This window comes from Microvirga sp. HBU67558 (assembly GCF_018069605.1).
Classification (GTDB): Bacteria; Pseudomonadota; Alphaproteobacteria; order Rhizobiales; family Beijerinckiaceae; genus Microvirga; species Microvirga terrae.
In genome coordinates this window covers 1-57,671 of record NZ_JAGPUP010000538.1, presented here as the reverse complement: position 1 = coordinate 57,671, position 57,671 = coordinate 1, and the positions used below count along the sequence as shown (strand labels likewise).

The window sequence follows — 57,671 nt, the reverse complement described above, 5'->3', positions numbered from 1 at the left end:
TCGTGCTACTCCAGGCCGTGACGAACATGATCTTTTTCGTCATGCCAACCCAATTGTCGTTTTTCTTCGCAGTGGCAGGCTGCAGCAGCCCAGTGATGACCGGCTCAGCGCTCGGCATCTTGATGCTCTCCGGCGGCAGCCTTGCGCTCCTGTATGGTCGGGTCCAGCGGGCCATCGGCTACGCTGCCGTCTTCGCCCTGGGCTATGGTGTGATGGCGCTTGGGTTCGTGTTGCTGGCCCTGGCGGCGACGCCTTTGGCATGGTTCGTTGCAGCCGCGGCCATCGGCGCAGGCTATGCATTGGTCTCGCCGAGCTTCGTGACCCTTGCTTTGGAACTTGCTCCCATCCGGCGGAGGGGAGCGGCAGGCGGTGTTCTGGCAGCTTCCGTATTCATCGGCCAGTTCTGTTCGCCTCTCCTGAGCACACCACTGGTCGCGACGTACGGCTACGAGGGGTTCTTCTACATCACCTCATCGCTTGCCGCCGCGATGGCCGGTGCGGCCGTCTTGAGGGCCGCGGCCTTGAGATTGGGTGGCCTAAGCTGCCTTAGGGGTATCTATGGCAAGAGATAGACTCGAAGTCATTGCCTATCACGAGGCAGGTCACGCTGTAATAGCGTGGGCCTGCGGCCTAAATATTCAAGGATCAGCATTGTCCCTAGCGGAGACAGTGACGGCCACATCCTCCTGAACTTCTCGGATGAGCAAAAAAGCAAGATCGATGATGGCGATCTGACAATTCATCGATCGCTGTCTCTCGTTGGCGTCGGCGGCATGGCAGCCGACGTCACTCATTGGGGCACGTACACTGGTTATGATCCCGAAAATTACATTGAAGGTGTCTCCAGCGACCATACGAAAGTATCATACCACCTCGCCCGGTTAGGCACTCCTGGAGAGGACACGTTTCAGTTTTATGCAGCTTTGGCGTTTCATAGGTTCACAAAAGACGTCAAGACATGGTCGGTGGTGACAAGCCTCGCGCTGATATTACTTTGAATCCCGACGCTTACAGAATCGAACCTTTCTAACTTCCAGATGGATATTCCCAAGCTCGATCAAGCTTACCGGAACTGGTTCGAGCGCTTCCGGCAAAACTTGAGTACCGGTTTCAGAGAGATGCTGGAATTCCGAGGCGTGTACTAGCAGATCCCTATTGGAGACGCAGTTCAGGATGGAAGGCTCACGAAGCTGATCGTTTCGACGGGACCACTTTTCGGGCAGACTTGATGTTAGGGGATAGTAGACCCGTTAATATTAGAACCACGACAAGCAGAACGGCAGTGCCAACCCCGCGCATGACTCCCAGGGTAGATAGTGTGGCACCTTCGATCGTTTCAGGTGCCACGAGTAGCGTCACGACAAACATGTCAAACACGGCTAGCATCACCAGCCATGCCATGTTCACAGATTTGATCGAGCGATTAGCAGGAGCCGTCATCCGTTATACTCGGTGTCGATGTAGAAGTCGCCGTCGTTGAGAACTGTGAATTGGATCCAACCATCACGGCGGGTTGTCAGAACGTGCCGCCGCTTGCCTGTCGTACGCACTATGGCTCCAAGAGCCTGGGTCATTGCCCTATAGTCCGGAATTGTAAGCTGGGTGTCATGGACGATCGGCTTATCGGAAATGACAATCGCTCGCGGCCTGCGGTATTTGAATACATCGAGGCAGAAGCCGTTCTCGCGCCCGTGGTGGGACGCCACCAGGACGTCAACACTACTCAGTTCTGTTCGAAAACGTGAGGGAGCTCGACACCGCGAAACGAGTGCTGATCGAGACCATCGTCCACGACGACGGCTCCAGTCTTGCCGGGGGCAAGGATTACGATCAGGACGGCCACAACTACCGCGACAAGGTCAACGCCGCGTAGGCGCCCGGGCAGGAATGGGAAACCTTCGAGGAGCACCGCGACGCTGCCAACAACAAGACTTGGCAGATCTACAAATACTACGGCCCGACCGTCGAACAGGAGCGGATCGTCGAGTGCGGCTGGGACTACAGCGGACAGCCATGGACGCGGACGGAACTGACCCGGGACGGCCTGCTGCGGGAGACCAGGCTCGAGACCTGGTTCGACAACGGCACGCGTACGGTCAAGGAGTGGAACTGGTCCGGCCAGACCTGGGACTGGCGCGAGACGCTCTACAGCGGCAGCACGCGGCTTACCGAGTGGGAGCAGTACGATGGGCAGCGCCATATCTACCGCGAGTGGAAAGGCGGCGCCGCCTTCGACGAACGCGAGACGCGCACCAACGCCGGCGGCATCATGTACTATCAGCACGTCGTCACCGGCACCCAGAAGACGGTGCATCTGTGGGACGTCGATCAGGCTCAGCCGTGGGCCGAGCGGATCACCACGACCGTCAACGGCGTGATTGGTCGGATCGAGACGATCTATGGCGATCATAAGACCGTCGAGGTCCGCGATCTGACTGGTACCGAGGAATGGACCAAGCACATCCAGGAATGGCGTGGCCCGAACTTCAAGAACAAGGTCGAGAACAAACATTATGACGGCAATAAGCTCATCAACAAACTGACCTGGGACTTCAACGGGGAAGACTGGGAATCGGAGGAGAAGCGCTACGATGACGGTACGGTCCACTACCACAAGATCGTCAACGACGATTCCCTGACAATCGTCACCGAGACGGACACCAACGGCAGCGACAACTGGGAGACGAAGATCACCAAGTCGCGCGAGTTCACCAGCACCATGAAGACCTTCGCCGTCATCACGAAATACGACAGTGCTCCCACCGAGAGCGGCATCACCTTCGACGAGTTCGTCAAGCTGACCGATCACAAGGGCGTCGAGATCTGGTTCGAGAACCACATTCGCGCCAATAACGGCACTCCGGTGTTCGGCTACATCACGGACGAAAACGGCAATGGGATGAGCGTCACGTACCTACCGGGCAATCTCGAGAAGGCACGCGCCTGGGAGGGTTTGGACCCTGTCTTCTAGCAAGGACCCCGGCAGGGGAAACCAGGATCTGGACGTCGCGCGGATGCCGCGATGCGCGGCTGAACTTCGAGGAGGGGATCACCTTCGCTGATTCTCGAACGGACAGAGGACGAACCTATCCCACATTCTTCGCGTTCATCGATCGTCCTGAGGTCATGACCTCGGCGCAGACCGGCAGTGATGCCTGGGCGGTGGATCAGCCTGGAGACCGGGACGCCTGGGTGCAGCTTGACTCTGGAAGACCAAGCAGCGGCATGCTTGCGGCGCTGTACGTTCAAAAGCCCAAAGCCTCGGATGGCCTGGCCTATCTGTTCGGGACGACATCAGTCTAGATCCCCAAACGACGACTTTCTGTGAGGACGTGGGCAGAGCATGCGTCCTCCGACTGTCCTGCAAAACCCCAGAAGGAGCTCAGCCTTGGCCCTTCGGCCCCCACATAAGGGCCATTGTGGGCGGCTGACCTGGAGGAGAAACGACAACTCGCTAAGCTGGCTCGGTTCACACAGCCCAGCTTCCCGACTAGCATGCGCTTGGAGGTTTACATCGGCATCATATGCGATTTGGAGCATTCGGTATCGGTGTGCTCGGCACAGCCGCTTGGTTACTCGGCGGTAATATCTTCACAGTCTTACGCTAGAACGAAGTCTCCAGGGCCAATATCGATACTCTTGGCGACGATCTTGAAGCAAGCTATATTCGAAGATCATAAAATAAAGGTTTATTATCGTTAAAGAAAAATAGTCTCTGTGAGGTCTTCATTCCATGTCTCTGATTATCAAAACCACCAATAATCGTATTAATCAAATTTTTTATCGTTACAGGCAATATCTTATCTGGTGACAAAATTGTTAAAGTCGATGCTAAGCTGGTGAGTTTTCCGCAGGACCCGTGACATATCAGAAGTATATTGCACTTGCAGCGTCCGATCCAAGCAACCCGAGGGATCGAAAACTTAAAGTCGTGACAATTGCGAGATACATCTGTGGCGAAGCAAAAAGCTTGGCTGAAACGGAACGATACGCCGTGAACCCTTTGATATTGGCGAGGCTCAAAGGCCTTGAGTTTGAAAGGTTCTGCGACAACACAGAGGAATTTGTTACGTTTTTGAGCGTCGCATAAGCGAAGAGACGTGACCTAAGGAGTGTCGCATTGCCGATGCCTTCCCTTACGTTAAGTTTAGTGTCCTGATTGAACTGTCTCATAAGTTGTGTAGCATCGGTCCTCGTTTTGGAACGGACACCGTCAGTGAATATGAGGCCTTTCGACCCTGACCAGCGCAATCTCGTCCGTTCTCCACTGGACAACGAGAACATTCTGAGCGGACAGTTCTGGGGCGAGCTGCGGGTGTTCCTGGCCGTCGCCAAAGCCAAATCATTCAATCGGGCCGCCGAGATCCTCAACACCAGCCAGCCGACGGTCAGCCGCCAAGTCAAACGGCTTCAGGACCTGATGGGGTCGCAGCTCTTCGTTCCGACCCAGCACGGGGTGAAGCTCACGCCCAAGGGGCAGGCTTTGGCACAGGCCCTGACAGCCCTTGATCACTCCCTCTTCGCGCTCACCAATGATTTGAGAGCTGAGACCAAGGACGCCGAGGGCGTCGTACGGGTCAGCATCACGGACGGTCTCAACACCTTTTTCGTGGCGCCCGGCACTTCTGCCTTCGCGGCAGAACATCCGAAGATCCAGCTCCATCTCAAAAGCCCGGCCAATGTGGTGAGCCTGCGGGATAATCAGACGGACATGATGATCGGCTTCAATCCGATTGAGGCCGCTGACATTTCCATGCAGAAGCTGGGATACCTGCATTTCATCCCGATCGTGGCGAAGTCCTACATCCAGCAATATGGAATCCCGACGCGCCTGAACCTGGTTCAGCATCTCTTCCTGCAGTCCGAGTTCTACTCGGCCAACACAGGATTGTGGGCGCCCTGGAACGGGGTCGTCTCGCAAGGTCAGGTCGCCCATTTCTGCGACAACTCGATGGCCTATGGCATGCTCGTCAAGGCGGGGCTGGGAATCGGGCTTCTCGGCAGCTACACCATTCTTGAGCCGAACGCGGTTCCGCTGGAGCTCGATGTCACGATCTCGGTCCCGATGTACGCCCTTGTTCTGACCGAGCGGCTGAACGCACGGCCCGTCCGCTTAGTCTTTGACTGGCTGTGTGAGATGTTTGGGCCGGCGAATCCTTGGTTTGCCCCGCGACTGCGCCTCGATCCGCCGCAGAGTCGGTTCGATAGCGGCATCAAGCTGCTCTTCAATCTGTGAATGCCGGCGTTGAAGATGAAGCCGGCTGATGCTTTCCGAGATGCCGATGTAGGTATTGCCGACGTCCTCGAACAATTCGGCCATTTCGAGCGGCACCCCGTCAGCCTCGAACAGCAGCTTCTGGAACGTGGCCGAATGCAGGGTCACCACCTGCTGGAGGTAAGACTGGAAATAGTCCATGATGACGCCTGCGTCAGCGTTGTTCAAATCCGGGAGGGCAGGGGATCCATTGAAGGTCATGATCCGACGACCTCGAACTCGGAGTGGACATCCCAATGCCCTTCGATGCGGAAGAGAATGGCGGCATCGGAGGAAGGCGTGATGGCGTTTTCGGGAGGAGTAAGATGCTTGACGAGTTCGACATAGGGCTCGTCATGCCCCTCGAAATAGAGAGGGTCTTTGCCCGGCGCCGGCATAAAGCCCAGCATCCGCCGCCACAGGCGAGCATGAAGAGGCTTGGCATGGGTGATCACACAATCGTAGCCCTTGCGGCTGATATGCTCAAAGATGAATTCGGCACATCGCTTGATCACCCGCGGATCCCGCCAAGTCTTGCGGAAGCTGGTGCGCTCCATCTTGGCGAAGTCTTTGAACCAGCGGATCCGGGCCGTTCCGATCGGCTCATCGCCGGCGTAAACGATGATGTGGGTCGCCTGGTAGTCGTTGCCGTCATAGGTCTGCCGGGCCGAGACTCCATTCTCTTCCATGAAGCAGATCGCCCGGATCGCATGGGCATCAAGGAGCTGCTCTGCGGTCGTGACGACCTCGACCCGGATTAGATTGTCGTGACGGCGGATGCGGGATGGTTCCTGATCCATGGCGGGGCCTTTGATCTGCCTGAAGAGTGCAGATAGGGAGCACGAGAGGCCGGGAATTCTGAAGATGCTGAGATGTATGACGGTTCTACATCAGTGTTGAACGGGAGCGGGTGATGACCCGACAGGATAGTCCTAGGACCGCAACCCTGGCTGAGCTATGCCACGAGGCAGTGCAACGCTATGGCGATGACTGGGGGCAGATTCAGGCCTATGTGGCCAAACGCATCGCCGCCATGCCTCGGGAAGACCGGGAGCGACTGACCGCCGATGTCGGTCGCCTTCTGTCCTTCTGCGCCCCAATCCGCTCGAGCGTCCTGCACTGAAGTCGTGCAGGGCTAAGGGGCAAATGCAGAAGTCACCGAATGAAGCCGACCGTCACATCGGCAAACGGATCCGCTTGAGGCGCATCGCCCTGGGCATGAGTCAGGAGAAGCTGGCGGACGCTCTCGGGCTGACGTTCCAGCAGATCCAGAAGTACGAGAAGGGGATCAACCGGATTGGCGCCGGCCGCCTCCATGAAATCGGGCTGATCCTGGGAGTCGATGTAACCTATTTCTTCGACGGCCTGCTGGGGCGCAATGCCTTGCTTAACGCCAACGACAACGTGCTCCATTTGGTCGCGAGCAATCCGCACGGTGCCAAGCTGATCGAGCTGTTCGCCAGTGTCGAGGACAGCAACATCCAACGGAGCATCGTTAAACTGGTGGAGGCGGTGCTGAGCGCGAGGGAGACCCTCAGATCATAAGGCCTGTTGCACGTGGCCCTCGGGCCCGGCGCCCTGATCTCCGGTGACGAGCCAGGCTCGACGTCTGTCATCAAGCTTCCATCCTGCGCCACGGCGCGGTTTCCGCCAGGCACTCCTTGTTTCCGCTGTCGATTCGGGATGACGCCGAGGGGTCGACGAGCTTTGCCATTCTTTGGCAATATGGGGCTGCAATCCATCAGGCTACGATGCTTCGACAGGTCCATCCTCTCTTCGCCAGAATTCTCATCCTCCTGCTGTTCAGCTTTTGCCCGGACGCCAGGGCACAGGTCGGCCTGAGTGACGAGTCCGAGCGGCCGCCCGACGCCAGGCTCAACCCGCACCTCGGGCCGGGTGGGGTCTATGCGAGGATCCCCGCGAGAGATGACCTCGGCCGTGATCAGTTGGCGATGTTCCGCACCTGGAACCCAGACCCGATAGGGCACCACGAGGCCAACATTCGCGCCCTCAACCCGGTTCTAGCCAGGGTTATCCTCAAGGTGCAGGCCGATAACCCCAGGTTGACCTTCGTCATCGGCTCGGGCAAGCGCGACGCCAAGCTTCAGCGCAAGGCGGTGGCTTGGGGCTGGTCGAGAACCCAGGGCAGCCCGCACCGCACCGGCGACGCGGTGGACTTGTGGCCGCTCGACCAGGACGGCCGCGTCTACTTTGATCCGGGTGTCCAGACCCGGATTGCGGAAGCCGTCGCAAAGGCCGCCGCAGCGCTGGGCGTGCCCATCCGCTGGGGCGGTCACTTCCACGGCTTCAAAGACATGGACCGCTCCCATTTCGAGCTCTCTTCGCGATAGGCGGAACATGGTTTTTCCGGTCATGGCCCGCATTCCTTATGAAACCCTCTCCTGCTCTCGTGGTTGATAGCCGGTAATCAAACGACTTCACGAGGGGAACCGGATGCTGAAACGCCCTCAGATGCAGGTTCAGCGGGTCTTCCCGCCATCTCCAGGTTAAGCTTTCCCTTTCATTCTCAGTCCTTGGTCCATGCCCGAGATCAGCGCTTCCATGCATTTCGCATGACGAATGCCCCCAGGCGGCGGAAACACCTGTCGCGGAAAGTTTTGCAATGTCTCCGTTTGCCGGTGGCCCATCCCAGAGCGGCCACACCCGATTCCCGTCCTTGCATGAGTTCGTGCTCCTCATTGCCCTTGTGATGAGCCTCGGATCTCTGTCCATCGACAACCTGCTTCCTGCCTTCGGGCCGATCCAGTCCGATTTCGGGATCGCCGATCCCAACGATCTCCAGATGCTGATCACGGCCTACATGGTGCCCTTTGCCGTCATGCAGACGGTCTATGGCCCTGTCTCGGATACGATCGGTCGGCGGCCCACGCTGATGATCGGGCTGGCCGTTTACCTCCTGGGAGGCTTCATCGCAGCGACAGCCACGAGCTTCGACATGCTGCTGATCGGACGCGCCGTTCAGGGTGCCGGCTTGGCTGCTACTCGCGTGCTGACGGTGGCGATCATCCGGGATCGCTTCGCAGGCCGTGAGATGGCACGCGTTCTCTCGATCACCATGATGGTTTTCATCATCGTGCCGATGCTCGCGCCCGCATCGGGCAGCCTTCTCCTGCTCCTGGGCACGTGGCGCATGATCTTCGCGACCATCCTGGGCTTTGCCGTGTTGGTGGCGGTGTGGTTCTCCATCCGCATGCCGGAAACCCTCCATCCGGAATATCGCAGGCCGTTCTCCTTCGACCAGATCGCATCCGCGGTCAAAGTCACGGTCTCCACGCGGGTCAGCATCGGCTATGCGACGGGCGTCGCCCTCATGATGGGCTGTCTCATGGCGTATATCGGGTCCGCACAGCAGATTTTCGAGACGGAGGTCTATGGGCTTGGAGCGCTCTTCCCTCTGGTCTTCGGGTGTATCGCGGCCTTCATGGGAGCGGCCTCGTTTACGAACGCGAGGCTTGTGCAGCGTCTGGGAATGCGCCGTCTGTCGCATATCGGCCTTTGCGGCTTCACGCTTGTTGCAGCTGTACAGCTGGGCGTGGCGCTTCTCTACGGCGGCCGGCCGCCCCTGCTTCTGTTCGCAGCGATATTCGCTCTCAACCAGTTCCTTTACAGCCTCACGGTGCCGAACTTCAATTCGATTGCGATGGCACCCCTGGCTGCCATTGCGGGCACAGCTTCGTCCTTCATCGGGTCCTACACCACGCTGGTCGGAGCTCTGTTCGGATTTTTCATCGGACGTTCCTTCAACGGCACGGTCGTGCCTCTCAGCGCGGGCTATCTCTGCCTCGGTGCGGCATGCCTGGCGGTGGTCCTCTGGACCGAGAGAGGGCAGCTGTCCCTCCGGAGCGAGCCCGATGAAGGAGGAGACGAGCAGGCCGTTCCGATTGCCGCGGAGTGAGGGCCGGCCGTGAATGGTGAGAAGACCCGGCCAAGCTGGGTTGACGGGCGAGGTCACTTTGCCAGAGAGCGCAAGTCAGCTCGCGGCAGAAGCGGGGTCCCGTCGTCACGGCCCTGCACTTGTGTCTGACGCTGCCTTGGCTGTTTGGCAGAATTGTCCTACATACCCATCCTCGTCCGTCATCCTTGCGCTCTGGGGCCACGCCCACAGGAGTTGGTTTTAGAGAAGCTGGGGTGATGGCTCGGGGCAGGACATGGCCGTTGCTCTGGCCTGCGCCATCGATCCAACGTCATGACGTCCCCAGCGGGAGCGAGCACATCGTGGGCAAGTCCCTGTCAGCCTCGAGCGAGCGAGGGCTCCGGATGCTTGCACGCTCGTGGCTCCCGTCTTTGCGCTCGCGCCTGGTCCTTCTCACACTTGTCCTGGTAATCCCAGCCCTCGCGGCGGCCGGGATCGCCGTCTATGCGGGATACCGCCATGATCGGCATGAGGTCGAGAAGCACCTCCAGGAAACCGCCCGCGCGCTCTCGCTGGTTGTCGACCGCCAGTTCGGGCAAGCGGAGGCGCTGCTTTGGGCCCTGTCGACGTCCCCACAGCTCCTTGAGAAGGACTACGCCGCCTTTGACGCGCGAGCGCGCGCTGCGATCCGTCTCCCAGGCACCTGGGTTGTCGTCGCGGATGATGAGAAGCAACTCGCCAATACCCTGCTCCCACCCGGCAGCCCCCTGCCGATCATCCCGGACAATACCTATCGAAAAGGGCTTGTCCCGGGCACGATCAGGATCAGCAACCTGTTTCTGGGGACCGCGGCAAAGCAGCCGGCCGTCGCCGTCGATACCCTTGTGACCACCCGAGAGGGTTCCGAGCTCTTCGTCTCAGTCATCATGCTCGCCGAGAGGGTCAGCCGCATCCTGGCCGATCAGGGTCTGCCGCCATCCTGGATCGGCACGATTATGGATCGCAACGGCACGGTCGTGGCGCGCAGCCGGGACGCGGCGCGTTTCGCCGGGAAGCCTGCTCCCCCGGACGGTGTCGCACGTGTTCAGACCGGGGTGAGCCAGGGCGTGTGGGAAAGTGTCTCCCTCGATGGCGTGCCGACGGTGGTTGCCCTCTCCCGCTCGCCGGGATCGGGCTGGTCGACCATCGTGGCCGTGCCGCAGACGGAGATCACGGCCCCCGCCTGGCGGTTCGCCCTTTATCTCAGCGCTGCCGGAGGGCTGCTTCTTGCCGGCGGTGTCGCCATGGCGTGGCGGGTCGGGCGCAGCATTGCGACTCCCGTGGAGGGATTGGCAACCATCGCCCACAGGATGGGACGCGGCGCGCCCGTAACAGCCCATGGGAGCGGACTAGCGGAGGCCGACCGGGTGGCACAGGCGCTTGCCTCGGCCTCAGCGGAGCTTCGCACGCGAGAGGCTGCCCTGCGGGCCAGCGAGGCTCGCCTTCGTGCCACGCACGAGAACGCTGCGGTCGGCATCACCGAGGTGGACAGGGACGGGCACTTCATTTCGGTCAATGAAGCTCGCTGTCAATTGACCGGCCACAGCCGCGACGAGCTGATCGGAAAGCATTTCGGTCATGTGACCGACCCAGAGATCCGCGAACATGATTTGGAGCTGTTCGCGCGCCAAGTCGCCGGCGAGCTGAACACCTACACCACGGAAAGCAAGTTCCGGCGCAAGGACGGCAGCAGCGGATGGGCCCGCGTGACCAGCACGGCGGTGCGGGATGGCGACGGCACGTTCCTGTACGCCGTGCGTGTGGTGGAGGACATTACCGAGCGCCGGCAGGCGGATCGGCGCCAGAAGCTGCTCATCGACGAGTTGAACCACCGGGTGAAGAACACCCTGGCCACCGTGCAGTCCCTGGCCTGGCAGGCCGCTCGTCCCGGCGTGCCACCAAAGGTGGCGCAGGAGCGCTTCCAGGAACGGCTGCTGGCCCTCTCGCGCACCCACAACCTGCTCAACGAGACGCACTGGGAGGGGGCTTCCCTCAGGGCCATCCTTGAGACGGAGCTCGGGCCTTATCTCACACCCTTGTCCCTCGTCCGAATCGGTGGGCCGCAGGTCGATCTTTCGGCACGGGTCGCGGTGGTGCTGGGGATGGCCTTCCACGAGCTCGCTACCAACGCGGCCAAGCATGGAGCCCTTTCATCCGAGCGAGGACGGGTTCAGGTCGACTGGAAAGTCGACACATCAGGGGGCGGGACCGTTCTGACCGTCGACTGGTGCGAGTTGGATGGCCCCGTCCCTGAGGTGCAGCCGGTTCGAGGGTTCGGCTCACGCCTGCTGGAGCAGACGGTCACCCGAGAGCTGGCCGGGCAGCTCGACCTCCGGTTCGAGCGGGGAGGGGTCTGCTGCACGATGACAATTCCCATGGAGGCAGGCGCCGACCGGGCGGCCTGACATGGGCTCTGCAACGCTCGGACCGGGCGGTGCCGGACGTCGAGCGCATGGACAAATAGCTCTCCGACACGTGCTGTGCGCCAACGGACATCTCGGCCGCTTCCCAGACGGTTCGGGCCCCGCGGCGCTCTGCCACTTTGGATCGAAGTCCTTGGCTGCCCACATGATCGACATGGATGTTGTCCCGGCGGATTCTCATTCGAACAGATCAGGCAGCCCAGACGTCAAGCCGTTGCTCGACAGGCACCGGCCGAAGCTCTGGAAGCCCAAGCGCGTGCTCGTCACACCTGCTGCGCTCGAATGGGAGCACGGGCATGCCATGCTCACGCGGGCGGAAGCTCTGGACTGCGAAATCGTGCGCCTGAAGGCCAACCGTCTCGCGGGCCTTGCAGGCGACGATCCTCGGCGCGCCTATGTGGACGCCAAGAACACGCTCGCGATTGTCGTCGCACCGCCGACCAAATTGCGTCTGCAGCCCATTCCGCCGAGCGCGGATTGGCGGCTTGATCTGGCGGAAGGCTGCCCGGCCCATTGCCAGTACTGCTATCTTGCCGGCAGTCTCGCCGGTCCACCTGTCACGCGAGTCTACGCCAATCTCCCAGAGATTCTGAGCGCCGCAGAGCGCCATATCGATCGCGGGGCCGTCACCTCCAGGTCTGCCGGACGGCGGCATGAGGGGACCACGTTCGAGGCTTCCTGTTACACCGACCCGCTCGGCATCGAGCACCTGACGGGCTCTCTCGGCGAAGCCATTGGATTCTTCGCGCAGCTCGACGCCGCCGTTCAACTGCGTTTCACCACCAAGTTCGATGCGGTGGGACCGCTTCTCAAGCTCGACCACAACAAGAACACACGGATGCGCGTGTCGGTCAACGCTCCGTCGCTTGTACGCCTTGAAGGCGGCGCGGCAGGCCTCCTGGCGCGCCTGCAGGCTGCGCGCCGGATGGCGGAGGCGGGTTATCGCATCGGGCTGACGATCGCGCCCATCATGCCGGTGCAGGGCTGGCAGGAGGAGTATCGATCCCTCCTTAACCTCGCGTCCGAGACCCTCGGCAGCGTGCCTGGGGCGGACCTCACCATCGAGTTGATCACGCATCGCTTCACGGCTGGATCGAAAGAGGTTCTGACGAGCTGGTATCCGGGTTCAAGTCTCGAGATGGACGAAGACACACGGGCGCAAAAGCGCACGAAGTTCGGCTCTCTCAAGTATGTCTATCAGCCTGAGGTCATGGAGCAGATGCGCGGCTTCTTCATGGCCGAGCTGCCGATCCGGCTCCCTGAGGCGCAGGTGCTCTACTGGACCTGAGATACCATGCTCATTCGTGCTCGGATGGCATGGAGGCAGGGGAACCTGACACACGTGCCCGTACCCTTCTCGATGGATCGCTGATCCCCAGCCGGGATGCCATCGTGCTGTCTCGCTGCAAGGCTCGAAAGGCCCGATAGCCTCGTTCCTGCCGAGTTTGCTCGGACTAGCGCGATCTATGGGGCGGCTTCTTGTGCGAATCAGGACCCCTTGCTCTCCGCTGGTGCTCGAATGGGCTGGATGCCGATTCTCGAACATTCTTGCAGTCAAGGGGTGACCTTGATCCGAGCATGCCTAGCTAGTGAGTGTCGTTTGAGATCTTGGCATTAGGAACAAAGACCGTTGATTCCTCTTTCGTCGGGCATGGCTAGCCCGAAACATGATTCACGCCCCCTCATTCTGGTTGTTGAAGATGAGGCACTCGTCCGGATGACGCTCGTCGACGTTCTGGAAGATGCAGGCTTCAAGGTGATCGAGGCCGTCCATGCGGATGAAGCGCTACAGGTTCTGAAGGCCGTCTCAGACATCCAGGGGATGGTGACGGATGTGGAAATGCCACGTGGCAGCATCAACGGTTTCGAGCTCGCCCGACAAGTTCGGGCCAGCCGGCACGAGATCGGCGTTCTGATCGTCTCAGGACGGGCTGCCCCCAAGTCTGGCGAACTCCCTGAAGGGGCGTTGTTCATCGGTAAGCCCGTTCATCCCGAAACGCTGGTCCGTCTGCTCAAAGGGACGCTCGTCTCGAAAGACACGTGATGCCCTCCACATCAAGTCAGGTTTTGGGGGGTACGTGCATCATTCATCCTTGATGATCGACCGGATTTTCTGCGCGAGAGCGTCCACCGCGAACGGTTTGGTGATCATCTGCATCCCGGGCTCGAGGAACCCCGCGGCCAGAGTGGCATTCTCAGCATAGCCGGTGATGAAGAGCGTCTTGAGATTCGGGCGCATTCCCCGGGCTGCATCCGCCAGCTGGCGGCCGTTCAGCCCAGGGAGGCCGACATCCGTGACGAGAAGGTCGATGTGCCGCTTGGATTGAAGGATCTTGAGGCCCTCTGGTCCGTCCACCGCTTCAAGGGTGCGGTAGCCGAGATCCTCCAGCACCTCGAGAATGAGGCCACGCACCACCGGCTCGTCTTCCACCACCAGCACGGTCTCGCCGGACTGCGCCCGCGGCGCCTCAGCAAGGGTCGAAGCTTCGATCTCGGCTTGCGTCTCGCCTCTGTAGCGCGGCAGGTAAAGCTTGATCGTGGTACCCTGGCCAATTTCGCTGTAGATCCGGGCGTGGCCCTCGGACTGGCGTGCAAACCCATACACCATCGACAATCCAAGTCCGGTGCCCTGACCCAACGGCTTTGTCGTGAAGAACGGGTCGAACGCGCGCTCGATAACGTCGGGCGGCATGCCTGTGCCGGTGTCAGTCACGCAGATGCAGACATACTGGCCCGGCTTCACGTCCCGCTGCGCGGCGATGTAGGTGTCGTCGAGATGCGCGTTGCAGGTTTCGACTGTCAGGCGCCCCCCGTCCGGCATGGCGTCGCGGGCGTTGATGACGAGATTGAGAAGTGCGCTCTCAAGCTGGTTCGGGTCGCATAACGTGGGCCAAAGCCCACCGGCGAGCACCACCTCGAGGGTCACCGTTTCGCCGACCGTGCGCCGGAACAGGTCCTCGAGGGAGGCGACCAACGCATTCGCCTGCACCGGCCTGGGATCAAGCGGCTGGCGACGTGCGAAGGCCAGCAGGCGGTGGGTGAGCGCAGCCGCGCGGTTAGCCGATGTGGTGGCAGCCGTAATATACCGATCGACCGTGTCCAGCCTGCCCTGTGAGACACGCGTGCGCAGCATGTCGAGGGAGCCGACGATCCCCGTCAGAAGATTATTGAAGTCATGAGCGATGCCGCCCGTGAGCTGGCCCACCGCTTCCATCTTCTGCGACTGCCGCAACGCCTCTTCGGTTTGACGCAATGCCTCCGTGGCTTCCCGCTCGGCCGTGATGTCGCGACCGATCGCATAGAACAGTCCCTCCTTGGGCACTGCGGTCCAGGAGACCAGGCGATAGCTGCCGTCTTTCGTCCTAAAGCGATTTTCGAACCGGAAGGTCTGTGCCCCCTGTTCCAGATGTGCAAGTTCCGCGAGTGTGCTCTCGACATCATCGGGATGAATGAGGCCGAGAAAGTTGCTCGCCAGCAACTCCTCCTCGGTCCAGCCGAGCATTGTGGTCCAGGCCGGATTGACGGCAAGCAGGGTTCCATCCGAACGGCATACGTCCATCAGGTCGGTGCTGAGCTGCCAGATCTGATCGCGTTCACGGGTCCGTTCCTCGACCTGGGCCTCCAGGGTCTCATTCAGGCGGCGCAAGGCCTCTTCGGCACGCCGCCGCTCCTCGATCTCGCGTTGAGCTTTCTGGAACAGGCGAGCGTTGTCGATAGCCACTGCAGCTTCTGCGGCAAGCCCGGACACCAAGCGCTCGGAACGCTGATCGAAAACACCGGTCTGTTCGTGTCCGAAGAACAGCCCGCCGATCACCTCTCCCGATCGGGAGACCACGGGTACAGCCAGATAGCTGCGGACGGGCAGATGGCCGGGCGGCATGCCGCGATGCGGGTCTGTGTGACCATAGGCCGGATCCTGGGTGATGTCGTCCGAGCGTACGATGCGTTCCCCGCTGAACGTCGGAGAGAACACCTTCGTGTTGCGCGGCATCGGAAACTTGGCGAACGCCTCGCGCGGAACACCGGAGATCGTATAGAGCATGTAGCTCTCGCCTGCCGCGTTCTCGACGTTGTAGAAGAAGGCGCCGAATTGCGCCGCTGTCAGCTCGACGCCCGCATCGGTCACCCGCTGTACCAGCCCGTCGAGATCAAGCTCGGACGCAACGACCGCGAGGGCGGTGTTCAGAATCTCCAGGGAGCGCGTCTCTTCCTGGAGAGCCTCCCGGGCGGCCCTGCGCTCATGAATATCCTCCGTGGTGCCGTACCACTTGACGATTTCTCCGGACGGGCCCCGTCGCGGGAAGGCGCGTGAGTGCATCCAGCGGTATTCGCCCGAGCGCATGCGAGCCCGGTGCTCGATGTCGTAGGTCTCCCCGGTGGATGTTGAATGGGTCCATGCCTTCAGGGACGGTTCCAGATCCTCAGGGTGCATGGCCTGCGTCCAGGTCTCCCCCAGCCCGGAAGTGCCGGTCCAGTCCTGCCAACGGTGAGCCACACGGTCGAGTTGCCCATTCGGCGCTGCCGTCCAGGTGACCTGCGGATTAAGCTCGACTGTGTGGCGGTAGTGGTCCTCCGCTTCGTGGAGGCGATCTTCGGCGATCTTGCGCTCGGTGATATCCCGGTAGAACACAGCCAAGCCGTCTGGGCTTGGATAGGCCCGGATCTCGGTCCAGGCTTCCCGGCCGTCGGGCCAGACATAGCGGTTCTCCGTTCGCATCGGCACCCGATCGGCCATCGCCTGCTTGTAGAACTGGCCGAGCGGCGTATCCTCTGTTCCTGGCCAGACCTCCCAGTGACGGCGCCCGATAATCTCAGTCTCCGGCCGGGTGTCCAGCCGCAGTCCCGCCGTGTTGATCTGGAGGATGCGGAACTCGCGGTCGAGCAGGATGAAGGCTTCGTCCATTCCATTGAGCACGCCTGTCGCGCGCTCCTCGCTCTCACGAAGGGCTCGCTGGTTGAGGATCTTCCCTGTCGTCTCGATGGCCGCACAGAACATGCCGGCCACGGCCCCGCTCTCATCATGAACGGGAGAATAGGAGAAACTGAACCAAGCCTCTTCCCGGTAGCCGTACCGCTCCATGGGGATGAGAAGATCCTCATGCCAGCTCGCCTGTCCCGCGAGCGTCTGGTCGACAAGCGGCGTGATCTGCCCCCAGATGTCCGACCAGACCTCTGCAAAGGGTTGCCCCAGAGCCTCAGGATGCTTGGCGCCGAAGATCGGGGCGTAGTCGTCGTTGTACAGGAAGGCGAGTTCAGGGCCCCAGGCGATGAACATCGCCTGCTTGGCATTGAGCATCAGGCGCACCAGGGTGCGCAGGGATTGCGGCCAAGCTTCCGGCGGCCCCAGGGGAGAGGTCGTCCAGTCGTGCGCCCGCATCCGTGACCCCATTTCCCCACCGGCAGACAGGAATTCGCGATCAACGGGGGCAGGCCGGAGTGACGTCTTATGGTGCATCGGTACCCCGTGAGGAGGCTAGATCCGGCTCGTGGGCGAGCCAGGATCAGGCTTCGCCAAGGCTTTAGCGAGAGCAGGAACAGGGAGGCTGGGTCGGCCTCGGGTTGAAATCTAAGGCAGAGTGCCCCGATCTCAACGCTCCTTCTGCGTCCAGGCGATCCCCACGGGGATCGCTAGGACGCCCTGCCACCCCATCATGGGCACGGAACGAAACCAACATTCCCGTTCCGAGTTAATCAACCGTAGCAGTTTGGGTTTCTGTGAGGTCGGCGTATGCGGCGGTTCCTGCGTGACAATGGGCTGACGGTTACATTGTTGGTGCTGTTCGTCCTGTCCCTCATCGGTCAGGCGCTCACCGGATGGAGAGCCCATGGGGAGGAACTGCGCCTCCACAACATGCCCGCCATCGGGTTCGGCTCTTATTTGTCCAGCGGCCATTTCATCTCAGCCGTATTCGAGAACTGGGAAAGTGAGTTCCTCCAGATGGCGGCTTACGTGCTGCTCACCATCTTCCTTTTCCAGAAGGGCGCCTCGGAGTCCAAGAAGCCGGACGAGGTCAATCCCGAGGACGAGTCGCCATCGGCGCATCGCGGGGATCCTGACGCGCCGTGGCCGGTCCACCGGGGTGGGCTGCTGCTGAAGCTCTACTCGCACTCGCTCAGCATCGCGCTGGTCACGCTCTTCCTTGCGTCTTTCTGGCTGCATCTTGCGGGGAGCACGCGGCGGATCAACGAGGAGGCGATCCTCCACAATCAGCCGACGCAGACGGTGGTCGAGACATTGGGAGATCCGCAGTTCTGGTACGAGAGCTTCCAGAACTGGCAGAGCGAGTTCCTGTCGATCGGCGTGTTGCTGTTGCTCGGCATCTATCTGCGCGAGCGCGGCTCGCCGGAGTCGAAGCCGGTGTCAGCCCCGCATGCGATGACCGGTCATTGATCGGCCGGCGAGCACAAAGGCCGAAAGGGATCAGGCAGCGTGCCTTGTGGCACGTCTTCCATGTCCAAGTAAGCCTATTTCGGCGTCCGATCCGGGCGCAACCGGCAGCCTCTGGTTCGATCGGTCAGCCCTGATCCGCCCCGCCATGGTTCCGCTTCGATAGTTCCGCCAGGCTAAACTGATCCACCTTATGGTGCCTGAAAGCATAGGTTCGATCGCGCTGGCATTCTCAGGGAACTCTCATGGCAAGCGCCCGTTGGCTTCCGTTCACTTGAGAACGGCCATGAGCGATCCAACCACACCCATCTTTCGGCGCTCGGACGACGAGCAGCACCACACCAGGCTTGAGGCGCCCCCCGAGGCTGGCACCCAGGCTATGTCCGAAGAGGTCATCCCGATCGTTGAGGAGACCGTTTCCGTCAGCAAGCGTCAGGTCGTGACCGGACGTGTGCAGGTCAAAACGATCACCGAAACCGTCGAGGAACTGGCGCATGCGGACGTGAGCCGGGAAATCGTGGAGGTGACGCGTGTCCCCATCGACAGGATGGTCGAGAGCGCCCCCGAGATCAGGACCGAAGGCGATGTGACGATCGTCCCGGTGCTGGAGGAGGTGCTCGTGGTCGAGAAGCGGCTGGTGCTCAAGGAGGAGCTGCACATCCGCCGCAGCGCCAAAACTGAAACTGTCGAGGTGCCGGTCAGCTTACGCAAGCAGCGCGCCGTCGTGGAGCGGTTTGCTCCCGATATACCCACCCCCCAGGAGGAGACATCCCGATGAACTCTGGAGCCATAACCGGATCTTCTACCCAAAAGCTCGTGACGGCGTTCTTCGACAGCCGCAGCGATGCCGAGCAGGCGATCAGCCGTCTTCATGCCGCCGGGATTGCGCGGGACAGCATCCGCCTGACCCCCGGCGACGAGGATGCCGGCACGTCGCGCGGCACGGACACGCAGTCCTTCCCGGAGGCCAGCGTTGGCCTGTGGGATTCGTTGCGCGACCTGTTCCTGCCGGACGAGGATCGCCACACCTACGCCGAAGGTCTGCGCCGGGGCGGCTATCTCATTTCGGTCAATGCCGCCGATGCAGATTACGAGCGCGTGATCGACATCCTCGATGATGAAGGCACGATCGACATCGACGAGCGCGCTGATTCCTGGCGCTCTGAAGGATGGACGGGAGCAGCGGATGTCGGAACCTCGGACGTGTTGTCCGGGAGCACCGCCAACCTGACCACCGGCACCTCATCCACCTCCGGGACTTCTAGGCGATCTGAAAGCACTGTGGGTGCAGCATCGATGAACACAGACTCGCAGCGCACCACGCGTGGCGACGAGGTGATCCCGATTGCCGAGGAGCAACTGCATGTCGGCCGGCGTGACGTGAGCCACGGGCGTGTTCGCATCCGCTCGTACGTGGTCGAACGTCCGGTAAGCGAGCAGGTGAGCCTGCGCGAGGAGCACGTGGAAGTGGAGCGGCGCCCGGTGGCTGGCGCGACGCAGGCCGGCGCGATCAGCGGCGACCCGTTCCAGGAGCGCACCATCGAGGTGGAAGAGCGTGGCGAGGAGGCGGTCGTCTCGAAGGAAGCCCGCGTGGTCGAAGAGGTTGTCGTACGAAAGGAAGCCGATCAGCGCACGGAGACGATCTCCGATACGGTGCGCCGGACTGAGGTCGATGTCGAGGACGAGCGTGGCACCATCGGCAACCGGACGGGTACGGTCGATCGCAATTCCTAGCACACGAGAGGCGGGTCCTTCCTGGCGGAAAGGGCCCGCCCATCAAGCGAGACATTCTTGAGGGCCAATCAGTGGGGATCAGGTCCCTGCTATCATCGTTGAACCGGCCTTGTCAGAGTTTTGGCATGTTTTGTGCCAGATGCGTATTGCCGAATTACGAATAACCGCAGGGACCTCTGATCCAGCCCGACCGTGCGGCTCGCATACCGGGTCCGGCCGATCCTCGCAGATCGATTGTTGACAATCCTCCCTTGTGTGCCCCCAACTGTTCATTCCTCTCGATCCGGCATAGGATTGACGCAGGCAGACGGCTATGCGGTCCAGCCGCTGACAATCGTGCAGGCGACGGCCGTGCCTGCGTATTGAAGGCGCGGGTTCTGCGAAGGAGCGAGGTGGATTGAGGATGACCCTGCACCAGCATATACAGAAACATTGGAAGACCGCCGCCATCCTCGTTGTGGCGGGCATCCTTGCCTACAGCATTTCTTACTTCTGGTAATATGGCGGTCGTCCGCGTTCCGACGGGCCCAAGCATGACGAAGGCAGATCGCGTGCAGGGCAGGGCAAGCTCAGGAGGGAAGCAATGACGAGATCCACAGGCGGCCGGCGCTCCAGCGATCCTTTGAAGGCGGCCGAAGCCGCCTTCAAGAAGGCGACCACGAAGCCTATCGAGGGGCCACCGAAGGCTGCTGTCATTCCTGGCGTCAAGGAGACGATCACCCTTCGCATTGACCAGGACGTGCTTGCATTCTTTCAGGATGACGGCCCCGGTTGGCAGGACCGCATCAATGCGGCGCTCCGGAAGGTTGCGGGCAAGTCCGATGACTGAGAATCAACCACTTGCGTTGAAACCCGATCCTCCCGAGCGGGTTGGCTCACTGATGGGCAAGGGGAACGCGAGGCACGCGGAGCCTGGCGATGTTGGTTGACGATGAGCAGATCCGGGGGCTTCGGCTCCCCAATACCCTCGAGCTGCCGCCGAGTCACACTGCGGCGATGATTGGGCTGTTCCTCAAGAGCCTATATGCGGAAACTCTTTCAGAGGCGCATCCGCGCCATCTGACCGCTCTGATTGAAAGGCTCGACGAAGCCGAGCGCAGATCGATGAAGGCGGACCCGGGGTAGCGGTCTGGGAAGGCCTGAGCGACGGCTGGTCGCGGCCCTTGGGCGATGCTGAAGTCTATTCAGCGAAAGTCTCGCGTTGCAACTCTGATCACGGGTACCTGGGAGACGTCGCTTGCCGATGCTTCGGAGGTGTCGCGGACACCCATCCGCAGCATCTCGCGCGAGCCGGTCTTCGCCTCGTCGCCAGCCCCATGCCTCATCCGGAAGGGCTCGTCCCGATCACCCACAGAGCGCAGGAGATCGGACAGATCGATGAGATGCTCGGCGATCAGGTGGGTGACGCCGCCCTCTCGTTGGAGCCGTCCGCGGCAGCCGATCATGCCCGACGACAGGATCAGCCGCCGGTGCGTCTCGAATATTCTGGACCAGATCACCAGATTGGCGACGTCGGTTTCATCCTCGATGGTCATGAAGGTCACGCCCTTGGCGGAGCCCGGCTTCTGGCGCACCAGCACCAGACCTGCCACCGTCATCCGCTGCCCGTCCCGGGCATGGTGAAGATCCCCGCATGAACGAATCCGTCGTTCGGTCAGCTCCGGCCTCAAGAAGGAGACAGGATGCCGACGCAGCGTCAGCCCTTTCGAGCGGTAGTCGTCGACGACTTCACGACCTTCCGTCATCGGGACGAGTTCGACGTGGGGCTCGATCACCTCAGGCCGAATCGTGCACTCCCGCTCGTCGGCAGCCGCAAACAGCGGCAGCACCTCATTGGACAATCCCTCGATGGTCCAAAGGGCATCGCGGCGCCTGATGCCGAGGGAGCCGTAGGCGTCGGCTTCCGCCAGACGCGTGAGGGATGCGACCGGAAGACCCGCGCGCCGCGACAGATCTTCGATGGACGCGAACGGCTGCTCTGTTCGAACGATCGGGATCAGGGCGGCGTCCGCATTGGCAAGACCATGGACCATCCGGAATCCGAGCCGGACGGCGAAGCGTCGTGGGTTCCTGGTCGGCTCCAGGATGCAATCCCAGCGCGAGTGGTTGACGTCGACGGGCCGCACCTCGATGCCGTGGGCCTGCGCGTCCCGGACCAGCTGGGCCGGTGCATAGAAGCCCATCGGCTGTGCGTTCAGAATGGCACAGCAGAACACGTCGGGATGGTGGCATTTCAGCCAGGACGATGCATAGGCGATCTTGGCGAAGCTCGCCGCATGGCTCTCCGGAAAACCATATGAGCCGAAGCCCTCGAGCTGCTTGAAGGTGCGTTCCGCGAAAGCCGCGTCATAGCCGCGAGCGGTCATGCCCTGGATCAGCTTGTCACGGAACTTGGAGACGCCGGCGGTGAACTTGAAAGTCGCCATGGCGCGACGGAGCTGATCGGCCTCGGAGGGCGTAAATCCCGCGCACTCGATCGCCACCCGCATCGCCTGTTCCTGGAACAGCGGCACACCCAGCGTCTTCTCCAGCACGCGCCTGAGTTCCGGGCGCGGGTAGTCGACCTCCTCGTGCTTCTCGCGCCGTCGCAGGTAAGGGTGCACCATGTCGCCCTGGATCGGGCCAGGGCGGACGATCGCCACCTGAATGACGATGTCGTAGAAAGTCTTCGGCTTCATGCGCGGCAGCATCGCCATCTGGGCGCGGCTCTCGATCTGGAAGGTGCCGATCGTATCGGCCCGCCGGATCATGGCGTATGTGGCCTGATCCTCACCCGGGATCGTGGCGATATCGTAATCCTCTTCCTTGTGCTCGCGCAAGAGATCGAAGGCGCGGCGCATGCAGCCCAGCATGCCGAGACCCAGCACGTCGACCTTCATGAATTTCAGGGTGTCGATGTCGTTCTTGTCCCACTCGATGACCTGCCGGTTCTCCATGGCGGCCGGTTCGATGGGCACGAGGTCGTCGAGCCGCTCATGGGTGAGCACGAAGCCGCCCGGATGCTGCGAGAGGTGACGCGGAGCGCCGATGAGCTCCGCGGCGAGTTCAAGCGTCATCCGCAGGCGCGGATCACCGAGGTTGAGGTTGAGTTCCTTCGCCTCCTTGTCCGACACGCCATCGTTGCCCCAGCCCCAGACGAGGCCAGCCAATCCTGCCGTCACGTCCTCGGGAACACCGAGAGCCTTGCCGACCTCGCGCACGGCGCCCCGGGCGCGGTAGCAGGAGACGACGGCTGTCAGCGCCGCGCGGTGCCGACCATAGGTGTCATAGATCCACTGAATCACCTCCTCGCGCCGCTCATGCTCGAAATCGACATCGATGTCAGGCGGCTCTCGCCGCTCCTGAGAAACGAAGCGCTCGAACAGCAGGTCGTGCTCGGTGGGATTGATCGACGTGATCCCGAGCACGAAGCACACGGCGGAGTTCGCCGCCGAGCCGCGCCCCTGGCACAGGATGCCGCGCGACTTGGCGAACGACACGATGGCATGAACCGTGAGGAAATAAGGAGCGTATCCGAGCTCCTCGATCAGGTGCAGTTCGCGGCGGCAGGTTGTTGCGACCCTATCGGGAATGCCATCGGGGTAGCGATGCCTCGCACCGTCCCAGGTCAGCCGCTCCAGCTTTTCCTGCGCGGTCTCGCTGCCCTCCGTTTCGGACGGATACTGATAACGCAGCTCGTCGAGAGAGAAGGTGCAGCGATCGAGGATTTCTTGAACGCGATGAAAGGCTTGCCTGTGGCGTTCGAACAGGCGCTCCATCTCGATCGGATCCTTGAGGTAGCGATCGGCATGGCGCTCGAGCCGGTAGCCGGCCTCGTCGATGGTGGTGCCTTCCCGGATGCAGGAGACCACATCCTGCAGGCGGCGGCGATCGGGATTATGATAGAGCACGTCTCCCATGGCGATGGTCGGCACCCTGGCGGCCTGCGCCGCTTGCTCAATCGCGTGAAGCCGCAGGTGCTCGTTGGGCGCAAATCGCCGGATCAGCGCCATATAGGCACGGTTGCCGAAGGTCGCCATCAGCCGGACGAGGTTTCGAGCGAGCTCCTCCGTCGCCTCATCGCCCAGCAGGATGGCCACGAGACCCTCATTCCAGGCGGCCACATCGTCCCAGACAAGATGGCACTTGCCCTTGCCGCCGCGGCTCTTGCCGATGCTGAGCATCCGGCACAAGCGGGAATAGGCAGCCCGGTCGGTCGGATAGACGAGCAGCGATGTGCCGTCGGTGAGGTCGAGGCGGCTCCCGACGACGAGGCGAACGCCCGTATTCCGCGATGCCTCGTAGGCGCGCACGATCCCGGCCAGCGAATTGCGGTCGGTGATGCCGAGCGCCGGGATGCCTAGGAGCTTTGCCTGCTCGAACAGTTCCTGCGGGCTCGAGGCTCCGCGCAGAAAGGAAAAGTGGGTCGTGACCTGGAGCTCGACATAGATGGGGCGGAGGGCGTCCGTCATGAGAAGAAGCCGTGCATCCACCAGCGCCCGCCCTCGGCAGTCGGCGCATCGCGGAAGACCCAGAAGCGGCCGCCCTGCACGGTCTCGACGCGGTAGTAATCCCGGGCTGCTGAACCCTCGTCGCCGTTCCACCATTCCGGCGTGATGCGCTCGGGTCCGTCGGCTTTGGCGACCGTGTGCTTCACCTTGCGCCAAAGGAAGAAGCGCGGCGGATGGTCCGGGAGCAGGGCGGTCGCCACGACGGGCTCCGGCGGGTCGAGCAGGCGCGTGGGCCGCGGCAGGTTCTCCGGCCAGACGGAGCCGGTCGGCGGCGCAAGCGCCGGGATCCTTCGAGCCATGCGCTCGGGGACAAGGCTCTGGACGGGTGCGAGGCGGTAAACCTTTCTCATGCCGATGCGGGCGCCGAGACGATCGACGAGAGGGCCTATATCGGCTTCCATAGCAACCTCGTCACTAAGGCCACAGGCTTGAATTTGCGTCTCCGTCAGCGGCTCGACCTTGCTTGCGACGAGAATGATCTCCTCGATGCCGAACCCGGGATCGATCGTTTGCAGGCGCTCGTCGAAGAGCTTGGCGAGATGAACTGCATCCCGATTGGCTCTGGCGGTGCCGACCCGCAGGCAGGCGCTCTTCTGATCGACACGCTGGCAGAGAAGATCGAGGCGGCGCACGCCTTCGCCGCGGCGCTCCAGTTGCCGGCACAGATCTTTGGCCAGGCGCAGCACCACGCCCTTGAGATCCTCGAGACGACCGATCGGCTCCGCGAGGGCGAGGGCTGCCGTCGGCGCTTCCCTGGGGATGAGCGGCGTGATCGGCTCGAAAGCATGGCCCATGGCCTGGTCGAGACGCAGCGCCACATCGCGGCCGAAGCGTCGTACGAAAGGCGCCCTTGGCATGGCGGCGAGCTGACCGATCCGTTCGATGCCGAGTCGGTGCAGGGCGCTGAGTTTGTCGGCGGCCACGCGCAGGGCACGGATCGACAAGGTCGCAACAGCGTCTGCGGCCCGGCCCGTCGGCACGACCCCGCCGCTTCCGTAGCGGGCCACCGCCCAGGCCGCTCCCGGGGCATCAGAGACGGCTGCTTTCGAGGCGATCCCCTGTCGTCTCAGGCGGCTGGTCAGATCCGTGAGCAACTCCTCCTCGCCGCCGAAGAGATGCGCCACGCCGGCAATATCGATCCACAGGCCATCCGGCGGGTCGGGCGCCACCACAGGTGAGTAGCCAATGGCCCAGCGTGCCAGCTCGCGCAGCGAAGCGTCATCCTCGTCCGGGGTCGCCTCGACCACGTGCAGGTTCGGCACCAGAGCCTGAGCCTGGGCAAGCGGCATGCCGACATGCAGACCCGCCTCCTGCGCGGCCGCGCAGGCGGCACGCACGACGCGGCGTGATCCGACCGCATGAACGGTCACGAGCGGCTCATTGCGCGGCGGCTCGCCGGTCCGCCGTCTGATCCGATCGGTCGGCCAGGTCGGCAGGTAGAGCGAGACGACCCTTCGCATCGCAGGCCTCCAAAATCCAGGTACGCGGTTCGGCGCCACGGCAGCGCAGGAGTTCGATCTGCCAGCGCTCTCGGCCAAGTCCGGGGGCAGGCATCACCTCGGACGAAACGGGGGTGATGCGCCAGCGGGTGACGGCGGCGGTCGGCAGATGGACCAGATCCTTCTCGGCCAGGGTCCACCAGCGTCGGATCACCAGGGCTGTGACGCCCGTGGCTTCCGCCGCCAGTTGCAGGCGCCGCGAGGCTGTCAGACCCAGGCGCGAGACCTCGCCGACAACAGCCGCCAGTCCCTTTTCACGGAGGCCTTCCTCGATGAGGGGCAGGATGTCCCGGTCGCGATCGGCCTCGGCATAGATCACACGGTCCGGATGCAGGCCAGCGCGCAGGAGGCCAGGGGCGAACAAATCCTGACGGGACAGGCACCAGAGCACGGGTCCCTTGAGGCGGGCAGCGATCCCGGCGGTGAACAGGGTCGTGCAGCCGGCGAATTCCGAGGCAAGTCCTGCCTCGATCATCTCGTGCAGAGCTCCCCTGGCAAGCCCACCCCCCGGCAGGTGGCCGTCGATCTCGCGAAGAGCGAAGGGCAGGGGTTTGATCTTCTGGGAACTGCCTTCGAGCCGGGCGATCCGATGCCGTAAATCGGCAAGCCTTTTCTGTTGCCCGGCATGATGCATGTCCCGCGCCAAATCAGTTTCGTGTTGAGGATGTTCCTAGTATGTTCTCGTTACGGAAGGTGTCAAATACACGCGTCAGCAATTGTGGATTGCGAGGAGAAGAATGTTGCGTTCACGCTTGGCGATTCCGTGAAGGTTGGCGCGTATCAGGCTACAGCATGGGGCCGGGCTTTGTGCTGCGATTGAGTTGTATCTTCGGCGACCCGAAGGCAGTTGCGGCCGGCGGCCTTGGCTTCGTAGAGCGCCTGGTCCGCAGCCTCCAGGAGAACGGCTCGTTCGCTTCCGCGGGATGGTCGTGCCGAGGCAATTCCGATGCTCGCCGTCACCACCTGATAGGGGCTGCCCTCGTGGGCGATGTTCAAGGCGACGATGCTTTGAAGAATGTTCTCGGCGATCAGCCCGGCGCCTGCCGGATCCGTCTCGGGCAGGATGATGGCAAACTCCTCGCCGCCATAACGGGCCGCGACATCGCGAGGGCGGCGGATGCTGGTCTCAAGCGTGCCGGCGACTGCACAGAGCACCTCGTCTCCTCTCCCATGGCCATAGCGATCGTTGAAGTTCTTGAAATAGTCGGCGTCGACGAAGAGCAGCGACACAGGCGAGCCTGCACGGACAGCCTGACGCCATTCCCGTTCGAACGTCTCACGGAACGCGCGACGGTTCGGCAAGCCCGTCAGGTCATCGGTCCTCGCAATCCTCCTGAGCTTGGTTTCCGCCCTCGTACGGCGCTTCAACTCGCGCTGGAACAGGATCGTCAGTCCAACGACCGCACAGCAGAGAGCGAGCGTCGCCAAGCTGAGAATGAGAGCTTTTCGCTGCCAGGCCGAGAAGATCTCGTCGACCGAGAGGGCTACGGTGAGAACCAGCGGATATTTTGTGAGCCGCTCGAAGGTGATGATGCGCCGGATGCCATCGATGGGTGAGATCGAGTCGAACGTGCCGGATTTTGCCTGCAGAAGACGCTGGACATGCGGTGAGTTGCCCAGATCCTGATTGATCTGACCGGCATCATAAGGATAGCGGGTCAGCAGGACGCCGTCGTTCCGGAAGAGATTGATCGCCCCCTGCCGGCCAAGGCTCAAATTATCGAACATCTGATTGATGGTCGCCAGCGGGATCGATCCCATGACGACGCCGGCGAAATGGCCCGTCGGATCCGATAACCTGCGGCTGATCCCGATGCTGAGATCGCCATGGCTCGTTCTGCTCGCGAAAGGTCGGCTCACGAACAGGCCGATGTGATTGTTCTCTTTGTGGACGATGAAGTACTCGCGATCCGCGACGTCGAGCGACCGCGGGGCAATGACCGGACCGGCATCGGCGATGAGTTTGCCGGCCTGATCCACGAGCAGCAGCGCTCCCATGAAAGACGCGGAGGCAGCGCGGTCGAAGAGCATCCGGTATTGGAGATCCGCAGGAAGCTGCTGGGAGCCAAGATATCGCAACCCCTCCATCGCTCCTTTGAGAGACAAATCGAGCAACTCGAGATTGCCGTCGAGATCGTGGGCAATCGTGGTCAGGACGTTCCGGGAGGCCCTTTCGGCCTCATGCCACGTGTTCTGGCGATCCACCCACAGCGTATGGGCCGAGATCCCGAGAATGCCCAGGGCGATCACGCCTGCAATCAGGTGTAGATAGACTTCTGAGAACAGACGTTTCATTCGACACTGCACAAACCAGATTAGAATATATTCAATAAATGGTCCTAATAGATTGTTACAATTGGCAGATGGTCGCGACTGTCGACGAGGACAATTTCCTCGCGAAGCTTCGCAAAGCAAAGAGATGCAAGGTAACACCAGATAGATGGATTGAAATGCCGAGCGGTTCGGGACGTTACCGCTTAGAGACCGCTCGGGCTGCCGGATCAGCCGCAACTGTAACTATGTAGCGGATGGGGGCTCCTTACAGCATCACATCTCACGGTGACTGCCGAGCTTGTGCAGGGATCAGGATCGGGGTCGGCTTCACGATCACCTGATCGCGCTGCCAATACCGTTGAAGTGCGAGAGCCCGCCTCCACATCGTACCTGAATGGACATACAGGTCCCGTTCCTGTGGGTTCGTTGAGAGAGGCCAGGCTTCAGTGATCGAGTTCCCGGGTCGGCCCTAAGGTGTCAGCGCCATGGAACCGGCCACGGTAGCAGAAGCGTTCCCCATGGAATGATCTGGAGGCGTGTCATGGCAGGATTGACAGGACGTTGGCTGGTGACTGCCTCGCTTGCGGGGCTTCTGGGGGCCTCGTCAGCGGCCCTGGCCCAAGCTGGGCGCCCATGGGTCGATCCGCCATCCGAGGCCGAGACCAAGGCACCGATCTCGGCACCATCCTCCCTTCCGGCGTCGCCGCCGGCCCAAGCTGCCGCGCCTTCTGCGACCCCTCCTAGTCCACGCCCCGCCGAAGCGAAGGTCGACACCGAAGCTCAGCCGTCTGCTGAAACTTCGCCGCGGAACACAGTCGCTGACACGCAGACCAAGCCAAAAACCACTGTCGAGCGCAAGACACGCCCTCGCTCACAGCAGGCCAATGCATCAACCCGCAGCCAGAGGCGGGATGCCCAGGTCGCGCGCCGACGTGCGACCGGAACCCAAATATCGCAGGCTGAACCTCGCAGCGCCATAGAGCGTCGGGCGCGGGTCACACGCTACGGGTCTGTTCGGGAGGGACTGGATGCAGGTCTCCAGGTCATGAGGCTGCGGACCATTCAACTTCCGGACGGCCGTCGCATCGATATCCTGACACGGCCCGATCAGGATATCGCATCCGGATTGCCGGACGGATATTGATTGGTCAGCTCTGGGCAGAAGCCGAAAGACGCCGATACGACGCAGCACCGTTCATGCTTGACTACCGGGCCTGTCCGACTGTTTGGGGTGTGTCGATGCCGCCCTGTTGGGATCGCGCGGCGGCTTCTTCCACGCGGCGGCGTATGTCGAGCCAGAGACGTTGCTCGCGCCGCGCGTCCGCAAGGGCACGGTGGGCTGCAGGACCGAGTTCATCATCGCGGCGCTGAGCTTGGGCAAGAATATCTTGCATAATGCTTCGATGGAGATCCGCCGGAATCCGAGCATCCCGCAGCACCTCACGCATAATCCGTCTATGAGCCATCTCGGTATCTTCAAGACGCAAGGCGTGGCGTGGCAGTCCGGCTGTGCGCAGGAGCTTGCTGAGCCACTTCCCATCCCATGATGGCGCTGTTGCATAGAGTGCACGGCCCGTCAAAACTGACACCATCCTCTGAGCAACCTCGTCGAGCGGTTCTCCTTCCGCGTTCAGTTGCTCCCTTGAAATGCCATGAACCCTTCCTGCTTTGACATCCCAGTCGGTCCACGCTTCAGCAGGCTTGATGAGGTGGCTCTCCTCCTCGCCATTTGCGAAGACCCAGGCCACCTCAATAGGATAACCCTGCTTGTCGAGAGATGAGGCCTCAAAATCGAGGAACACGGTTTTCGATAAATCCGGCATCGTGGATCAACTCGCGTATGGCGTGGTTTGCTCTCGACAATCACGGACAGTATCATCGATGAGCAGCGATGGATCATACATCCATCGCATTCAGAACGCGCAAGCGGCCACACGGCTCCACCGCAGGGGGGGAGGTTCAGAAGCCCGTGACGGAAGAGAGCGCCGGGAATCTCTTGTGGCCTGCCGAAACCCTGAGATGTGCTGAAACGCTGTCGCTCCAACCCGAACTTCCAAGGTGGCCAGACCATGATCCTGCACCATGCGGCGTTTCCACCGCGCAGGGGTCGGAACCTGAATGCTGGAGACTTGCAAATGTTCGGCCCAAGTGCCGTGACGAAGAGCGCCTAACGGGAATTGGAGGATGCGAAGCCTGCCGAGGCGGTGATCGAACCTGTCGTCACGGGTTCGCTGGCGCCGGTTCGAAGGGTATGCAGCAATCCCTTGCGCTTGGCCTCGTAGTAATAGCCGCCAGCATAAAGCGCGACGGCACGGTCCGGGTTGCCGCCTGCCACTCGATAGGCGTTCGCAAGATACGGAACGGCATATGTAAGATTGGTGTTCGCGTCGAGCAGGCCCGAGACTGTTCCTCTATAACCCATTCCTCGCGCGGTGGCATAGCGGATCTGCATGAGGCCCAAATTGCCGGCACTGGACACGCGTGGATTGTAGCCGCTTTCACGCCGGATGATTCGATGTACCAATGTTTCGGGAATTCCGTGGGCCCGGGCGTGTTGTGCGACGAGTGTGTCGATCTGGTCTCTTTCAGATGCTGCGGCAGGCAACGTGCAGGCGAGCGCCGCACATGCGAGAACAAGACGAGAAATCATGAAGGTCCCCTTGTTTGAGGAGATTTCTCGACGCCAATCGTGGCAATTGGACGTCAGCTTGACTGTAAGGATGTCATGCCGACCCGTGTATCCCTTCTGATGGCGCTTCGGATGTAAGCTCTTTGGCCGTTACTCTGACCATGCCGCTCATTGGAGACATCGTCGTCGCTTGTTCAAAGGGGGTAGAGAGGTAATCCCATGTCAAAGTGCGCGGACTCCAAACGCTCGCGCGTCCTGCAAGACTCTGGAAGGTCAATACACCTGACTTATCGGATTGAAGCCAATGCCTGGAAAGCACGCGCTGAGATCAATCGATGACTGTCTTCCTAGAATTGGAGCGGTGAGTATTCTAGGCAGCTAAGGCCATATTCTGAAATACATAGGAATGTACGATGACATCTTGCTGAATATAGCAAACGCCGGATTGAGTTTTGAACCGGATGCGAAGAAAGAATAACTCAGACTACCGGGCTCGCTGAGCAAGGGGTATAGGCAGCACTTATGAGTTAAAGCCTCATGTTGAAAGTGGTAATGCCTTTCTTAGTTCCGAGGGGGTATCTCGCAAGCCGAAATAGTGGGGCGAAATAAAACCAAGCGGTAGTATTTATTGGGCTGTATCCGGCGCTTTCCAAAGTCTGCGCCCCTTCCACTGTGATTCAGCAGGAACAGCCCAATGCAAATCAGCGTTTTTGGGATTGGCTATGTCGGTGCCGTCTCCGCGGCCTGTTTGGCCAACGATGGCCACAACGTCATTGCAGTCGATCCAAATCCCCAAAAAGTCGGACCTCTCAACGAGGGTATCAGCCCGATCGTCGAGCCGGGACTGAGCGAGATGATCAAAGGCGGCATCAGCAGCAAGCGCCTGATGGCGACGAGCGATGTTCGCGAGGCCGTTCACGGGACTGACTTGTCCTTCGTGTGCGTAGGAACTCCCTCTCGTTCGAACGGATCGCTCGACACGGCTTATGTGAACGCCGCAGCCGAGCAGATCGGTGCAGCCATACGCGAGAAAAATTCCTTCCATTCCGTGGTCATGCGGTCGACAATCCTGCCAGGCACGATGGAGGGCATCGTTCTCCCTGCTCTTGAACGCGCATCGGGCCGTCAGGCAGGCGTCGGCTTCGGCGTCGCATACTACCCCGAGTTCCTGCGGGAAAGCACAGCGATCGCCGATTACTATGATCCGGGGGCCATCATCTTCGGCCGTCACGATCAGCCGACGATCGATCGGCTGATCGATCTGCACAAGATTTTCAAAGTTGATCCGAAGATCGTGTCCATTCGCACGGCCGAGGCCGTCAAATATACGAATAATGCATGGCATGCGCTGAAGATCAGCTTCGCGAACGAGATCGGCAACATCTGCAAGGAGGCCGGAATCGATGGTCATGCCGTGATGGAGGTTCTGTGTGCCGATACGCGATTGAACATCTCCAAAGCGTACCTAAAGCCGGGCTTCGCGTTCGGAGGCTCCTGCCTCCCGAAGGATCTTCGGGCTCTGCGCTTCGCGGCACGTAAGCTCGACGTCCCGACGCCCATTCTCGATGCCACGATGGAGGCGAACGAAGAGCAGTTGCGTCGTGCATACTCGATGGTCGCCGCCACCGGCAAACGTCGTATCGGCATCATTGGTCTGAGCTTCAAGCCCGAGACCGACGATCTGCGTGAAAGCCCCCTGGTCGAACTCGCGGAGCGCCTCTATGGGCGTGGCTATGATATCCGCATCTACGACCCGAACATTCAGGTCGCGAAGCTGACCGGAGCCAACCTCCAGTTCGTCAAGGCGCATCTGCCCCACCTGACCTCGCTCCTGACCGACGATATCAACGAAGTCATTGATCACGCGGAGGCTTTCGTTCTCGGCAATCGCGATGAGGCAAAGCGGCTGATGGCGACCCTGAACGACGACAGGCCGCTCATCGATCTCGTGCGCATCGATCAGACAAGGTGTTCCGGTGACCTTTATCAAGGAATCTGCTGGTAAAGCCAGCAGCAACCGGCTTTCGGAGTCGGTAGGGGCACACGTGCTCTATGTGGTGGCCGTAGCAGCGTTTGCTGCTGCGATCCCGCCTCAGGCTTACGGCGCCGTGAGCGCCGGAGCCGTTGGAACCATAGGGTTTCTCGCCCTGTGGCGCTACGGATGGGGCTTCCTGCATTTCATCCGCGCTCTGGTCTTCCGCAAACAGGCATTCCCACGCATGCGGAAGGCTGCCGATGCGGCGGTGGAGCAAGCACCACCCAACGCTTTTCTGCTTGTGACGACCTTTCGCATCGACAGTGCAGTCACCGCACGGGTCTATCGCGCCGTTTTCGAGGCGGCGTTGGCAGCCCCTGGAAGAGCAACGGTCGTCGCCTCCGTCGTGGAGGCCGGCGATCAGAGACTCGTCAAGAGCCTGTTCCGAGCCGTCTGCGGAGACGCGAGCAACGTCGATCTGGTCATGGTGCGCATTGCCGGGACAGGCAAGCGGGACGCTCTCGCCTATGGCTTTCGAGCGATCGCACGCCGCACTCCTGCCGACGACGACGTTGTCGCCGTCATCGATGGAGACAGCATCGTCCCGCCTGACCTCGTGCGGAAATGTGCTGGGTTCTTCCAGCTCGATCCGCAAGTCGGGGCATTGACGACCGATGAGCTGAGCGAAGTCCGCGGCCGCCGAATCTTCCAGGAATGGTATTCACTCCGCTTTGCCCAGCGCCACACCCTGATGTCGTCTGTCGGACTGTCGCAGCGCGTCCTGACATTGACCGGTCGGATGGCGATGTTCCGTGCGAGCATCATCTGCAACCCCGAGTTCGTTCGCCAGGTCGAACTCGACTACATCGACCATTGGCGCCTTGGCCGGTTCAAGTTCCTGACAGGGGACGACAAGTCGAGCTGGTTCTGGCTGCTTCGGAACGGCTACAAGATGCTCTACGTGCCCGACATCGTCGTGCTGACCGTCGAGGACCCGCCCTCGGACAGCTTCATCTCCGCCGCGGCCATGCTCATGGTGCGATGGTTCGGCAATATGCTGCGCACGAACTCGCGGGCTCTCGCGCTTGGTCCACGCAGGATCGGGCTGTTCACCTGGTGGGCGATTCTCGATCAGCGGATGTCGATGTGGACGTCGCTCGTGGGCTTCGTGATCGCTCTGCTGGCAGGGATCTTCGTCAGCGGCTATGCGCTCCTGCTTTATGCCCTCTGGATTCTGACGTCGCGCTACGTCCTGACCCTGTCCCTCTTGGCGTCCAGGCCGAGGGTCTCCGTCTTCTATCCTTTCCTTCTCTACTTCAACCAGATCTTCGGGTCCCTGATCAAAGTCCATGTGACCTTCCGTCTCGACCGGCAGAAATGGACACGCCAGAAAACCGCCTCGACAAAGGCGACGAAGCGGCCCCTCATCGCGAGCAACTTCATGTCCGCATACATGCATAGCCTCGCGCTGGCCACATTCGTGACGGTCCTCGCCTGGAGCATGGACGTGCTTCCGACACCGAAGCCGATGCTGTTTCTCCCTTAGAATGAACGATACCGATTTGGAGCTTGAGGTTCATGACGAAGATCACGCACGAAGCCGAGGTTCAAAGGCAACATCCCCGATACCGGATCCCGGTGCGGTGCATCTATAACGGATCTCAGGTCTCCGTGGTCGATGTCTCGGTCGGAGGCATCGGCCTGAGGACAGGCGCGATCGACGCGAAGCCGGGCCGTGTTCTCGACCTTACCCTGGTCTTCCCGTTCAGCGGCTACGAACTGTCGCTGCCCATCAATGCGGAGGTCCGCTACATCACCGATGAGCACAGCAGGATCGGCCTGCGCTTTGTCGATGTCTCTCCGCGTCAGCACAACCTTCTGCGCTTCATCCTCGACGCCTACCTCTCCGGCGAGGTGGTGGATGCTGGTGACATTCTGGATGTGTCATCACGCCGGAACGAGGGCAAGACCCGTGAGGTTCCCCAGCGCGCCGCGCCGCAGGGATTGAGGGCTCATCTTTCCCATCATGGCCGCACCGTAGCGGGCTATGTCGGGATCGGCGCCTTAACCCTGTTTCTTCTCGGGTTCATCGGCATGGGCCTCTTCGAGCGGATGTACATCATACCCGCCCAGTCGGCCCTGATCACTACGGACCTCGTGACGGTTCCGGCTCCTTCGAACGGTCAGGTCACGTTCGTTGCAACCGGCAGCGAAGTGAAGGCAGGGGAGCCGCTGCTGACGATCCAGGGCCCGCAGGGCAACAGCATCGTCATCGACAGTCCCTGCAACTGCGTCGTCCAGGCTCGTTACAGCCGAGCCGCCAATTTCGTCCGCGAAGGTGCGCCTATCCTGGCTCTCCGCGAGAAGACGAGCACTCCTTATGTCACGGCAAGCATCTCTCACGATCAGCTTCTGCGGTTCTATCGTGGCGCCAGTGCCGTCATCGAGTATTCCGATGGAACCCGTGTGCGGGAGAATCGCATTGAGCGCCTGCCGACCCTCGTCGGCGAGGCCGCATCGTCCGGTCCGTTCCTCGTCAAGCTCGCACCGGGACGCGATCTCGACATGTCCACCATCGGGCAGCCCGTATCCGTGGTCTTCAACACGTTCTCAGGATCCTCGGTCGGCGCCGCGACCGGCAAGCTGCGGGCAGCCATGAACTGGGCAGGCGAGAGGATCGCGGCTGCCTTCGGGCAAGGCAACGAGGTGGCGGCGGCACCCAAAAAGGCCAAAGAGCCTGACGTCGACAGCGGGAGACGCCTCGCGGGGCTGAAACAATAACAACGATCAAATCAGGGCCACGCTTCGAAGCGCAATCTTTAAACAGTTTGGAGATTTGAAATGAACAGCATCATTCCCGTTCTGATGTGCGGTGGGTCCGGAACCCGGCTGTGGCCGGTATCCCGCTCCAGCGAGCCGAAGCAGTTCCATGCCCTCGCGGGTCAGTCGAGCCTGTTCCAGCAGACGGTTCGACGGTTCCGTACGGAACAGTATGCAGAGCCCGTCATCGTGGTGAACACCAACCATCGAGATCTCGCCCTGCGTGAAATCGGCCAGCTGCATGCCGGAGCCGCAAGGTTGCTGGTGGAGCCGTGCGTGCGCAGCACAGGACCTGCGATTGCGGCTGCAGCGTCTCTGATCGCCGAGGAAGATCCCGATCGCCTGATGCTCGTCGCCCCGAGCGATCACGTCATGGAACAAGCGGAGATCTTCTCGGAGGCCGTCGCTCAGGCCGCAAAGGCTGCGCAGCAGGGGCAGATCGTGCTTTTCGGCATTCGCCCGACCCAGCCGGAGACCGGGTTCGGCTATATCGAGATCGGCGAGGCTTTCGACGACGCAAGCTTCAAGGTGAGAGGTTTCGTCGAGAAGCCGGCGCGGGCTGTCGCCGAGACACTGGTTGCCGGAGAGCGCCACCTCTGGAACAGTGGAATCTTCATGTTCACGGCCCGGACGATCCTCGATGAACTGGAGCGGCATGCGCCGGACGTTCTGGCCTGCGCCCGGCATGCTCTCGCCCTGGCTCAACGTGGCAACGACACCATTCGTCTCGCGGCCGAGTTCGACACGGCCCCGGTCATCTCGATCGACTACGCTGTGATGGAACGCAGCGATCGCCTCGTCTGCATCCCGGTCTCGCCCGAGTGGAGGGATCTCGGCTCCTGGTCCGCGCTCTGGGATATCGGGTCAAAGGACGGGAACGGGAATGTGTCGCGCGGCGACACACTCCTTCAGGACGTGCGTGACAGCTACGTTCACGGGAATTCCCGTCTTGTCGCAGTCATGGGAGTCGAGAACGTCGTCGTCATCGATACCGCGGACGCCGTTCTCGTCAGTTCATTGGATCAGGCCCAGAACGTCGGACGTCTGGCGGCCGAGCTGGCGGCATCGAAGCGTTCGGAGGCGGCCCTGCACCGGAAGGTACGCCGTCCTTGGGGATCGTACGAGTCCTTGCGTGTCGGTGAGACCTTCCAGGTGAAGCACATCGTCGTGGACGTGGCAGGTCGTCTGTCGTTGCAGTACCACCATCACCGCTCCGAGCATTGGACGGTCGTTTCGGGAACCGCAAGGGTAACCGTCGGCGAGAAGGTGTTTGTCATGACGGCAAACGAATCCGTCTACATTCCAAAAGGCGACGTCCACAGGCTCGAGAACATCGGCGATGAGGAGTTGCATCTGATCGAGGTGCAGTGCGGAACCTATCTCGGGGAAGACGACATCGTGCGTCTGGAGGATCAGTATGACCGCATCGTCACGATCTGAAGGTCGTCGCCGCCTGAGGATGGCATCCCTCCTCCTGTCCATGGCGCTGGCTTCCAGCGCCATGGCGCAGGACGGCAGCGAGGTCACGCGTCTCGCGGACGAGGCGCGTCAGGCCTTCGTTGCCGCCGAACAGGGCGGTGTCAGCGCAAAGCAGAAGGCGGCGTTCTATCAGGTCGTGAGGGCGAGGCTCAAGCTCCTGGAGAAGTTCGCCGGTCAAGGCACCTCCGGCTCGGGCGAGTTCCGAGAAGGGGCGCGCGAGCAACTCACCCGTCTGGCGGACGAGGGGCTCAACCACGACATGGTCGGCGCGATGCTGCTCCAGGCCTCCATCGGCGATCTTGTTGGAATCCAGTCCGGCCCTGATCGGGTCGAGGCCGGTGTCGCCCTCCACCAGCTTGCAGGCGAGCAGCGGTCGCCGGCTTACCGGGCCGCAGCTTTCGTCGCGATTGCCAATGCCTATGCCAGGGTGGGATTCCAGGATCGGGCCGTCAGATACGTATCCTTAGCATTGGCTACGATCGACTTGGTCTCCGAGGCCGGCCAGCGTGCCGGGATCCTGAATGCCGTGTCGCGGATCGCCTCTGGGATCGGCGCTCCTGGGATTGCCCTGGCAAACCGCACGATCGGTTTGATGCCGGCCTCCAGCAGCCGGGCCTATGCCCGCCAGGTGATGGCACGAGACCAGCTCAAGGGCACCCCACTGGAAAAGGCGCCTGACGCGAAGCTGAAGGTCGAGGCCAAGAAGCGTACAGCAATGGGAGATCTGTCGGCAGGGCTGTCTTTGGCACTTGCAATGCAGGATGGCCGGGAGCGCGATGATGCTCTGTCTGCGTCACTCGAGGCCGCTGTCGAGCGTCGCGACAGGGACGTCTCCCTGGCGGCGGCACAGGGCTTCTTCGACAGCTCGAGGCAGGAGGCGGCACTTGCGGTCATCGTGAAGAATGACGTGGACCGTGGAACGCCGCTTAGGGCCGCAGAGCTGGTCAATAGCCTGGAGGACGGCCATGGGAAGGCGGCGCTTCAGATCACGGTCGCGGCTGCGCTGAAGGAGGCCGGTTATGACAGAATGGCTGAGCGGATCTCAACAGGAGCTTCAGCCGTCAATCCCAGTTTAGGAAGGGCGACGGAACCTGGTGACATGACGCATCAGGCCGGGCCCGGCAAGAACGACCGGCGCACAGACGAGCTTATGATCCTGTCGGAGATCAGAGGTCTCATCGAGCAGAAAAGAAGGACTCTGGTTCCCGATGCGGCGCTCGCAGCCAGCCTGCGCCGAATTGCCAATCACGACGACCGAGCGGCTATTGCCCTCGAACTTGCCACACTGCCCGACACTGGTGTCAGTGCCGCTGATTTAGTCCGCTCCCTTGAAGACGATCGCTCTCGCGCCAAGACCTTCAGGCGTCTGGCTGAGATCCGTGCCGATCATCTCATGAAACCATTAAGCGATGAACCTGGTGAAAATGGCGATGGCGCCGGAGCGTCTGCACCTGCCCTCGACGAAGAATCTCAGGAACTCCAGACCCGCCGGGGCCTTGCCCTGATCCGACTGGACGCGCCTCAAACGGCAAGCGCTCCCGTTCTGATTCCCAGCCAATTTGAAACGTCGGCTGCCGTGAGGTCGAACACGCCTTGGCCCGGCGGTGCGGTCGTCGGGAGCACGTTTGCCCGTCACAATCCCTATATCGCGAAGTTCCTCGATGACGACGAGAGTGGGGTTACGCGCCTCGAGCAGGCCGTCCGGTACCAGGGTTTGCCTTCGCCACGGATCGTCGTCGTCCAGAGCGGAACGGCGACCTTGGGAATGGTAGCCCGCCAGCTGCAGGGAACGGACGCCCGCGACCTGATCGTCCAGGATGGTGATGCCATCGTCGTACGAGCTCCGGTCTTCGTCGCTCCCGGCGCAACGTTGATCCTCTCGCACCTCGATGCTCCAGTCTACCGATTGAGCGCCACGGCCGGGGCGTTCATCGCCAACGCCGGCCAAGTCGACATCGTCGATGCAGATGTTGTGGGCTATGATGAAAAGACTGGGCAGCCATCGTGGTCCGACAGCGAGAAGTCAGGCCTGTTCCGTCCGTTCCTGCTGACATGGGGTGATGGCCGCATGAATGTGGCATCATCCGTCCTAGCAGCCCTCGGCTATGACAATGTAAAATCGTTCGGGCTCACATACTCGTCAGGTCCGGATCAAGTCGCCAATGTGCGGGATCAGGCTCGCCCTACGGGAACCATCGTCGATAACGTTTTCCGAAATCTGTATATCGGGTTCCACTCCTTTGAGGCCGAGCGCCTCCAGGTCGTCGGTAATGAATTTCGGGACAGCATCGTCTATGCGGTGGACGCGCACGACGGGTCCAAAGGCAACATCATCGCCTTCAACACCGTCTACGGAACCATGGTCAGGCACGGGATTGCCGTGTCTCGCGACGCCGAGGACAATCTGATCGTCGGCAATCTGTCATTCGACAATGCCGGATCCGGGATCGTGCTGGATCGCAACAGCACGGACAACGTCCTCAACGCCAACAGCTCGTTCCAGAACATGCAGGATGGCGTGACCGTCTTCGAGAGCTCTTGCAACGTGTTGACGAACAATCATCTTGCCGGGAACAGGCGTGACGGATTGAAGGTTCGCAACAGTTTCGACGTGGGAGCCTACGGAAACAGAATCGAGGCCAATTCCAATTCGGGCGTGAGCGCCTATATCGCGAGCCTCCCCTCCTCGAAGAGAGGAGACGGGCAGGGAGAGGGATCCGGCCGCTACGCTCCCGTGACCAGCCTGTCCCTCAGGAACAACAGCTTCTCATCGAACGGAGTCGGCATCAACACGCAGGGCGTATCGGGCTTGACGATGTTCTCGAACCGTTTCGTCAAGCAGTCCCGGCGCTTGCTGGGCGGCGACATCCGCGGCCTGGAGGGCCCCGTCCTTCGTCTCGCCTTCCAATCCGATGTGCTCATTGCAAGCACATGCCGGCCTGCGAAGCCCGTTTCGTCCTGTCGGCTCAGGGATTTGGGCTACTTGGAAGGAGACGCTGATCGGCAGATCTTCAACTCCCAGGCCGGATCGGACTGCACCGACATCAATGGAAGCGTTCAACATCGAGCCTTCTCCAGCTCTTCTCAAGGGACCTAGGAGCAGCATGAACCGAATTCTCGCCTTCTCTGTCTTGAGCCTTCTCATGACGGCGACGTGCCATGCCCAGGTGAGGGCGCAGGGCTTGTTCGATGTGGAAGCCCGCCGCGCGGCCCTTTCGCAACCGTCTCTTGCGGCCGCGCGCGCGGCCTGCCTTGCGATTGCTCGCGATCCATCCTGGGCCAGCCTCAAACCCGTTGACGGAGTCAAGGCCGCCGATGGCCCCAACACCGATGGAGGCGTCAACACCCATTCCTGGGCCGTCATGGCCCTGACTGGGCGAGCTCTCGCCGGCGATGCAGCATCCGAGGCATCCCTGCGGGATCTCCTGCTCGCCTGGGCGAAGGCCAGAGCGTTCGAGGGCACGGGTGCCGAGAGCGAGGCCCTTTATGGACTGAAGCGCGTGCTTCTGCCGACGATCGTGGCTTATTCCGTTCTGCATCGCAGCCTGGATGACAGCCAGCGGCAGATCGTTTCCGGATGGATCGATTCTCTCGTTCGCAGGGTCGACCGGACCTTCGGCACGGATACGGTTCGCGACAGCCAGCGCGCTCTGGCCGACAGCATCCTCATGGCCTGGGGAGCCATCACGGCGGACGATGCTCTCTATGAGAGAGGTTCCCGCGGATATCGCGCCGTCCTCGGACAGGCCCGCCCCGACGGGAGCCTCGTACTGGAGACACGACGCGGAGCCCGCGCCCTGTGGCACATGCGCCAATCCCTGGCGAGCCTGACCGTCATGGCAGAAGTCGCCGCCACCCGTGGCGTGGATCTGTACGGACTCCGTGAGGGCGAGGCGAATTTCGACCGGATCCTCTCCTATCTCCTCAACGGAATTACAGAACCTGAAGTCGTGATGGCTTATGCCTCGGAGAACGAAAGTCCCGGCGCTGAGGCTGACTTTCGCCGCCAGGACATGAGCTTCCTGGCGAAGCGCGGTTTCGGGCGCCACCCCATGGCTTGGGTCGAGCCGGTTGCGGCCCGCGATCGGGTCGGCCTTGCGACGAAGCGGCTCAAGACGCTGCTGGCGCGCAGCCTCCGGTCGGACCGGCCTCTCATCGATGAACTCGCTGGCGGCAATGCCACATGCTTTTGGGGGCGTTGATGAACCGAACTCACCTGGGCCTGCTCGGTGCCCTCACAATTCTGACATCGCTTCCGTCCGGCCCGGCATTCTCTCAAGCTTCAACCGAGGTTGAACTGCGCGACGGGTTCCGCAGCATCCTGGCGAAGGTCGAGCAACTGAAGCAGCGCAACGATCCGGCTGCTCTCGTCGAGCGGGCTCAGGTGCTGCAGGACGGCCTTCCCGTCAGCGAAACGAACCCGCTCAGGGTTCCGCAACCGGACGAAGCGGCTCGTCTCTACGAGCAGGCCCTGGCCCTGCCGGGAGCGCACTGGCCATCGGCGGCGCTGCGGCGTGCCAAGTTGATCCTGGCGCGTGACCGGGACCCGGCTTCCGTCGATCGGGCAGCCGAGCTGCTGCGCCGCGCTGCGGCGTTGCAGAACCATGAGGCGGCCTTCGTCCTCGCCGGCCTGATGGAAGCAGGGATTGGCGGCAAGCAGGATCCGGAAGGCGCCAGAAATCTGTATCAGATCGCTCTTCGATCCGAGCACGGCCCCGCCGGCCTCGAGCTCGCGCGTCTCGAGAGCGATCCGGCAAAGGCGAACGTCTTCGCGACCCAAGGCTTGAGAATCCTGTTCCAGGAAGCTCAAGGGGGATCGGCTGAGGCGGCCAGGACACTGGCCGACCATTACCGTGATACGGCCAACGGATCGGACAGGATCAATGCCGCCATCGAATGGTACCAGCGGGCCACCGACCTTGGGGATGCAGAAGCCGCCCTGCGCCTGGGGCGCCTGAGAGCCGATCCGAAATCTGCTTCGTCCCAGCCGCAGCAGGCGAAGATTGCTTTCGAGAAGGCCGCTCAACGCGGATCGGTCGAAGCAGCCATGATCCTTGCCGAGGATCCCTACAACGGTGCGGCTCTCGGTGTCGAGGCCAGTACGGCCGATCTCTGGCTCAATCGGGCCATCGAGACGAAGGCCCCGCGAGCTTTGGTTCTCGCGGCAGAAATTCGGAGCCAAAATGGTCCTGATGGACGGCAGGCCGCAAAGGACCTGCTGGTTGAGGCCGTTCGGCGCGTCGATCAGGATGTGACGGTGCTCGTCGCGCTCGGCCGCCATCTTCGCGATGGCGTTCTCATCGACCGTGACGTGGAGTTGGCACTCAAGTTGTTCGACAGGGCGGCGGCCAGCGACAATTCGGCGGCACTATACGAGTTTGCCCGTACTTCGCTTGCTCATCCGGATGTTGCGACGGAGACCATGCGCAGGACGGCGATCGAGCGGCTTCGGACGGCGGCGGAGCGTGGTCACGTGAAGGCGGCGGTGAGCATGGGAGACGCGCTGCTTCGCGGCAATGGGGTTCCTGAATCGCAGGCCGAAGCCATGCGCTGGTACCGCCGCGCAGCCGAGAGCGGTTCTCCTGTCGCCTATATCCGTCTCGGCGATCTTTATGCGAGCCACTTTTCCGGCATGGAAGCGCCACGCGCTCTGGAATGGTATCGCAAGGCCGCCGAGGCCGACAGCGCGATTGCCATGATCCGGCTCGGCAAGATGTTCAACGATGGAAGGGGAGTGCCGCAGGATCAGGCTCTGGCCGCGACCTGGTTCAGCCGCGCCGCAGCCGCCGGAAGCAGCACCGCCATGGTGGAGCTGAGCGCACTCTACTCTCAGGCCGGCGGGCCGGGTCATTTCAACTTGGCCCGTGAGGGACTCGAGAAGGCGATCAAGGCCGGCGACAGCCGTGCCCCGATTGCGCTGGCCAAACTCTATCTTGCGCGTGGCGAGCGCGTGCTGGCTGAGGGGACTCTCAGGAAGGCTGCCGAGGGCGGGAGTGCCGAGGCTGCCCTGCAGCTGGCTGAGATATCGCTTTCAGGCCAGCCGACGGGAGAGCAGCAGAATGCCGCCCGCCGGTGGCTGGCCATCGCCGAAAAGGCCATGGCCGCCGATGATGACCAGAATGGCAAGATTGCCTTGCTGTACCTCCGCCTCCCGGACACCGCGTCGATCGAACACGGCGCGTCCGTTCTGGAGACGTTGGTTCGAAAGAACAGTGCCGAGGCCATGACCCTTCTGGCGACGGCTCTCCTGCAGGGAACGGGGGGCAGGCAGGACCCGGCGCGGGCGGAGGCGCTGCTTCGGCGCGCCATACAGCTTGGACATGATGGAGCGCGCTTCATCCTCGCCAAAGCCTATCGCGACGGCGACGGCATCCCACGCGACCCCGCCCAGGCAATGGCGCTCTACCGGGAGATCTACAACGAGGAGCCGGGCGACACCAAGGTACAGCTGGCTCTGGGTGATGCCTACGAGCGCGGCGTAGGCGTCGCTCAGGACCGCAGGATGGCCGCGGAGTTCTTCGCTCAGGCGGCGCGCCAGGGAGACCCGGACGGGCAGATCCGTCTTGGGCTCGCGTACCTCTACGGCGGCGGCGTGGAGCGTGACAGCCGTACTGCCGAGCAATGGCTGTCACAGGCCGGCGAGGCTGGGCAGATCGACGCGAGGCTTCAGCTCGGAAGCCTCAAACTGTCCGGCCTGAGCACAGCGGTCGACAGCGAAGGTGCGTTCGCCTCCTACCTGCGGGCCGCAGAAGGCGGATCTCCGCTCGCGATGATCGAGGTGTCGCGTGCCTTGGCGAATGGTACCGGCACACAGCTTGATCCGGGGCTTGCAAAAACCTGGCTCGAAAGAGCCGCAAGCCTTGGTTCCCCGGATGCGATGTTCGAACTCTATCGTCTGAACGACATCGCAGCGAAGCCGAACGTGCGTGAAGCCGACCGTTGGCTCAGGCAAGCAGCCGAGAAAGGTCATCCGGGCGCGATGTACCGGCTGGCGTTTCGTTACCAGCAGGGATCGTCCGACAAGGAGCGAGCCATGGCTCGGGAATGGCTTGAGAAGGCCGCGCGAGCCGGTCACTCCCAGGCCGCCAAAGCCTTGGCGAAACTGACGAACGCGACGCCCGGCTGACAGGGTGAAGAATGAGCGACGCAGGACAGCGGAATGCTCGGACATGTGAGAAGGGGTGGAGAGCCACAATGGTGATGTTTCGTCGGCCCGCCAGAGTATCGCTGGCCTTTCGGCCAGCCCGGATCGGCAGCGCCTCCCTGGCAGGTTTCGCCGTGTGGATGGCGCTTGCCGCCCCCGGGGCTTCCCAGACATCCGCACCGCGATCCCTCGCACCCAATGCCGATTTTAGCAAGATCTGCCAGCCGGCCACCAAGCCGCACCTGACGCGGGATTGGAGCACGTGGGACAGATCGCAGCCCGTCAACAATCCCGACGAGATGTACGAGGCTGCGATCGCCTACGCCGAGGGACGTTCCGACATCAGCCGGTCGCCTCTGACGGCGCGTAAACTTCTCGAGGATCTCGCAGACCGGCCATGGGCCGGGAGGGGCAGGGCTCATTTTCGTCTCGGCAAGCTCTTTCTCGATCCTGCCGCGGGGCTTGTCGATGCCGAGCGTGCGGCGAGCCATTTCAAGACGGCCTCTTCCATGCTGAACATGGATGCATCCGTTCTGCTCGCTCAGCTCCATGTGCAGGGTCGGATTGCCGCGGCCAATGTTCGAGACGCGGAGCAACTGCTCCGCGCCTCCGCGACGGCTGGCAATATCGACGGCATGATCGAGTTGGCGCGGCTGCAGCGCAGCGGGAAGATCGGTTCTGTCCCGCAGGGCGCGACGGACGATCTCATCAAGCTGGCCCTCCAGACCCTCTACGCCGATCTCGGGAAAGGCAAGTGCGGCGCGCTCTTCGAGATCGGGACGATCTTGAGCGAAGACGCCCTTGTGCCCGGAGGACTGACCGAGGCCGTCAGGTGGTTCGAAGCCGCCGCACGCCAGGGCGACGCCAAGGCCGATCTGGCCCTTGCGGAAATTTACCTGCAAGGCCGTGTCGAGGCGGCCCCGGAGCAGTTTCTGTCGCATCTCACACGAGCCGCGGAGGCGGGACAGCCTCGGGCCATGACGTTGCTGGGTGAGCGTCTCCTGCTCGGCGATCGTGCGCCGAAAGATGTGCCCAAGGCGATCGCCTGGCTCGAGCGCGCCGGGTCGAATGCCGATCCCGAGGCCTACAAGCTCCTTGCCCGCCATTACCGTGGCGAGTTCGGCGCAGCCGCGGACCTGCCGAAGGCGGCGGACGTCCTCGTGAAGGCAAGTGCCTTGCCGGGGCACACCAATGGCATTCTGGTCAGCCTCGCACGGCTTTATGCCGCTGGCACGACCGGGAAGCCGGATGTGAATGCGGCCTTGAGCCTCTATCGCCAAGCGGCGGCCCGCGGGGATGTCGGATCTCTCACGGAAATGGCGAAACTTCTGCTGGCCTATCCGGCGATGGGACGGTCCGAGGAGGCGCTTCGCCACCTGAAGGAGGCCGCCTCGCTTGGTGACGCCGATGCCATGGGTGTGCTGGCCGAACTCTACGCCTGCAGCACCGCCGTCGCTCCGGATCCGGTGCAGGCCGAGGTTTGGTTGACGCGCGCGGCGGAGGCCGGACACGTGCGCAGCATTTCGGCCATCGCGAACCAGGCAGGCGACGATCCGGCCGTCGCCCAGCGGAACGCGAAGGCGCTCCTCCGTGCAGCCGAGCGTGGAGACCGCGAGAGCATGATCCTCCTGTCCTCCGCCTATCGCTCCGGTCTGGGCGTCACAATGGATGAGGCGGCATCGGCCCGCTGGCGCGAGATAGCTCTCGCACCAGGGGAGGGGCGGACCCGGGCCATGGTTCTCCTGGCCCGTCGAATGCTAGACGGCAAGTCCGGCGGCCGCGACGAGGCCGGGGCCCGGACGCTGCTCGAGGCTGCCGCGCAAGAGAGTGACCCGAACGCGCAACTCGAACTCGGACGCCTCTTGGTCGCCCAACGTGGGCGGAGCGAGGATGTCATGAAGGGCGTGCAGCTCCTGCGGGAGTCCGCCTCGGCGGGCAATGCTGCCGCGATGCTGGCTCTCGCCGAGCTCCCCAACGCTCAGCTTCAAGTAACCGGCAAGACAGGATTGGAGTGGAGGCAGGCGGCGGCGGCGGCCGGCAACGTGCGGGCGGCCATTACCCTTGCGGCGAGTGCCAAGGATGAGCCTGAGGCCGCGCGCTGGCTCACCCGCATTGCATCATTGCCGGTTTGTACCACACGAGACATGGTGGAGCTCGCGCAGGCCTATCACAAGGTTCCCGGTCCGGATCACAAGGAGAACGCTCGTCTTTGGATGAAGAGGGCCCTCGCGGACACCCAAGGCAGCGGCCGCGATCCATCAGCCCTGTTCCTGATCGGGCGTGCGATGGTCGAGGAAGTCGGCGGGCCTGCCAGCAAGAACGAGGCCGTCAGGTACATCCAAATCTCAGCAGAAGCAGGCCGGGTTGATGCAATGCGTTACCTGGGTCGCGGCTATGTCTCCGGAGAGATCGGCGAGAGCAACATGCAAACAGCCGTGCAATGGCTCTCCAGAGCTTTGCAGAAAGGAGACGCCGCCGTAGCGGCCGACCTTTCGAGAGTGGCTGCAATGCCCACGGAGGCGGCCGGTCGAGCGGTGGAGACTCTCCGGGCGAGCGCCGAGAGCGGCTTTGCGCCGGCCATTCGGGAATATGGACGCAGCCTGCAGCTCGGCTTCGGTGTGCCGGCTGACCCGCGAACCGGCGCAGCTTGGCTGCTGAAGGCGGCAGAGGCCGGCGACACGATCGCCATGAAGGAGCTCTCCCGTGCCTTTGCATCGGGATACGGCGTCGAACTATCGGCGAGCGCAAGCACGGAATGGCTTCAGCGTGCGGCACGAGCCGGCGATCCAGAGGCCATGTACGGTCTCAGCCTCGCCATGACGCTCGGCTTCGGCACCGACGTGAATGCAAGCGCCGCGCAGGACTGGCTGAAGACGGCGGAGGGTGCTGCCCGGAAGTGATGTCCGCGTGGAGACGAAGAACCATGAAAGACGAGACGAGCGCTGACATGCGTTGTGGGAGAGGCAAGATGATCAAGATTAATGGTATCGTTCTCCTGAGCTGCCTCTTCACGAGCGCTTCTCTGGCGGGCTTGGCCGCCTCTCCGAGCGACGCGAAGGCACCGGCAGCCCAGGGGGCTGCCACGGCCAAGCCCGCATCGCCCACCCAGGCGCAGCTGCGCGCCATGTCCACGGTGAGGCTCCTCCGCCTCGGTCGGAAAGCTCTCGACGCGGAGATGGATACGCAGGACTTCGCCACCGGGCTGGATGCGGCCAAGATCGCGTCGTCCCGCGGCGACCGCGAAGCAACCCGCCTCATGGCAAAGATCATGGCCCGCCACGAGGTGGCGCTGCAGGGTGTCGATCGTGCCCGGCTCGAGCAGCGCCTCCGGTTCGAGGCTCTCAGAGGCGCCTCGAGTTCGGTGCTGGCCGTGGCCGGCATGTACGATCGCGGCGAAGGTGTTCCCGTCGACACGAAGAAGGCCGCCGAGTGGTACCTGTGGGCTGCTCGTGTCGGTCATGAGCGCGCTATGGCCTATGCCGCTTATGGCTATGGCACCGGTCGTGGCTTGGAGCGCAATGAGACGGCTGCGCTGAAATGGCTCGATAGTGTGAACGAGGGCCGTCGGCGCAGCACCCTGCTCGAGATCGGCTGGGCGCTCGCCCTGGGTAGCGAGGGAACGACGGACATGGAGTCGGCGCTTCGGTTCTTCGAGCAGGCGGCTCAACTCAAGCCTAGCATCGCCTACCAGGTCGCTGCCGAACTGGAGCGTGGAACACGAGGGATCCAGAACCGTGATGCGGCCGCCCGGTTGATCAGGATCGCGGCGGAGCGCGGCGATTCCGCTGCCGCCATGCGCATGGCGACTGCTCTCTCGAGCAGCACCGATCTCGAAGACCAGCGGCAGGTCGTGCGGTGGTACAGCCTTGCAGCCCTGGACAAGGACAATCTGGCGGCCGGGCAGACCCTCGCAAGACTTCTGACCTTGCGGCCCGCCGATGACTTGGTTGCTCTGATCATCGCAGGTCTCGACAAGGCGGCCTCGGCCGGGAACACCGAAGCGCTCATCGGCCTGGCTCATGCCTACAACGATGGGATTGGCGTTCAAGCATTGCCGGAGAAGGCAGCAAGCCTGCTGCAGATTGCGGCCGATTCAGGCAATTCCGAAGCCAAGTACCGGCTTGGACTCATGTACAAGTCAGGATCGGGGGTCCGTGCCGACTCCGCGAAGGCGATCGAACTCATGAGCAGCGCCCGGGATAGCGGCTTTCCTCTTGCCGCCGTTGCTTTGAGTGCCATGACAGATCCTGCAACAGCCGAACCGACCAGGTAGGCCGGCGGAGCCTCTTCTGGCACGCCTAAAGCCGTTGCTCGGTAGGACTGGGAATGCCAGACGAGGTGCCGCAATCAACAGCATCTCGGATCAAGCGCGACCGTTTATCGGCGGCACGCGATTGTCCGCATAAGAACTCTGTCCGGATGGGCTGAATGGCGTGCATGTCTCGGGCATGCGCAAGGCCTGTATTCGCGTTGCGGGCGAGGTGGGTTGCAACCCCGCCGGGCTTGGGCCTGAACGCGTCCGCGCATCAGAAAACTCGACATCAGATAAAACGTTATAAAGAAATTATTTGAGCGGATGGCCTCGTTTCGGCATTGATCCGTCTCCTCAAAACGAAGGCCTCTGAAGAGGCATCGATTTCTACCTCCTAAGCATAAAACGATACCCCTTTATTAAGGATGGATAACGAACGGTTAATTTGTACAATTCGAGGTAATCTCTGCGGAAAGGCTCCCTCGCATGTCACACCTTCTCCCAGTCACCACGATCTTAGGCTGCAAGAATTCGATGCTGCGCGAGGGCTTGAGGCATATCCTCTCGAGCACGCGATTCCGTCTGCACCCGGAGAACCTGACGCGCGCAGAGATCGCTCTCGATGAGACCTCGCGGGAAGGCCAGATCCTCTTCATTCTCGATGCTAACCTTTATCCAACCGGGTTGGCTGAAGGCATCTCGTCGTTGAAAGAGCAATATGCTCAAGCTCGCATCGTCCTGCTCTCGGACAGCTTCAATCTTGAGGGGATGAAATCGGCCTTCCAATCCGGTGCGGATGGATACTGTCTCGCGACGACAGGATGCGAGGCTCTGATCAAGTACCTCGATCTGGTGATGCTGGGCGAAGTCGTCTTCCCGTCCGCAGCCTTCCTTGCCGCCATTTCCACGCACACCGAGGCGCTGGATCTCTCGAAGGAGGCTCCTGTCGTCAAAGTTTCCTCTCTTCAGGCTGCTCCGACGTCGGAAGGCCAGGATTCACCGATCCGCACCCTGTCGAGCAGAGAGGCGGAGATCCTTCAGTGTTTGATGCAGGGCGCGCCGAACAAGGTCATCGCGCGCAAGCTTGATGTTGCCGAGGCAACAGTGAAAGTTCACATCAAGGCTATTCTGCGCAAGATCCGCGTGGCAAACCGGACACAGGCTGCCATGTGGGCCGTCAACCACTTGTCGTCGGGCGCGGCTGATGCATCTTGGATGCAGGCGGAAGACACCTTGGCGGCAAACAGCTTGCGCTGACAGCGTCCGTGTCGCTTCACCCGTGCCCGGAAGATGGTGGAGCGACATTTGCGGCATGCGCCGACTTGCCAGCGATTGATTGTTTGCCATGGACTTGCTCGCGGCCGGATAACCTGCTCCCAGCGACCCTGCCGGAATACATCGTGCGGAACGGCGAACTTGCAGCGGCTCTCCAGAATTCGGCCTTGGTCGAGATCAAGTCAGCTTTACGGTCGTTCGTGTTGCCGCGACAGGTACAGTCATCCTCCCAGAATTCCTAAAGGAAGTATCTTGTGCGTGGAGGTGAGGACTTATTGCTTACTAGACCTCCGTCTGTGATACGGTATTACATATCATATTTGTACCTATCAATTACAGATTGTTAAAATGATTTGAATGGGTAATGATTGTCTCAAATGAGATTATAAGCTAAAGATCTTTAGGGGACCTTTACTATTTGCCTGACCGAATCAAGACCAGAAAGGCATCTGCGATGCGGAACACCTACGATCTTGATAGCCTTCCTCATCCAGGAGCCTCGTCGGCCAAGGACGTCGCGTATTCAAGATACATGGAACTGGCACGGTCGGTTGAGCCCTCTTCCGGGGAGCATGTTGCTGGCCGCTCGACGAAGACGCTCCTCATCGAGCCGAACGCCCTCTTGAGAGAAGGTCTGCGTAGAATTCTCGCGGAGACGGCTTACGCACCATCTGCTGCTGCGGCGAGCCTCGACGAGTTGGGATCCATGGCGGCCTTTGATGGCAGCACGATCGTCCTCATCATTGATGCAAGCCGCGACCATGAGGAAACCTGTCGGCAGGCCAAGGCATTGAAGGACACCAATTCCGGCGCGAAGATCGTCATGCTGATCGAGCAGTATGACATCAAGCAGGTTATTGCGGCCTTCCAGGCCGGGGCGGACGCCTATCTCAAAAAGTCCATCTCCCATGAGGTCCTCGTAAAATCGCTCGACCTCGTGATGCTGGGGGAGGCGATCTTCCCAGGGGCAATCCTCGACCTTCTGCGGGAGCGTGAGGCGCCGGGCGCTCACGCGAATGAGGTGCCGGCTGCCGAGGATCCCCATGACATGGGCCCTCCGGCCAAGGGTCTCTCGGTTCGCGAGACGGTGATCCTGCGCTGCCTCATGGATGGAGACTCGAACAAGATCATCGCTCGAAAGTTCGACATCACGGAAGCAACCGTCAAGGTTCACGTCAAAGCGATCCTGCGCAAGATCCAGGCAAAGAATCGGACGCAGGCCGCGATCTGGGCCGCGAGCCATCTCCCGGCAAGCCGCGGGACGCCGACGAGCTGAGTGCGTCGACTTCGGAGCACCTCTTTAATGGGAGCCGCTGGCTCCCATTCGTCTTTCAAAGGGTCGAAGAGAGCCCCCGGCTCAGGTTACGCGGAGCGTCGGGCCGGTACTGCGCTTCGCGACTGATCCTCCAGGATCATTGCGGCTCCCTTCTCGGCAATCATCAACGTTGGCGAATTCGTGTTTCCGCTCGTAATGGTCGGCATGACGGACGCGTCGATGACGCGCAGGCCTTCGACGCCGCGGACCCGCAGGCGCGCATCCGTGACGGCCATCGGGTCGCCGTCGATCCCCATCTTGGCGGTCCCGACAGGATGGAAGATCGTGGTTCCGATCTCCCGCGCACCGTTCAGAAGCTCGTCGTCCGTCGAGAGTTGGGCTCCGGGCTTGTACTCCTCGGGCCGGTACTTCTGAAGGGCCGGCATCGAGACAACGCGCCGGACCAGACGCAGGGCATCCACGGCCACCCTCTGATCTTCTGACGTCGACAAGTAGTTCGGGCGAATGGCAGGCGCCTCGCCGGGGCTGTTGCTGCGAAGCTTGACGCTCCCCCGGCTGGTCGGCCGGAGATTGCAGACGCTCGCCGTGAAGGCAGGGAACGGATGCGGGGCGTCCCCGAACTTGTCCAGCGACAGAGGCTGGATGTGGAATTGCAGGTTCGGAGTCGCATAATCCTCCGATGAGCGCGTGAAGGCCCCCAGTTGGGAGGGAGCCATCGTGAGCGGTCCCTTGCGGAAGAGGGCGTATTCGAGCGCCATCTGGCCCTTCTTGACCAGGGACCGATAATCCTCGTTGAGCGTCCGCACCCCGTGCACCCTATAGATCGGGCGCAGCTGGAGATGATCCTGCAGGTTCTCGCCGACGCCCGGCAGGTGGTGAACCACGTCGATCCCGCACTGCCGGAGGAAGGCGCCGTCCCCGATTCCGGACAGCTGCAGGAGCTGCGGGGACGCGATGGCACCTGCCGAGAGTATGACCTCCTTGCGCGCGAGAAGGCGCCTCAGAGCGCCGTTCTGAAGGATCTCGACACCGATCGCGCGGCTGCCTTCGAAAAGGATGCGCGTGGCATGAGCCTTCGTCTCCACCTTGAGGTTGGGGCGGGAGAGAGCCGGTTTGAGGAAACCGCGTGCCGCGGACCAGCGCCGGCCACTCTTCTGGTTGACGTGGAAATACGAGATACCCTCGTTGCTGCCGGTATTGAAATCGCTGACCCGGGGGATTCCTGCTTCGACCGCGGCTTCGACGAAGGCATCCAGAAGGTCCCAGCGCATGCGAGGAGCCTCGACGCGCCATTCGCCGCCCACCCCGTGGTGGTCGCCTTCTCCGAGGTAGTGATCGAGATGCTGACGGAAGATGGGCCTGACGTCGTCCCAGCCCCAGCCGGCGAGACCCATCTGGCGCCAGTTGTCGTAATCCTCCCGCTGGCCGCGCATGTAGATCATGGCGTTGATGGCCGAGCAGCCGCCCAGGACCTTGCCGCGGGGATAGTTCAGGATGCGGCCGTTCAGGCCGGGCTCCGCCTCGGTCTTGAACATCCAGTCTGCGCGCGGATTGCCGATGGCGAAAAGATAGCCGACCGGAATGTGGAACCAGATCCAGTTGTCCTTGCCGCCGGCCTCGAGCACGCAAACCGAATTGCCGGGATCCCTGGACAGGCGGTTCGCCAGGACGCAGCCGGCGGATCCAGCGCCGACAATCACGTAATCGAATGTATCGCTGCCTGACATGGTATGGCTCAATCGCATGAGCCGGCGCTCAACCGCATGGGCACCGGCAGAGTTTGCGACATTTGTCGCCTAGACGGCCCCTTTGGACCTGCGTCTCATCAGCTCGAGGATCTCTCCGACGATGCCTCGGCGGAACAGAAGCACGCATATTACGAAGATGATGCCGATCAGCACCGTGACGGGGAAGTCGGATGCCGCCAGGTAGTTCTGCAGGGCGATCACGAGGCCGGCGCCGACGATGGGGCCGATCAACGTGCCGATGCCGCCGAGCAGGGTCATGAGAATGACCTCGCCGGACATCTGCCACTGCACGTCCGTGAGCGTTGCAAACTGAAACACGATAGCCTTCGTTCCGCCGGCCAGACCTGCCAGAGCGGCCGACATGACGAAGGCGCCGAGTTTATACCGGTCCACCCGGTAGCCGAGCGAGACCGCCCGGCGCTCGTTCTCGCGGATCGCCTTGAGGATGTTGCCGAACGGCGAGTTCACGATGCGCCAGATCGCGAAGAAGCCGAACAGGAAGATGGCCAGCGTGACGTAGTACATGGCCAGAGGCTGGTTCAGGTCGACGACGCCGAGCAGATGGCCGCGCGGCACGCCCTGGATTCCGTCTTCACCGTGGGTGAAGGGCACCTGCAGGCAGATGAAGGCGAACATCTGCGACAGGGCAAGGGTGATCATGGAGAAGTAGATGCCCTGGCGGCGGATGGCGACGAAACCGATCACGGCACCCATTACGGCCGCGCCGCCGACGCCGAGCAGGATGGCGGTCAGGGGCTCCAGGCCCCACACCTTGGCCGCATGGGCGGTGACATAGGCCGCCCCGCCGAAGAAGGCCGCATGGCCGAAGGAGAGGAGCCCCACATAGCCGATGAGCAGGTTGAACGCGCAGGCGAAGAGCGCGAAGCAGAGCACGCTCATCAGCATGACGGGATAGAAGAAGAAGGGGGCCGCCGCCAGGGCTGCGACTGCGATGGTCCCGAGGACCATGGAGGACGTCCGCAGCCTGGGCTGTTCTGTGAGATACTGGGTTCCGACAGCCATGATATCACTCCTCCCGCCCGAAGAGACCTGCCGGCCTGACGAGCAGAACGATGGCCATGATCACAAAGATAACGATGCTCGAGGCTTCTGGATAGAAGACCTTCGTCAGCCCCTCGAGGACGCCGAGCACGTAGCCGGTCACGATGGCGCCCAGGATCGACCCCATGCCGCCGACGACGACCACTGCGAACACGATGATGATGAGGTTCGAGCCCATCAGCGGGCTCACCTGGTAGATCGGGGCTGCCAGCACGCCGGCCAGAGCCGCGAGGGCCGCGCCGAGGCCGTAGGTGAGCGTGAGCAGCAGGGGCACGTTCACGCCGAAGGCCTGGACCAGCGTGGCGTTTTCCGTGGCCGCTCTCAGATAGGCGCCAAGCCGCGTCTTCTCGATGAGGAGCCACGTGCCGAGGCAGACGACCAGGGAGGCGATGACCACCCAGCCGCGGTAGATCGGCAGGAACATGAAGCCGAGATTGACGGCGCCCGTCAGCTGCGGCGGTGGCGCATAGGGCTGTCCGGCAGCGCCGAACCAGTAGCGGAACGCGCCTTCGAGAATGAGCGCGAGGCCGAAGGTCAGAAGAAGGCCGTAGAGCGGATCCACGCCGTAGAGACGGCTCAGCATCGTCCTCTCGATCACGACCGCGACCGCCCCGACGATCAGAGGGGCCAGAATGAGCGCCGGCCAGTAGCCGATTCCCAGCCAGTTCAGGAGCAGGTAGGCGGCGAAGGCGCCCAGCATGTACTGCGCGCCATGGGCGAAGTTGATGACCCGCAGCAGGCCAAAGATCACGGCGAGGCCGAGGCTCAGCATGGCGTAGAACGAGCCGTTGATCAGGCCGATGAGGATCTGGCCGTAGAGGGCAGGGGCGGGAATGCCGAAAATCGTGCTCATGATGCTCTACACCCCAAGAACTTCGTGGAGCTCGTCCATGCGCGCATCGAGCTCGTGGCCGGGGAACGAGTTCACCATACGCCCGTCCTCCATGAGGTAGAAGCGATCGGCCACCTTCTTCGCGAAGCGGAAGTTCTGCTCCACGAGCAGGATGGTCATGCCGCGCTTTTTCAGGGCGACCAGAACGTCGCCGATACGCTGGACGATCACCGGCGCCAGACCCTCCGTCGGTTCGTCGAGAAGGATGATCCGCGCGCCGGTGCGCAGCACGCGGGCGATGGCGAGCATCTGCTGCTCGCCGCCGGACAGCTTCGTCCCCTGGCTCGAGCGGCGTTCATGGAGATTGGGGAAGAGGCTGTAGATCTCCTCCACGCTCATCCCGCCCTCCGCGACTGTCGGCGGCAGCATCAGGTTCTCGGAAACGTTCAGGCTCGCGAAGATCCCGCGCTCCTCGGGCACGTAACCGAGGCCGGTCTGCGCGACCTTGTGGAGCGGCAATCCCAGGAGATCCTTGCCGCGCAGGCGGATCACGCCCTCGCGGCGGCGCAGGATTCCCATGATGGCCCGCAGGGTGGTCGTCTTGCCGGCGCCGTTGCGGCCGAGCAGGGTGACGGTTTCGCCCTCGCGGATGTCGAGATCGACCCCGTGGAGAACATGGCTCTCGCCATACCAGGCGTTGAGCCCGCGGACTTCGAGGAGGGGAGCGCTACTCATGCTCTGTTCCCATATAGGCTTCGCGGACGCGCGGATCCTGACTGACCTTGTCATAGGACCCGTCGGAGAGAATCTCACCGCGTGCCAGAACGGTGACGCGATCGCAGAGATCGGCCACCACATTCAGGTTGTGCTCGACCATCAGCACCGTCCGGTTCTTCGCGATGCGCCGGATCAGATCGGAGATGCGGCCGATATCCTCGTGACCCATGCCGGCCATGGGCTCATCGAGCAGCAGCATGGCAGGATCGAGCGCCAGGGTCGTGGCGATTTCCAGCGCGCGCTTGCGACCGTAGGAGAGTTCGACGGCCGGCAGATGCGCATAGGCCCTGAGGCCGACCGCATCGATGAGTTCCATGGCGCGGTCGTTGAGGGTCGAAAGGGCCGAGGCGGGGCGCCAGAACTGCGTCGCGAGGCCGGACGGCCGCTGCAGGGCCACACGCACGTTGTCGAGCACGGTCAGATGCGGGAACACCGCCGAGATCTGGAAGGAGCGGACGAGTCCGAGACGGGCGACCTCGGCCGGTTTCATGCTCGTGATGTTCGCGCCTTTGAAGGTGATCTGCCCGCGGGTCGGCGTGAGGAACTTCGTGAGCAGGTTGAAGACCGTCGTCTTGCCGGCGCCGTTCGGTCCGATCAGGGCATGGATCGTGCCCTCGTTGACGGACAGCGTCACGTCCTTCACGGCGACGAAGCCGCGGAACTCCATGGTGAGCCCGGTGGCGCTCAGGATTGGTTGCGTACTGACCATAGGGACCGGCCGATACTCTCTCGGTAAGGTGGCAACGGCCGGGTCGGGCACAAAGCTCGACACCAGCCGTTGCGAGACGATGAAGAAGCGGGACAGCCTGGGCCGTCCCGCCTCGGCCTGTGGATTACTGCGTGAGCTGGCAGCCGCTCTCGGCCATCGACAGGTAGGCCTGGTCGCCGGGTACCTTGGCGAGCTGCTTGTACATGTCCCACTCGCTCTTGCTCTCTTCCGGCTTCTTCACCTGGAAGAGATACATGTCATAGACCATGCGGCCGTTGGGCAGCACCTTGCCGTTCTTCGCGAAAACGTCCTCGACCGGCATCTCGTGCAGGAGCTTGGCGACCGGCTCCGTCGAGTCCGTACCGGCTTTCTGGACGGCCTTCAGGTACTGCGTCACGGCCGAATAGGTTCCCATATGGATCATGTTCGGCATGCGGCCGGTCTTCTCCTGGAACTTCTTCGCGAAGGCGCGGTTCTCGTCGCTCTGATCCCAGTACCAGCCCTCCGTCAGGGTCAAGCCCTGAGCGGCCTTGAGGCCCAGGCCCTTCACCTCGGCGAGGGTGAAGAGCAGCGCCGCGAGGCGCGTGCCGCCCTGGGTGATGCCGAACTCGGCCGCCTGCTTGATGGCGTTGGCCGTGTCGAGACCGGCATTAGCCAGGCCGATCACGTTGGCGCCGGAGCTCTGGGCCTGCAGCAGGAAGGACGAATAATCGGTCGCAGCCAGTGGATGTCGGACCGAACCGAGGACTTGACCGCCCTTCGACTTCACGAATTTCGAAGTCTCTCCTTCGAGGGAATAGCCGAAGGCGTAGTCGGCCGTGAGGAAGAACCACTTGTTGCCGCCGTTTTCCACGAGCGCGCCGCCGGTGCCGACCGCGAGAGCATGGGTGTCGTAGGCCCAGTGGAAGCCGTAGGGCGTGCACTGCTTGCCGGTGAGATCGGCCGTCGCGGCGCCGGTCGTGATGGTGATCTTCTTCTTGTCCTTGGACAGGCCCTGGACGGCGAGGGCGACGGAGGACGTGGTCAGTTCCATGATGGAATCGACCTTGTCGGTGTCGTACCACTGGCGGGCGATGCTGGCTGCAACGTCAGGCTTGTTCTGGTGATCCGCGCTGACGATCTCGACCGGCACGCCGAGAACCTTGCCGCCGAAATCCTGCACGGCCATGCGGGCGGCCTCGACGGAGGACTTGCCGCCGAAATCCGCGTAAACGCCGGATTGGTCGTTCAGGATGCCGATCTTGACCACGCCGTCGGAAGCCTGCTGAGCATAGGCCGACTGGGCCATGACGGTGCAGCTGAGGGCGAACAGGATCTTATTGAGAACGCGCATCGGTTTCCTTCCCTTCATTCCGAGGCCGGTTGGTCCAGCCGTTGTTCAGGCCGCGGTGTGACGCCACGCCCGGCGATGGTCAGAAAGGTACAGTCCCTGACGTCTTGTGCAATGCGAGAAAGGGTCATCCTTAAGTCGCAGGTCTCTTTAAGCTTCAAGTTTCTGCCTCATTTTCAGGCATAGGCGCGGCTGGTCTGTCCGGCGCCTGAACCGCTTTGCCGGAAACCCTGCTCCGCTCCTCCTGCGGTTCACAGAACCGAGGACGGCACCTATATCTCCATCATCTTTCCCGTGCCCGTCTTCGAGGCTGGAGCTCTGCCATGACCGTTCATGCGAACCCTGTTGCGCGTCGTGTTGTTGATCTGAAGGACCCGTCGCTTCTGGT

At 62.1% G+C, this 57,671-nt stretch carries 42 protein-coding genes (1 of these 42 running past the window's edge); 28 read left to right on the top strand and 14 right to left on the bottom strand.

Going from position 1 to position 57,671, the window contains the following annotated elements; translation table 11 throughout:
* The 5 genes from KBI52_RS19950 to KBI52_RS19935 form a co-directional block, all read left to right on the top strand.
* Positions 1 to 572, top strand: the 3' portion of a protein-coding gene (locus KBI52_RS19950) for an MFS transporter (RefSeq protein WP_247654517.1). The gene continues 601 nt to the left of window position 1, outside the view; only the last 572 of its 1,173 coding nucleotides appear in the window; its start codon lies off the left edge, out of view; the stop codon is at positions 570 to 572.
* 45 nt (positions 573 to 617) lie between these two features.
* Complete coding sequence (locus tag KBI52_RS19945; RefSeq protein WP_210810894.1) at positions 618 to 998, top strand: hypothetical protein; 381 nt, start codon at positions 618 to 620, stop codon at positions 996 to 998.
* Between the two features lie 743 nt (positions 999 to 1,741).
* Positions 1,742 to 1,873 (top strand): hypothetical protein, encoded by a 132-nt coding sequence (locus KBI52_RS33495; RefSeq protein ID WP_256439504.1) that lies wholly within the window; start codon positions 1,742 to 1,744, stop codon positions 1,871 to 1,873.
* 396 nt (positions 1,874 to 2,269) lie between these two features.
* On the top strand, positions 2,270 to 2,971 hold the full coding sequence (locus KBI52_RS19940) for a hypothetical protein (protein ID WP_210810893.1): 702 nt from the start codon (positions 2,270 to 2,272) through the stop codon (positions 2,969 to 2,971).
* Between the two features lie 1,251 nt (positions 2,972 to 4,222).
* Positions 4,223 to 5,236, top strand: coding sequence for a LysR family transcriptional regulator (locus KBI52_RS19935; protein ID WP_247654519.1), 1,014 nt, complete (start codon positions 4,223 to 4,225; stop codon positions 5,234 to 5,236).
* A 236-nt stretch (positions 5,237 to 5,472) separates the two neighbouring features.
* Here the strand turns inward: KBI52_RS19935 and KBI52_RS19930 are convergent, their stop codons facing one another.
* The gene (locus tag KBI52_RS19930; protein ID WP_173946937.1) at positions 5,473 to 6,054 is read right to left on the bottom strand and encodes a hypothetical protein; all 582 of its coding nucleotides are present in this window, start codon (positions 6,052 to 6,054) and stop codon (positions 5,473 to 5,475) included.
* A 113-nt stretch (positions 6,055 to 6,167) separates the two neighbouring features.
* Between KBI52_RS19930 and KBI52_RS19925 the strand changes: the two genes are divergently transcribed.
* The 7 genes from KBI52_RS19925 to KBI52_RS19895 all read left to right on the top strand — a co-directional run bounded on the left by KBI52_RS19925 (position 6,168) and on the right by KBI52_RS19895 (position 13,634).
* Complete coding sequence (locus tag KBI52_RS19925) at positions 6,168 to 6,377, top strand: hypothetical protein (RefSeq protein WP_173946938.1); 210 nt, start codon at positions 6,168 to 6,170, stop codon at positions 6,375 to 6,377.
* 74 nt (positions 6,378 to 6,451) lie between these two features.
* Entirely contained in the window at positions 6,452 to 6,799 is a 348-nt protein-coding gene (locus KBI52_RS19920) for a helix-turn-helix transcriptional regulator (protein ID WP_247654516.1), read from the top strand.
* Positions 6,800 to 7,005: 206 nt separating this feature from the next.
* The gene (locus KBI52_RS19915) at positions 7,006 to 7,605 is read left to right on the top strand and encodes a M15 family metallopeptidase (protein ID WP_210810887.1); all 600 of its coding nucleotides are present in this window, start codon (positions 7,006 to 7,008) and stop codon (positions 7,603 to 7,605) included.
* 272 nt (positions 7,606 to 7,877) lie between these two features.
* Positions 7,878 to 9,170, top strand: coding sequence for a multidrug effflux MFS transporter (locus KBI52_RS19910; RefSeq protein ID WP_210810884.1), 1,293 nt, complete (start codon positions 7,878 to 7,880; stop codon positions 9,168 to 9,170).
* Between the two features lie 362 nt (positions 9,171 to 9,532).
* Positions 9,533 to 11,572: a sensor histidine kinase gene (locus KBI52_RS19905; protein WP_210810880.1), complete on the top strand. Its 2,040-nt coding sequence runs from the start codon at positions 9,533 to 9,535 to the stop codon at positions 11,570 to 11,572.
* Between the two features lie 172 nt (positions 11,573 to 11,744).
* Positions 11,745 to 12,878, top strand: coding sequence for a spore photoproduct lyase family protein (locus KBI52_RS19900; protein ID WP_371823193.1), 1,134 nt, complete (start codon positions 11,745 to 11,747; stop codon positions 12,876 to 12,878).
* Positions 12,879 to 13,241: 363 nt separating this feature from the next.
* Positions 13,242 to 13,634: a response regulator gene (locus KBI52_RS19895; RefSeq protein WP_173946971.1), complete on the top strand. Its 393-nt coding sequence runs from the start codon at positions 13,242 to 13,244 to the stop codon at positions 13,632 to 13,634.
* A gap of 39 nt (positions 13,635 to 13,673) precedes the next feature.
* Here the strand turns inward: KBI52_RS19895 and KBI52_RS19890 are convergent, their stop codons facing one another.
* Positions 13,674 to 16,967, bottom strand: coding sequence for a PAS domain S-box protein (locus KBI52_RS19890; protein ID WP_247654513.1), 3,294 nt, complete (start codon positions 16,965 to 16,967; stop codon positions 13,674 to 13,676).
* 351 nt (positions 16,968 to 17,318) lie between these two features.
* On the opposite strand from KBI52_RS19890, the gene KBI52_RS19885 reads away from it, so the two are divergent.
* From KBI52_RS19885 to KBI52_RS19865, 5 genes are all read left to right on the top strand, one after another.
* Positions 17,319 to 17,981 (top strand): DUF6766 family protein, encoded by a 663-nt coding sequence (locus KBI52_RS19885; RefSeq protein ID WP_173946944.1) that lies wholly within the window; start codon positions 17,319 to 17,321, stop codon positions 17,979 to 17,981.
* Positions 17,982 to 18,264: 283 nt separating this feature from the next.
* Positions 18,265 to 18,756 (top strand): YsnF/AvaK domain-containing protein, encoded by a 492-nt coding sequence (locus KBI52_RS19880; RefSeq protein ID WP_210810877.1) that lies wholly within the window; start codon positions 18,265 to 18,267, stop codon positions 18,754 to 18,756.
* Positions 18,753 to 19,712: a YsnF/AvaK domain-containing protein gene (locus KBI52_RS19875; RefSeq protein WP_210810874.1), complete on the top strand. Its 960-nt coding sequence runs from the start codon at positions 18,753 to 18,755 to the stop codon at positions 19,710 to 19,712. Before KBI52_RS19880 ends, KBI52_RS19875 begins: the two co-directional genes overlap by 4 nt.
* A 583-nt stretch (positions 19,713 to 20,295) precedes the next feature.
* Positions 20,296 to 20,541 (top strand): BrnA antitoxin family protein, encoded by a 246-nt coding sequence (locus KBI52_RS19870; RefSeq protein ID WP_210810868.1) that lies wholly within the window; start codon positions 20,296 to 20,298, stop codon positions 20,539 to 20,541.
* Between the two features lie 89 nt (positions 20,542 to 20,630).
* Entirely contained in the window at positions 20,631 to 20,837 is a 207-nt protein-coding gene (locus tag KBI52_RS19865) for a hypothetical protein (RefSeq protein ID WP_210810860.1), read from the top strand.
* 59 nt (positions 20,838 to 20,896) lie between these two features.
* Here KBI52_RS19865 and KBI52_RS19860 read toward each other — a convergent pair whose 3' ends face one another.
* The 6 genes from KBI52_RS19860 to KBI52_RS19835 all read right to left on the bottom strand — a co-directional run bounded on the left by KBI52_RS19860 (position 20,897) and on the right by KBI52_RS19835 (position 30,625).
* Positions 20,897 to 24,163: an error-prone DNA polymerase gene (locus KBI52_RS19860; RefSeq protein WP_210810859.1), complete on the bottom strand. Its 3,267-nt coding sequence runs from the start codon at positions 24,161 to 24,163 to the stop codon at positions 20,897 to 20,899.
* The gene (locus tag KBI52_RS19855; RefSeq protein ID WP_173946949.1) at positions 24,160 to 25,662 is read right to left on the bottom strand and encodes a DNA polymerase Y family protein; all 1,503 of its coding nucleotides are present in this window, start codon (positions 25,660 to 25,662) and stop codon (positions 24,160 to 24,162) included. Before KBI52_RS19855 ends, KBI52_RS19860 begins: the two co-directional genes overlap by 4 nt.
* A complete protein-coding gene (locus tag KBI52_RS19850) occupies positions 25,580 to 26,335 on the bottom strand; it encodes an ImuA family protein (RefSeq protein WP_173946950.1) in 756 nt (251 codons plus the stop codon). Before KBI52_RS19850 ends, KBI52_RS19855 begins: the two co-directional genes overlap by 83 nt.
* Positions 26,336 to 26,481: 146 nt before the next feature.
* Positions 26,482 to 28,212: a diguanylate cyclase domain-containing protein gene (locus tag KBI52_RS19845; RefSeq protein ID WP_210810857.1), complete on the bottom strand. Its 1,731-nt coding sequence runs from the start codon at positions 28,210 to 28,212 to the stop codon at positions 26,482 to 26,484.
* A 968-nt stretch (positions 28,213 to 29,180) separates the two neighbouring features.
* Entirely contained in the window at positions 29,181 to 29,798 is a 618-nt protein-coding gene (locus tag KBI52_RS19840) for a transcriptional regulator (protein WP_173946952.1), read from the bottom strand.
* 344 nt (positions 29,799 to 30,142) lie between these two features.
* Positions 30,143 to 30,625, bottom strand: coding sequence for a lytic transglycosylase domain-containing protein (locus KBI52_RS19835; RefSeq protein WP_210810846.1), 483 nt, complete (start codon positions 30,623 to 30,625; stop codon positions 30,143 to 30,145).
* Between the two features lie 673 nt (positions 30,626 to 31,298).
* Here KBI52_RS19835 and KBI52_RS19830 point away from each other — a divergent pair.
* From KBI52_RS19830 to KBI52_RS19780, 11 genes are all read left to right on the top strand, one after another.
* Positions 31,299 to 32,609: a nucleotide sugar dehydrogenase gene (locus KBI52_RS19830; RefSeq protein ID WP_210810842.1), complete on the top strand. Its 1,311-nt coding sequence runs from the start codon at positions 31,299 to 31,301 to the stop codon at positions 32,607 to 32,609.
* A gap of 40 nt (positions 32,610 to 32,649) precedes the next feature.
* Positions 32,650 to 34,125: a glycosyltransferase family 2 protein gene (locus KBI52_RS19825; RefSeq protein WP_262265601.1), complete on the top strand. Its 1,476-nt coding sequence runs from the start codon at positions 32,650 to 32,652 to the stop codon at positions 34,123 to 34,125.
* Positions 34,126 to 34,157: 32 nt separating this feature from the next.
* Positions 34,158 to 35,360 (top strand): PilZ domain-containing protein, encoded by a 1,203-nt coding sequence (locus KBI52_RS19820; protein WP_173946955.1) that lies wholly within the window; start codon positions 34,158 to 34,160, stop codon positions 35,358 to 35,360.
* 60 nt (positions 35,361 to 35,420) lie between these two features.
* Entirely contained in the window at positions 35,421 to 36,839 is a 1,419-nt protein-coding gene (locus tag KBI52_RS19815) for a mannose-1-phosphate guanylyltransferase/mannose-6-phosphate isomerase (RefSeq protein WP_173946956.1), read from the top strand.
* Positions 36,817 to 39,975, top strand: a complete 3,159-nt coding sequence (locus KBI52_RS19810) for a right-handed parallel beta-helix repeat-containing protein (protein WP_210810839.1) — start codon at positions 36,817 to 36,819, stop codon at positions 39,973 to 39,975. Before KBI52_RS19815 ends, KBI52_RS19810 begins: the two co-directional genes overlap by 23 nt.
* Positions 39,976 to 39,982: 7 nt before the next feature.
* A complete protein-coding gene (locus KBI52_RS19805; RefSeq protein ID WP_173946958.1) occupies positions 39,983 to 41,080 on the top strand; it encodes an alginate lyase family protein in 1,098 nt (365 codons plus the stop codon).
* The gene (locus KBI52_RS19800) at positions 41,080 to 44,004 is read left to right on the top strand and encodes a tetratricopeptide repeat protein (protein WP_210810835.1); all 2,925 of its coding nucleotides are present in this window, start codon (positions 41,080 to 41,082) and stop codon (positions 44,002 to 44,004) included. The genes KBI52_RS19805 and KBI52_RS19800 overlap by 1 nt, the downstream gene beginning before the upstream one ends.
* Before the next feature lie 68 nt (positions 44,005 to 44,072).
* Positions 44,073 to 46,922 (top strand): tetratricopeptide repeat protein, encoded by a 2,850-nt coding sequence (locus KBI52_RS19795; protein WP_210810831.1) that lies wholly within the window; start codon positions 44,073 to 44,075, stop codon positions 46,920 to 46,922.
* Positions 46,923 to 46,990: 68 nt separating this feature from the next.
* Positions 46,991 to 48,295, top strand: coding sequence for a tetratricopeptide repeat protein (locus KBI52_RS19790; RefSeq protein WP_173946961.1), 1,305 nt, complete (start codon positions 46,991 to 46,993; stop codon positions 48,293 to 48,295).
* A 513-nt stretch (positions 48,296 to 48,808) separates the two neighbouring features.
* Positions 48,809 to 49,531 (top strand): response regulator transcription factor, encoded by a 723-nt coding sequence (locus KBI52_RS19785; protein WP_210810827.1) that lies wholly within the window; start codon positions 48,809 to 48,811, stop codon positions 49,529 to 49,531.
* A gap of 472 nt (positions 49,532 to 50,003) precedes the next feature.
* Positions 50,004 to 50,825 (top strand): response regulator transcription factor, encoded by an 822-nt coding sequence (locus KBI52_RS19780; protein WP_210810825.1) that lies wholly within the window; start codon positions 50,004 to 50,006, stop codon positions 50,823 to 50,825.
* A gap of 86 nt (positions 50,826 to 50,911) precedes the next feature.
* Here the strand turns inward: KBI52_RS19780 and KBI52_RS19775 are convergent, their stop codons facing one another.
* From KBI52_RS19775 to KBI52_RS19750, 6 genes are all read right to left on the bottom strand, one after another.
* On the bottom strand, positions 50,912 to 52,552 hold the full coding sequence (locus KBI52_RS19775; protein ID WP_210810818.1) for a GMC family oxidoreductase: 1,641 nt from the start codon (positions 52,550 to 52,552) through the stop codon (positions 50,912 to 50,914).
* Between the two features lie 69 nt (positions 52,553 to 52,621).
* On the bottom strand, positions 52,622 to 53,596 hold the full coding sequence (locus KBI52_RS19770) for a branched-chain amino acid ABC transporter permease (RefSeq protein WP_173946965.1): 975 nt from the start codon (positions 53,594 to 53,596) through the stop codon (positions 52,622 to 52,624).
* A gap of 4 nt (positions 53,597 to 53,600) precedes the next feature.
* A complete protein-coding gene (locus KBI52_RS19765; RefSeq protein WP_173946966.1) occupies positions 53,601 to 54,488 on the bottom strand; it encodes a branched-chain amino acid ABC transporter permease in 888 nt (295 codons plus the stop codon).
* A gap of 6 nt (positions 54,489 to 54,494) precedes the next feature.
* Complete coding sequence (locus tag KBI52_RS19760; protein WP_173946967.1) at positions 54,495 to 55,202, bottom strand: ABC transporter ATP-binding protein; 708 nt, start codon at positions 55,200 to 55,202, stop codon at positions 54,495 to 54,497.
* Complete coding sequence (locus tag KBI52_RS19755) at positions 55,195 to 55,953, bottom strand: ABC transporter ATP-binding protein (protein ID WP_173946968.1); 759 nt, start codon at positions 55,951 to 55,953, stop codon at positions 55,195 to 55,197. Before KBI52_RS19755 ends, KBI52_RS19760 begins: the two co-directional genes overlap by 8 nt.
* 124 nt (positions 55,954 to 56,077) lie before the next feature.
* On the bottom strand, positions 56,078 to 57,241 hold the full coding sequence (locus tag KBI52_RS19750) for an ABC transporter substrate-binding protein (RefSeq protein ID WP_210810898.1): 1,164 nt from the start codon (positions 57,239 to 57,241) through the stop codon (positions 56,078 to 56,080).
* Positions 57,242 to 57,671: the final 430 nt, after the last annotated feature.

Excerpts from the sequence above, each read along its gene's own strand:
- KBI52_RS19940 (WP_210810893.1), top strand. The coding sequence starts at position 2,270 with ATGTACTATCAGCACGTCGTCACCGGCACCCAGAAGACGGTGCATCTG.
- KBI52_RS19935 (WP_247654519.1), top strand. The coding sequence starts at position 4,223 with ATGAGGCCTTTCGACCCTGACCAGCGCAATCTCGTCCGTTCTCCACTG.
- KBI52_RS19930 (WP_173946937.1), bottom strand. The coding sequence starts at position 6,054 with ATGGATCAGGAACCATCCCGCATCCGCCGTCACGACAATCTAATCCGG.
- KBI52_RS19925 (WP_173946938.1), top strand. The coding sequence starts at position 6,168 with ATGACCCGACAGGATAGTCCTAGGACCGCAACCCTGGCTGAGCTATGC.
- KBI52_RS19915 (WP_210810887.1), top strand. The coding sequence starts at position 7,006 with ATGCTTCGACAGGTCCATCCTCTCTTCGCCAGAATTCTCATCCTCCTG.
- KBI52_RS19910 (WP_210810884.1), top strand. The coding sequence starts at position 7,878 with ATGTCTCCGTTTGCCGGTGGCCCATCCCAGAGCGGCCACACCCGATTC.
- KBI52_RS19905 (WP_210810880.1), top strand. The coding sequence starts at position 9,533 with ATGCTTGCACGCTCGTGGCTCCCGTCTTTGCGCTCGCGCCTGGTCCTT.
- KBI52_RS19900 (WP_371823193.1), top strand. The coding sequence starts at position 11,745 with ATGGATGTTGTCCCGGCGGATTCTCATTCGAACAGATCAGGCAGCCCA.
- KBI52_RS19895 (WP_173946971.1), top strand. The coding sequence starts at position 13,242 with ATGGCTAGCCCGAAACATGATTCACGCCCCCTCATTCTGGTTGTTGAA.
- KBI52_RS19890 (WP_247654513.1), bottom strand. The coding sequence starts at position 16,967 with ATGCGGGCGCACGACTGGACGACCTCTCCCCTGGGGCCGCCGGAAGCT.
- KBI52_RS19885 (WP_173946944.1), top strand. The coding sequence starts at position 17,319 with ATGCGGCGGTTCCTGCGTGACAATGGGCTGACGGTTACATTGTTGGTG.
- KBI52_RS19880 (WP_210810877.1), top strand. The coding sequence starts at position 18,265 with ATGAGCGATCCAACCACACCCATCTTTCGGCGCTCGGACGACGAGCAG.
- KBI52_RS19875 (WP_210810874.1), top strand. The coding sequence starts at position 18,753 with ATGAACTCTGGAGCCATAACCGGATCTTCTACCCAAAAGCTCGTGACG.
- KBI52_RS19870 (WP_210810868.1), top strand. The coding sequence starts at position 20,296 with ATGACGAGATCCACAGGCGGCCGGCGCTCCAGCGATCCTTTGAAGGCG.
- KBI52_RS19865 (WP_210810860.1), top strand. The coding sequence starts at position 20,631 with ATGTTGGTTGACGATGAGCAGATCCGGGGGCTTCGGCTCCCCAATACC.
- KBI52_RS19860 (WP_210810859.1), bottom strand. The coding sequence starts at position 24,163 with ATGACGGACGCCCTCCGCCCCATCTATGTCGAGCTCCAGGTCACGACC.
- KBI52_RS19855 (WP_173946949.1), bottom strand. The coding sequence starts at position 25,662 with ATGCGAAGGGTCGTCTCGCTCTACCTGCCGACCTGGCCGACCGATCGG.
- KBI52_RS19850 (WP_173946950.1), bottom strand. The coding sequence starts at position 26,335 with ATGCATCATGCCGGGCAACAGAAAAGGCTTGCCGATTTACGGCATCGG.
- KBI52_RS19840 (WP_173946952.1), bottom strand. The coding sequence starts at position 29,798 with ATGCCGGATTTATCGAAAACCGTGTTCCTCGATTTTGAGGCCTCATCT.
- KBI52_RS19835 (WP_210810846.1), bottom strand. The coding sequence starts at position 30,625 with ATGATTTCTCGTCTTGTTCTCGCATGTGCGGCGCTCGCCTGCACGTTG.
- KBI52_RS19830 (WP_210810842.1), top strand. The coding sequence starts at position 31,299 with ATGCAAATCAGCGTTTTTGGGATTGGCTATGTCGGTGCCGTCTCCGCG.
- KBI52_RS19820 (WP_173946955.1), top strand. The coding sequence starts at position 34,158 with ATGACGAAGATCACGCACGAAGCCGAGGTTCAAAGGCAACATCCCCGA.
- KBI52_RS19815 (WP_173946956.1), top strand. The coding sequence starts at position 35,421 with ATGAACAGCATCATTCCCGTTCTGATGTGCGGTGGGTCCGGAACCCGG.
- KBI52_RS19810 (WP_210810839.1), top strand. The coding sequence starts at position 36,817 with ATGACCGCATCGTCACGATCTGAAGGTCGTCGCCGCCTGAGGATGGCA.
- KBI52_RS19805 (WP_173946958.1), top strand. The coding sequence starts at position 39,983 with ATGAACCGAATTCTCGCCTTCTCTGTCTTGAGCCTTCTCATGACGGCG.
- KBI52_RS19800 (WP_210810835.1), top strand. The coding sequence starts at position 41,080 with ATGAACCGAACTCACCTGGGCCTGCTCGGTGCCCTCACAATTCTGACA.
- KBI52_RS19795 (WP_210810831.1), top strand. The coding sequence starts at position 44,073 with ATGGTGATGTTTCGTCGGCCCGCCAGAGTATCGCTGGCCTTTCGGCCA.
- KBI52_RS19790 (WP_173946961.1), top strand. The coding sequence starts at position 46,991 with ATGATCAAGATTAATGGTATCGTTCTCCTGAGCTGCCTCTTCACGAGC.
- KBI52_RS19785 (WP_210810827.1), top strand. The coding sequence starts at position 48,809 with ATGCTGCGCGAGGGCTTGAGGCATATCCTCTCGAGCACGCGATTCCGT.
- KBI52_RS19780 (WP_210810825.1), top strand. The coding sequence starts at position 50,004 with ATGCGGAACACCTACGATCTTGATAGCCTTCCTCATCCAGGAGCCTCG.
- KBI52_RS19775 (WP_210810818.1), bottom strand. The coding sequence starts at position 52,552 with ATGTCAGGCAGCGATACATTCGATTACGTGATTGTCGGCGCTGGATCC.
- KBI52_RS19770 (WP_173946965.1), bottom strand. The coding sequence starts at position 53,596 with ATGGCTGTCGGAACCCAGTATCTCACAGAACAGCCCAGGCTGCGGACG.
- KBI52_RS19765 (WP_173946966.1), bottom strand. The coding sequence starts at position 54,488 with ATGAGCACGATTTTCGGCATTCCCGCCCCTGCCCTCTACGGCCAGATC.
- KBI52_RS19760 (WP_173946967.1), bottom strand. The coding sequence starts at position 55,202 with ATGAGTAGCGCTCCCCTCCTCGAAGTCCGCGGGCTCAACGCCTGGTAT.
- KBI52_RS19755 (WP_173946968.1), bottom strand. The coding sequence starts at position 55,953 with ATGGTCAGTACGCAACCAATCCTGAGCGCCACCGGGCTCACCATGGAG.
- KBI52_RS19750 (WP_210810898.1), bottom strand. The coding sequence starts at position 57,241 with ATGGCCCAGTCGGCCTATGCTCAGCAGGCTTCCGACGGCGTGGTCAAG.